Genomic DNA, 57,671 nt, shown 5'->3' with positions numbered 1-57,671 from the left:
AGAACTTACTGACCCTGGCACAATCTTCCAAAATGGCTAAAGATGAAAATCATACCGAAATAATCTTCCATCTCCTTAGTTTTTTATAAATTTGTAAATCTTTTTAAAAAATTAAATCTAATTCAAATATTATGAATCTTCACGAGTATCAGTCCAAAGAGATTTTATCAAAGTACGGCGTTACTATTCAGCGCGGTTTTACTGCTAATAATGTAGAAGAAGCTGTAGAAGCAGCCAACAAATTAAAAGAAATGACCGGCGCAGAAGGTTGGGTGGTAAAAGCTCAGGTGCACGCAGGTGGTCGTGGAAAAGGCGGTGGCGTAAAGTTCTCTCCAAACTTGGACAAACTGAAGGAAAATGCAGAAAACATCATCGGGATGCAACTGGTGACTCCGCAGACCTCTGCCGAGGGTAAAAAAGTAAACATGGTGCTGGTAGCAGAAGATGTGTACTATCCCGGTGAAACCGAAACCAAAGAATTTTATGTATCTATCCTGCTGGACAGAGCTCAGGGCAAAAACATGATTGTCTATTCTACAGAAGGAGGTATGGACATTGAGCACGTAGCCGAAGTAACACCGCACCTTATTCATAATGAAGTCATTGATCCTGCAGTAGGCCTTCAGGGTTTCCAGGCCAGAAAAATTGCCTTCAACCTGGGACTGAGCGGAGATGCGTTCAAGGATTTTACCAAATTCATCACTTCCCTGTACAATGCTTATGTAGGAATTGATGCTTCCCTGTTTGAAATCAACCCGGTACTGAAAACATCAGACAACAGAATCGTAGCCGTAGATGCTAAAGTTTCTCTGGATGACAACGCACTGTTCCGTCACAAAGATCTGGCCGCACTGCGCGATACCAGAGAAGAAGATCCTACAGACGTGGAAGCCGGTGAAGCAGGTCTGAATTTTGTAAAACTGGACGGAGATGTAGCCTGTATGGTAAACGGTGCCGGACTGGCAATGGCTACCATGGACATCATCAAACTTTCCGGCGGTAACCCTGCAAACTTCCTGGATGTAGGTGGAACTGCAGATGCAGAAAGAGTACAGAAAGCCTTCGGAATCATCCTAAAAGATCCGAACGTAAAAGCCATTCTGATCAATATCTTCGGAGGAATCGTTCGTTGTGACCGTGTCGCGCAAGGTGTGGTTGATGCTTATAAAGCCATGGGGAACATCCCGGTACCTATTATTGTAAGACTACAGGGAACCAATGCGGTAGAAGCCAAACAAATCATTGATGATTCCGGTCTCAATGTACATTCTGCCATCACACTGGAAGAAGCAGCCAACAAAGTAAAAGAAGTTTTAGGACAATAATTTCCTTTGTACCCTATACCAAAGCCGTTTCCGTGGAAACGGCTTTTTTGCATGCTTTCCCCGCGAAAATTTCAGGATCTCCTCAACCGCCAGAAATTCAAGCACCAGACTGCCGTTAACGGCGAAATCTCAAAATTCATGAAATTTAAACCGCCAATCTCACTCGCTTATTTCAGAAACATTGTTCACCCGAAATCCTGCACCACTTACCCTAAAATCCGGAGATTTATACGGCGTACAGTGCATTCCCAAACCGTTTTCTGATTCGTGGAGGGCATCCACCCTTTTCTCACTTTAAATTCGTAAATTTGCGGAGCACAATTCAGATGATCTATGGCAGAACATACCATTAAGAAAATTGGCGTTTTCACATCCGGTGGAGATGCGCCCGGCATGAATGCCGCCATACGCGCGGTCGTAAGAACTGCCAACTATTACGGAATCGAATGCTATGGCATCCGCGAAGGATATAACGGACTCATCCACGGCCATTTCACCAAAATGGGACCCCGCTCGGTGAGCAACATCATCAATCTGGGTGGCACCATCCTGAAATCTGCCCGTTCTGAAGATTTCCGAACCCCCGAAGGCAGAAAAATGGCCTACGAACAATGTCAGAAACATGAAATCAATGCACTGGTATGCATCGGCGGCGATGGTACATTTAAAGGAGCCAAAGTGTTCAACGAAGAATATGGCATCCAGACCATATGCATTCCCGGCACCATAGACAATGATATCTTCGGTACAGATACCACCATCGGATACGATACCGCACTCAATACGGCTATGGAAGCCATAGACAAAATACGGGATACGGCCACGTCTCACAACCGCGTGTTTTTTGTGGAAGTAATGGGTCGCGACGCAGGTTTCATTGCCCTTAACTCCGGAATTGCCACCGGCGCGGTAGATATTCTGATTCCGGAGCAGAAAGACAGCATCAATGATCTTTTTGACACGTTCCGAAAATCTGCCAAAAGAGGCAAAAATTCCAGCGTGGTAGTAGTGGCAGAAGGAGAAGAACTGGGCAATGTGTACGAACTTGCCAAAAAAACCAAAGAAGAATTCCCTGCCTATGATATCCGCATCACCATCCTGGGTCACATCCAGAGAGGCGGATCCCCCACCTGCGGAGACCGCGTACTGGCCAGCAGACTGGGCTACGGAGCCGTAACGGGACTTATGGAAGGGCGCACCAACGTGATGGCGGGCATCAGATCTAACCAACTGGTGTACACGACCATAGAAGAAGCCATTAAAAAACACAACACCATTAACAAAGACTTGCTGCAGATCTCAGAAATTCTGGCGCTTTAGCAGGTATAAAAATGAACTATATTAATTATCATAAATCTATACAATTATGTCAACAATCAAAGTAGGAATCAACGGATTTGGTAGAATCGGACGTCTTGTGTTCAGAGCAATGGCGGAAAGAGAAAACATTCAGGTAGTAGGAATCAATGACCTTATTGATGCCGAGTACATGGCGTATATGCTGAAATACGATTCTGTACACGGACCCTTCAAAGGCGAAGTTTCTGTAGAAGGAAATGACCTGGTGGTAAACGGAAACAGAATCAGAGTTACTGCAGAGAGAGACCCCAATAACCTGAAGTGGAATGAGGTAGGTGCAGAATATATTGTAGAATCCACAGGACTGTTCCTTACCAAAGAAGCTGCACAGGCACACCTCAATGCCGGAGCCAAAAAAGTGGTTCTTTCTGCTCCTTCCAAAGACGATACCCCTATGTTCGTAATGGGTGTAAACCACAAAGAGTTGACAGACGATATTAAGATTTTCTCCAACGCTTCCTGTACCACCAACTGTCTGGCACCACTGGCCAAAGTAGTTCATGATAACTTCGGAATCGTAGAAGGACTGATGACTACTGTACACGCTACCACGGCCACTCAGAAAACAGTGGACGGACCTTCTGTAAAAGACTGGAGAGGCGGGCGTTCTGCACTGAACAACATCATCCCATCCTCTACCGGAGCAGCAAAGGCCGTAGGAAAAGTAATCCCGTCACTGAATGGTAAACTGACCGGTATGTCCTTCAGAGTACCTACAGCAGACGTTTCTGTGGTAGACCTTACCGTGCGTCTGGAAAAAGCAACCTCTTACGAAGAAATCTGTGCCGCTATGAAAACTGCTTCAGAAGGAGAACTGAAAGGAATCCTGGGATATACAGAAGATGCCGTGGTTTCTCAGGACTTCGTGGGCGAGAAAAGAACTTCCGTATTCGATAAAGATGCCGGAATCATGCTTTCACCAAACTTCGTGAAACTGGTTTCCTGGTATGACAACGAAATGGGATACTCCAACAAACTGGCAGACTTGCTGGTACACTCCGCTTCATTGTAAACGGTCACAACATAGAGCAAGCCTCCCGGGAATTCATCGGGAGGCTTTTTTTATGGCAATCCCCTCGCCTGCGCTGCACCCGCCGCCCGGGTCGGGCTATCCGCTGCAATCTTCTTCGCCAGCAGCCCAAAACCCAACAGCCAAAAAAAGGATTTCCGCTACTATCCCTATTGCAGAATCCATCTCAGCGGTGGTGTAAATACCGGAAAACTGCCCATAATTCCCGGAACTGAAAAAACCAAAACAGAAAACATCATAAAATGCATCCCGGACTTTTAATTCTGATTCATTTGATGGATATTTGTAATGCAGTTCTCTGCACATTACCTTTGCAGAGACAAAAACATCAGATCAATGACCGTAGAACCTGCCACACCTCAATAACCGCCCGTATTACAAAGTAATTTATGTTCACACACAAAGGTAAAACCCGCACCTTACAGCATAATCTGAATATTGCTTCATTACTTTCCTTTGTGGCCGGTATGGTCAATGTGGCCGGCTTTCTCGCCGTACAGCGGCTCACGACCAATGTGACCGGACATTTCGCTTTTTTTGTAGACGAGATTTTCCAGCTCCGCTTCTGGCAGGGCCTCATCTATTTCCTCTACATATTTTTCTTTTTTCTGGGCTCATTTGTCTCCAGTTTTACTGTAGAGATCATTGCCAAAAAAAGTGACCGGTTGATTTATATTATTCCCACTATCGCCGAAAGTATCATCCTCCTCTTGCTGGCCATATCCGGACAGCTCCTCATAGACCGGAGTCCTCATCTGCTGGCATGTGCGCTTCTCTTTGCCATGGGATTACAAAACTCGCTGGTGACCAAAATATCCAATGCCACCGTGCGCACCACCCACTTGACCGGACTTTTCACAGACCTGGGCATTGAGCTTTCTCAACTGTTCTTTTACAAAAAACACGAACAAAGAAACAAGCTGATTTCCTCCATCAAACTCAGACTTTCCATCATCACCTTCTTTTTTTTCGGGGGACTGCTGGGTGGAATTCTCTATGCTGATCTGAAACTTTACATCCTGGCTATTGCTGCCGCAGTGCTCATCGGCGGTGTTATCTATGACGACCTGAAACTGAGAATGAAAATTCAGCAAAGAAAACGAAATCTCAAAAAGAAAAGACGCCTGAAAAAACGACTCTGAAAACACCGCACTCCCACTGGTTCTGTACCCTCTTTACAAATACCATCACCGATACAGGAAATCGTCCGGCAAACTGGCCCGCAGCAACTACCCTAACCAAAATCCGAAACTTTTACTCAGGGATAGAACGCTTACAGGTTTAATTTACTGCAATTACAAAGTCATCACTATCAGATACAGAAAATCAGTACATTTGCTAAAAATATTTTATGTTCAGAAAACTCATTGCTGCGATCGCAGCATGTACTATAAGCCTCAGCATCCATGCTCAAAAAGTGGATTATAAAAACAACCTGATTTCTGTGAATCAGAAGCCCGTGGCCAAAGTCACCGTAGAAAAGCAAAATTTCGGGCTTACCAAGAACTTTAATCTTCTTTCACTGGATGGCCAAAAGCTTATCATTGCCGTTTTGGATACCGAATCGGCTTCAGATGCTTCAGACAATACCAGCATGTATTACCGTTTCACTTTTGTACCGACCAATAAGGTAGGAACTTTTAAACTTTCCACCCTCGGGGCAGAAAAAGCCTTCGCTAATCTCATCGGGAAAAGCAATATCATCGAAAATAATAGTTTAGTGGCCGATAAAGTCAATGAACTCATCGCCAGCAAAGGCGTTACCCCTAAACTAGCAGTCAGTTACACCCTGGTTTCGCGAAACCGCAACTGGCCGATAGAAATAAAAGATACCCGTAAAATAGAACAAGGTGGGGAGGAAATAGGATTCTTTCAGAATATGGGACAGCGAAACGGAATTGACACCTACCAGTATTTTCTGCCAACAGGAGTAGCAGTGGGCACCGTGAGCTTTGCCGGAGGCGAAAATGCACAGAATTTCGAGTTCTTTTCACACAAGGACAACCGGAAAATCAATATTGCCATTCCGCAGAAAGAACAAATTAAATTTTCTGCTTCCACCGTAGATCCCAACTTCCAGACCCTGAAAAGAATAACCGCCTGGCTGGTGGAAAAAAATTATTTATAAGATCCGGTAATTTGTAGATTAAATGCATTGAAATGCACCCTGCTTCAGCTGTTAAATTGCTACAAAATTTAGCAAATAGCCATCGGGATAACATTTTAATTCCTTATTTTTGAAAAAATTAATTATAAGAGATGAGTACAGCAGATGATAAAAAGAAGGCACTCGCACTAGTGCTGGATAAATTAGATAAAACCTACGGAAAAGGAACGGTGATGACCCTGGGAGACGCTTCGGTAGATGATTCCATAGAAGTAATTCCTTCCGGATCGCTGGGTCTGGACATTGCGCTGGGCGTGGGCGGTTATCCCAAAGGCCGGGTGATTGAAATCTACGGTCCCGAATCTTCCGGTAAAACCACCCTGACGCTGCACGCCATTGCAGAAGCTCAGAAACAAGGCGGGATTGCAGCATTTATAGATGCAGAGCATGCGTTTGACAGACATTATGCTTCCAAACTGGGGATTGATCTGGACAATTTAATCATTTCCCAACCGGACAATGGTGAGCAGGCACTGGAAATTGCCGACAATCTGATCCGCTCCGGAGCCATTGATATTGTGGTAATTGACTCTGTTGCGGCATTGACCCCCAAAGCAGAAATTGAAGGCGAGATGGGTGATTCCAAAATGGGACTTCATGCCAGACTGATGTCTCAGGCCCTCAGAAAGCTTACCGCCACCATTTCCAGAACCAAGTGTACGGTCATTTTCATCAACCAGCTGCGTGAGAAAATCGGGGTGATGTTCGGAAATCCGGAAACAACCACCGGTGGTAATGCCCTGAAGTTTTATGCATCGGTGAGAATTGACATCCGCAAGGCCAGTGCACCCATTAAGACCGGTGATGAGGCTGTAGGAAGCCGCGTGAAGGTGAAAATCGTAAAAAACAAAGTGGCACCACCGTTTAAAATGGCAGAGTTTGACATTATGTACGGCGAAGGCGTTTCCAAAGTTGGCGAAATTCTGGATCTTGCCGTAGAAACCGGAATCGTAAAGAAAAGCGGCTCATGGTTCAGCTATGAAGAAACCAAACTGGGACAAGGCCGGGATGCTGTGCGCGATATGCTTAAGGATAACCCCGAACTGGCAGAAGAGCTGGAAGCAAAAATCAAAGAAGAAATCAAGAACAAATAATTTTGTTGTTTAGAAAAATAAAGGCAGCTTCGGCTGTCTTTTATGTTTTAAAAATGCCATTTTGACACTTCCGTCAGCATGGTATTTTTTTTGAGAATTCAGTGTCAAATCCAAAAATAATTATCAAAATGACTAAAGGAAATATCAATGTTTCAGTGGAAAACATTTTCCCGCTGATTAAGAAGTTTCTGTACAGTGATCACGAAATTTTTCTGCGTGAACTGATCTCCAATGCCACGGATGCCACTCTGAAACTGAAGCATCTCACCAATATCGGAGAAGCCAAAACCGAATACGGCAATCCCCGGATTGAGGTTAAAATAGACCAAGAGAACAAAAAAATCCACATCAAAGACCAGGGAATCGGGATGACCGGTGCCGAAGTAGAAAAATACATCAACCAGGTAGCATTCTCGGGCGCCGAAGAGTTTCTGGAAAAATATAAAGATAGTGCCAAAGATGCAGGCATCATCGGACATTTCGGGCTGGGATTCTATTCTGCTTTCATGGTGGCAGAAAAAGTGGAAATCCTCACCAAATCCTATAAAGACGAACCGGCGGTACGCTGGACCTGCGATGGCAGCCCCGAGTTTACCCTGGAAGAAACCACCGATAAAACAGACCGCGGAACCGAAATCACGCTGCATATTGCCGAGGATTCCACCGAGTTTCTGGAAGAAAGCAGAATCCGCGAATTGCTGCTGAAGTACAATAAATTCATGCCGGTTCCCATACAGTTCGGAACCAGACAGGAAGTACTGCCATTACCGGAAGACGCACCGGAAGATGCGGTAGCAGAAACCAAAGAGGTAGAAAACATCATCAACAATCCCAATCCGGCGTGGACCAAAGCACCTGCTGACCTTAAAGATGAGGACTACCTGAATTTTTACCGGGAACTCTATCCTATGCAGTTCGAGGATCCGCTGTTCCACATTCACCTGAATGTAGATTATCCGTTTAACCTGACCGGGATTCTTTTCTTCCCGAAAATTGCCAATAATCTGAACATTGAAAAAGACAAAATTCAGCTGTATCAGAATCAGGTTTTTGTAACGGATGAAGTAAAAGGCATTGTTCCCGACTTCCTGATGTTGCTGAGAGGGGTTATAGACTCACCGGACATCCCGCTGAACGTGTCCCGCTCCTATTTGCAGGCCGATGGTGCGGTAAAGAAAATCTCTTCGTACATCACCAAAAAGGTGGCCGATAAAATGGCATCACTGATTAATGAAAACCGCGAAGACTACGAACAGAAATGGAACGACATTAAAATCGTCATTGAATACGGAATGATTTCCGAGGAAAAATTCTATGAAAAATCAGATAAATTTGCCTTGTACCCGACTGTGGACGGTAAATTCCGGCTGTGGAATGAGCTGATAGAAAAAATCCAGCCGAACCAGACCGACAAGGACGGCAACACCATTATTCTGTATGCGTCTGATGAACACGCCCAACACAGCTATGTACAAACCGCCAAAGATAAAGGATATGAAGTACTGCTGCTGGATTCACCACTAGTGCCGCACCTGATTCAGAAACTGGAAACCACCAAGGAGAAAATCCGTTTTGCGAGAGTAGATGCAGACCACATCAACAATCTGATTAAGAAAGACGAACCGGTGATTTCCAAACTGAACGAAACCGAAAAAGAAACATTGAAAAAGAGTGTGGAAGAAGGCATTTCTGACACTACCTTCACGGTACAACTGGAAGATCTGGACAGCGCTGAAGCTCCGTTCATCATCACACAGCCCGAGTTTATGCGTCGCATGAAAGATATGCAGGCTACAGGCGGTGGCGGAATGTTCGGCATGGGCGGTTTCCCCGAAATGTACAATCTGGTGGTCAATACCAACAGTTCACTGGCTGAAAAAATTCTAAAAACAGAGGATACGGGCGAGAAGACCGCACAGATTCAACATGCGCTGGATCTGGCCAAATTGTCTCAGAATCTGCTGAAGGGCAAAGAGCTTACGGCTTTCATTCAGCGGAGTTACGAAGGTTTATCAAAATAGAAACAGACTGCAATTTTATTGCTCCGGCGGAACCTTTGGTTCCGCCGGTTTTTTTGTACCGGACTTTTCGGCGGCGGCGAAGCCGCCGCCGAAACCCTAGATCTCATCCAGCGGATTCCAGAAAACCCTCCGGAAATCACAGACTTTCGTTCCTTCTACCGCAATGCCTTCGCGTTTCAGCTTCCGCACAAATTCTTCCAGACAACCGGCGGTGATATGACCCGTAGCATTGCACACCCGGTGTGCGGGGAAATCATCGTCATAGTCGCGTAACGCATTTCCCACATGGCGTGCATGATTGGGGTATCCCACAGCTTTTGCAACCGCGCCGTAACTGGTCATTCTGCCCGACGGAATCATACCGATAATCTCAAACACCTGCTTTTTAAACATGTCATTCATCAGTCAAAAATAAGAACTTTAAAATTCATCAGTCATGAACCACTCAGCCCACAAATTTAAGCAGGTTTGGAGCAGTTTAATTGCTTACCTTTGCAAAAATTAAAATAATGAACAAGCCCATTACTGAATTTATTGAAAAATACTACCTGCATTTTAATGCAGCGGCTTTGGTAGATGCAGCCAAAGGTTATGTAGCCCATCTGAACGACGGAGGAAAAATGATGATTACCCTGGCCGGAGCCATGTCTACCGCTGAACTGGGGAAAATTCTGGCAGAAATGATCCGTCAGGACAAAGTACAGTTCATTTCCTGCACAGGTGCTAATCTGGAGGAGGATCTGATGAATCTGGTGGCTCATGAACATTATGTACGGGTTCCCAATTACCGTGACCTGACTCCCGAGCAGGAATGGGCATTGCTGGAAAAAGGCCTGAACCGGGTGACCGACACCTGTATCCCGGAAGAGGAAGCGTTCAGAAAACTGCAGAAACACATCTACGAAATCTGGAAAGATGCAGAGGAAAAAGGAGAGCGCTATTTCCCGCACGAATATATGTACAAAATGTTACTCTCTGGTGTGCTGGAACAATATTACCAGATCCCGGAAGAAAATTCCTGGATGCTGGCCGCAGCCCAAAAGAACCTGCCGATTGTAGTACCGGGATGGGAAGATTCTACCATGGGAAATATCTTCGCCAGCTACTGCATCAAAGGGAATCTGAAACCTTCTACCATGAAATCCGGAATTGAGTATATGACGTATCTTGCCGACTGGTATCCGAAAAATTCGGGCGGTAAAGGCGTGGGATTCTTCCAGATAGGCGGCGGTATTGCCGGTGACTTCCCGATCTGTGTGGTACCGATGCTGTATCAGGATCTGGAGATGCATGACATCCCGTTCTGGTCTTATTTCTGCCAGATTTCTGATTCAACTACTTCTTACGGTTCCTATTCCGGGGCGGTACCGAATGAAAAAATCACCTGGGGAAAACTGGACATCAATACACCGAAATATATCGTTGAAAGTGATGCCACCATTTGCGCACCGCTTATTTTCTCTTATATTCTGGAAAATTCATAGCATTTTCAACCATAAAAAAGGCTGCCTCATTTCTGAAGCAGCCTTTTGTTTTTTAACCTTGCCAGGGTTGTACATTCACAATTTCCAGCTTGCGTTCTCCGTCGCGGAACGGCCAACTGATCACATCTCCTACTTTATACCCTACCACTGCAAGAGCGATATCAGATAAAATGGAGTGCTTGTTCTTTTTGGGCTTCGCCCGGTTAGAGGACACAAAGATGTACTCATTCTCCTCTTGGGTGTCGTGATCCTTCAGGGTTACCACACGATCTACAGTCACCACATCTTGTGGCAACTCCCTTCTCAGCACCTGCTTTGCCGTACGCAATTCTGCGGTAAGACGATTTTCTTCCGGAATGCTCACTTTTCTTCTTCTTAAGTGTTCTTTAATAGCATCATAAATTCCTGTGGTCACGATAATATGTTCTGACATAACGATATTTTTTATTTGAATGGTGGAAATACTTCCATCGCCCGCAGAAGAAATGACGACGCTGTGGTACATGATTTCTTTACGGAAGTATCCCGGTTAAATGGTTTTTTCAAGTAGAATGTCCCTGTTGCGAACGAAACAGGGCTTAGTGGACAAACTCCTTGGAGTTTTTCAAAAAAATATCACGATGCAGATACCACAGTGACTTCAATAGTCCGCGGATTCGTCTGTCATCTCTAAAATTCTGCATTTCAATCAATTATTTAGCCATTGACTTTCCTACAAATATACGAAATATTAAATGATTGGTCTGCCGGGGACATGTTTATATCCTGAATTTACGGTTTTGTTTCTTTTCCGAAAGATGTTTTTTGGTCTTCAGCCGCTTTTCAATCTGTGCGCGGGACGGCTTGGTGGCTTTCCGCGATTTGGGAATATACAAAGCCTGATTCACCAGCTCCAGTATTCTAGCGGAAGCAATTTTCCTGTTTTGCAACTGGGTGCGGCTTTCGGTAACCGTAAGCTGAAGAATTCCCCCGGCGTTGATTCTGTTTTTCAATTTTTCTGAAATCCGCAGTTTTTCATCTTCTGAAAAGAATGCAGAATCAGCCACCTTCCACATGACGGTGACGGCAGTTTCCACTTTATTCACATTTTGCCCGCCCGCGCCGGAAGAGCGGGAGGTTTTGTACGTAAGTTCGGAACTGAAATCTGTCATTGTATTCTTTATAAATCCCTTATAATGTTCCGCAATGCATTCCGGTTCACTTTACCATTGGGGGTGCGGGGAATTTCTTTGACAAAGATAATCTCTTTCGGATGATGAAAAGACTTTTCGAAGGGAACCGTTTTCAGTTTTTCCCGGATTTCATCTTCAGAAAAATAAAATCCCTCTATCACCAACACCAGTTTATGCCCCAAAACCTCATCATCTGCTCCTATAAATAACGCTTCTCCCGGAATCTTTTGCCTGACCAGTGCCTCCAGTTGCTCGGGGAATATTTTTGCCCCACCGGAGTTAATGATGTGGTCTGTTCTGCCCAGAAAGCGGAACTGCTTTTCATTCCTGAGTTCTACCAGATCATTGGTCAATAATACTTCCGGATTCAGTTGCGGCGCGTTAATCTTCAGGCATCCCCTTTCATCCAGGCCAATTTCTATGCCCTCAAAAACTGTAAAGTAGTCTTGGCGATTCGGATAAATTTCTTTCAAACCGATATGCGACAGCGTTTCGCTCATGCCATAGGTTTCAAAAATACGCTGCGCGGGATTGCGGCATCCGGACTGCTGTTCAATTCTGGCAATCAGACTTTCTAAGACCTGTGCACCCCCAATGATCAGATTTTTAATCAGGTGCAGTTGTTCCAGCGAGTGCTCAACCTGCAGCGGAGTCATGGCACAAAAATCAATCTCGTCCTGCAGACCTTCCAGTGGTTGTAGAGACGGGTGACGAACGTGCAGCATCAGATTTCGCTCCATTGCGCGCACCACCATCATTTTGCCGGAGATATATTCTACGGGCAGGCACAGCAATGCGGTGTTGCCGGGGTTCAGACCCAGGAAATCACAAGTCATGCGGGCCGAATGTTTCATTTTTTCTTTTTCAATCTGAAAGATTTTCGGGACACCCGTAGAGCCGGAAGTCTGCACGGATACGGTTTTTCCCGGGGAATGCCACTCTTCGATAAATTGATACACCTTTTGCCCGAAAACATCCTTGGGCTGTAAATTATTCATATTGAGATTCTTAAAATCAATCCGCATGGTACCGCATATTTTAAAGTATAAATTTATCAATTTTTTCAGTGATAATCTTTGCTTTATTCGAAAAATGTATTAAATTTGCACCACTTAAACGGACAGACCCATGGTGTAATTGGCAACACACCTGATTTTGGTTCAGTCATTCGGGGTTCGAGTCCCTGTGGGTCTACAAACAAGTACTGTTAATCAGTGTTTTACGATTATTAGGGACTAAATCAGGGACTAACGTCCCTGATTTTTTTTCTTTTAAAAGTTTTTAGACCTAAACTATGACAATTACCTTCGAGCTGCAGTTCTAAAATCATGTTCGGTATTTAAGTAATTGTTTTTTGCTCGATCATTGTCTATTTGCTTTCTAAAATTTTTATTGTCAACAGAAACACTTGTCGGAAAAAGGACTTCATTTTCAATCTTTCTCTCTTTCACATAATCGACATCCTCATTCAATTTCATTCGCACTTTCTTTTCTTCTTCATATTGCTCAATTAAAGCAATCTCCGTAAGTGGCAATGCGTCCAATTTCTCATCTATTTTGGATATATTCTCTGCGGTTGCTTGAGTTCTCACGCGGGCAGACGAACTTTTATCTGCAACGCTTTGGCTTTAGGAATTCCACCGCAGGTCGTGATGAAGTGGACTGGTCACAGTGATTATGCTGCGATGAAGCCCTATATTGATATTGCAGATCAAACAAAAATAAATGCTATGGCAAAGTTTAATATGTTGTAAACCCTAACTTTTTTAAGGAAGTAGTTTAGCTTCTAAAATAATTCCCTATCTTTGTGCTGTTTACTTACAATGGTCGGAAATTTTAAAATACTGTTGCTTTCCCTTACACTCGCGTTATTTCTGGCGCCAGGGATTTCTCAGGCTTGCAGTAAAAAGGAGAAGCAGGTTATTAAAACCGCGACCAATTCGCAAACTTTCATAAAACAGTCATTCGCACAGATACAGCCGTCTTGCGACAGCGGCGATTGCAAAGAAGAATGCTGTCACCCAAAATCACACAATTGTCAAACCGATGGATGCTCAGGAAATTGCAGCGGTAACCTTTGCAGCACTGCTCAGTATACCATTCTAGCAGACAGCAAATTTTTAGAGGATTCTAAAAACGAAGCGTCCGGTTACGATGACAAAAATTCTAATTTCTTTTATCAGAATCCCCATTACTCCGGTGGATTCCATACCATTTGGGAACCGCCCAAAATAGGTTAAGATCTTCTTTTACAGCCCGAATTGTGTCTGGTCGTGAAGTGTTTATGACACTTTTCGCAGATTATTTAGCGGTGCTGAATGTCCCTTCGAACTTCCACTTCTCGTTTAAGTAATCTTTTAGAAAAGAATGTTCTTTAAAGAACAACTTGAAGATCAGGATTTTCGTACACAGTCTCTCAAGACGGAGGCTCAAAATTAACCTTTAACGATAATTTAATGAAGAATATTCTTTTAGGAATACTGGCTTTTGTAGCAGTGTTCCTCGTTTCCTGCACCAATTCAAAAGCAGAAACTACCCAAATTACCAATGCACAGTTCAAGACCGGCGATATTGTCCCCCACGACCAGGTCTGTATGGTAAACAACGCCTACATGGGCAAAAAGCAGCTCGAAGTAAAGCATGACGGCAAAACCTACTACGGTTGCTGTGAAAACTGCAAACTCAGAATCCCACAGGAAGAAAATGCCCGCATGGCGTATGATCCGATATCTCATCAACTCATCGATAAAGCAACCGCAATTATTGCAATCTCTGATAAAAATGATAATGTCGTGTACTTCGAAAATAAAGCAAACTACGAAGCCTTTTTTAATAATAAATAACCTTTAAACTTATAAAATAATGAAAACAATACTATTCAGCCTTTTGGCAATCTGCACTTTTGCACTCTCTTCCTGTAAAGAAAACAAAGAACAGAAAAAATCCACTGAAACATCAATGCAGCATGATATGAGCACGATGTCGGACAGTTCAGCGATGGACAGTATGGCAATGGATGCTAAGGTAACCGTGACCGCCGCCAAAAAAACTACCGCTGACCTTACGGAGCTTTATTCTCATTACACCCACCTTACTTTCGCGTTGTCCGGTGATGATGATAAAGAAGCGGTGAGTGCGGCCAAAGGGATCCTCGCTTCTTTTCCCAAAATAGACAAAAACGGTTTTTCTGCTGAACAGAAAAAAGAATTTGCTGATCTCGAATCAAGCATCAGTGAACACGCCGAGCACATTGCAGATAACGCCGGAAAGATTGATCATCAGCGCGAACATCTGGATTTAATGAGTGCAGATTTTTACGACCTGCTGAAAGATTTCGGAACTCCAAAACCGGTGTACAAAGTATTTTGTCCAATGTATAACGATAACAAAGGCGCTTTTTGGCTTAGCGATTCACGTGAGGTGAAGAATCCTTATTACGGCAAAGAAATGCTTTCATGTGGCGAGGTTCAGGAAGAAATTAAGTAAAACCGTACAGAACCATGATTCAAAATTTAATCAAACTGTCCCTCCGCAACAGGTATTTCGTTTTGCTGATAGCAATCGGCCTTTTTATCTGGGGTATTTTTGCGGTAAGGGACAATCCCATCGATGCAATTCCGGATCTGAGTGAGAACCAGGTCATCGTTTTTACGGAGTGGATGGGCAGAAGTCCCCAGATTATTGAAGATCAGGTGACTTTCCCGCTGGTCAGCAACCTTCAGGGCATTCCGAAAATCAAAAATATCCGGGCTTCCTCTATGTTTGGGATGAGTTTCGTGTATGTCATTTTCGAAGATAATGTGGACATATATTGGGCCAGAACCAGGGTAATGGAACGGCTCAATTATGCGCAGCGCTTACTCCCGCAGGATGTTACCCCTACTCTCGGACCGGATGGCACCGGTGTAGGTCACGTCTTCTGGTATCATTTCGATGCACCCAAAATGGATCTGGGAGACCAGCGCGCCCTCCAGGACTGGTATGTGAAGTTTGCGCTTCAAACGGTTCCAGGTGTGGCGGAAGTGGCCTCCTTTGGTGGCTTCGAAAAACAGTACCAACTCATTGTAGATCCTGTAAAACTCCAGTACTATAACGTATCCCTCATGGATGTGATGAACAAAGTGAAAGCCAACAATAATGATGTGGGCGGACGTAAATTTGAAATGGCTGATATGGCCTATATCATTCGCGGTCTTGGTTACATCAAGAACGTAGCCGATATTGAAGAAATTGCTTTGGGAAATTACAACGGTATTCCCGTGCGGGTCAAAGATATTGGCTCTGTGCAGATGGGTGGCGATCTGCGTCTGGGTATTTTTGATGCAGACGGTGAAGGCGAAGTTGTGGGCGGTATCGTAGTGGCACGGTATGGCGAAAATGCAGATAAGGTCATCAACGATGTGAAAGAGAAAATGAAGGACGTGGAAAAAGGTCTCCCTGAAGGCGTCACCTTCAAGACATCGTACGACCGCAGTACTCTTATTGAAGGGGCAATAGACAATATCAAAACCAAGCTGATCGAAGAGATTATCGTGGTCGCCATCATTGTTATTCTGTTCCTCTTTCACTGGCGAAGTGCATTCAGTATCATTATTCAGATTCCGGTCACCATTGCCATCAGCTTTATTCTGCTAAATGCGTTTGGACTTTCATCCAATATCATGTCGCTTACCGGAATTGCACTGGCAATCGGGGTGATTGTAGATAACGGAATTATCATGTCTGAAAATGCGTATAAAAATCTCTCCGATTGGCAGAACCATCAACAAAATAAAAACCCCTAACAATGAAAACCAACTGGTTAAAAAATATATTCAGAAAGAAAGATAAGGAGAAAGACAGTTACGTTAAAATTCCCGAAGATATTCGGATGAAGATTATCGAAAAATCATCCTTACAGGTATCCAGAGGGGTCTTTTTCTCTACGGTGATTATCGTGGTTTCCTTTCTCCCCGTATTTATGTTGACAGGTCAGGAAGGTAAACTTTTTCACCCGCTGGCGTACACCAAAACCTTTATACTGATCGTTGATGCGATCCTGGTACTTACCCTTGCGCCGGTACTTATCTCCTTTTTTATGAAGGGAAAGTTTAAAGACGATAATAAAAACCCAATAAATCGGGGCTTGGAACGGGTGTACGAACCCATCATTCGCTGGTGCATGGAATGGAAAAAAACAACGCTTGGCATTAATATTCTTGCTCTTTTGGTCAGCATCCCTTTAATTATGAATCTGGGACGCGAGTTTATGCCACCTTTGGATGAAGGATCTTTGCTCTTTATGCCGGTCACTTTGCCTGATATTTCGAACTCCGAAGCTAAAAGATTACTGCAGGTGCAGGATAAAATCATTAAAGGAGTTCCGGAGGTGGATCATGTCCTCGGAAAAGCCGGAAGAGCAAACACGGCGACAGATAATTCACCCATCTCCATGATTGAAACCATTATTCTGTTGAAACCTCAGGACGAATGGCGCGACGGCCTTACAAAAGACGATCTTATTAATGAATTGAATGCCAAACTGCAGATTCCCGGCGTAACCAATGGCTGGACCATGCCGATTTCCAACCGGATCAATATGCTTTCAACAGGGATTAGAACGGATGTGGGCGTAAAAGTGTACGGACAGAACCTGGACAGTATCGCGGTCCTTTCCGAAAAAATAAAAAAGGAACTCACCGGTATTGAAGGAATAAAAGACATGTACGTAGAACCCATTACCGGCGGAAAATATGTGGATATTGAAGTGAAACGCGAAGAAATAGGAAGATACGGCCTAAGTGTGGATGATGTAAATGCCGTCGTGGAAAGTGCGCTCGGCGGAATGAAACTCACCACCACCGTGGAAGGCCGACAGCGCTTTTCGGTAAATGCCAGATACGGCCAGGATTTCAGAAATAATTTGGAATCTCTGAGAAGATTGCCCATGCAGACGATGGAATTTGGTTCCATTCCGCTAAGTGCAGTGGCTGACATTCGTCTTACAGAAGGACCACCAATGATCAATTCTGAAAATGCAATGTTGCGTGGAACTGTTCTATTCAACGTACGCGACCGGGATTTAGGCAGTACCGTAGAAGAAGCCCAGGCAAAACTCAATAACATGGTGAACAAAATGCCAAAAGGTTATTTCGTGGAATGGAGCGGTCAGTACGAAAACCTGATTCGCGGAGAGCAGACTTTAAAAATGATTATGCCCCTCGTATTAATCGTGATCTTTCTTTCCATGTACTTTGCATTCAATTCTTACCGTGAAGCTTTCTTTAATCTCATCAGTATTCCTTTTGCCTTAATCGGCGGCGTATTCATGATTTCGCTTTGGGGTGTTAATCTCTCCGTAGCCGTTGCAGTCGGCTTTATTGCACTGTTCGGACTTGCGGTAGAAACCGGAATTGTGATGGTCATTTACCTGAACGATGCCATGATTCAGCTTATTGCCAAAAATGGAAACTCACGGGAGACCATTACCAATGAAGAACTTCGTGAATATGTAATCAATGGTGCAGCCAAAAGATTAAGACCTAAAATTATGACCGTGTGTGTCACCCTCTTCGGACTTGTACCCATCCTTTGGAGCCACGGCGTGGGAAGTGATATGATGAAACCAATCGTATTACCCATGGTCGGTGGCGTTTTTACTTCGGCAATTCACATCCTTTTGGTAACACCTGTTATCTTTTATATGCAGAAAGAGTGGGAACTGAACAAACTGGGGAAAATCGACGTCCTCGACGCTTCCCATTAATCCTTAAATGATTACAAAATGAAAAAATTAATAATAACAGGAGTACTTACCTTGCTTTATACCGCCACTTTTGCTCAGCAAATGTCCCTGCCCGCTGTAATGGACAGTATTGCAGCCAAACATCCGGTGGTAAAAATGTACAATGCAGAAATCCGGTCAATGGATGCTGCAGCCAAAGGCGCAAGAAGCTGGATGCCGCCCACAGTGGGTGCCGGTTTCTTCATGACGCCTTATAATGCAAAACTCTGGCAGCGGGATGGCGAAATGCTCGGCATGGGTTCCGTGGCTGTATCTGTGGAGCAGATGTTTCCCAATAAACAAAAACTCGATGCCAACGAAAAGCTGATGAAGGCAATGTCTTCCGTAGAAAAAGAAAAGCTTTATGCGGCCCTCAATGAAAACTTTCAGGATGCGAAAAAACTGTATTACAGTTCAATCGTCCTGGATAAAAAGCTGAAGGTCGTAAAGGAAAACGAAAAGATGCTGGATTTCATGATCAGAAACGCCGAGATCCGGTACAAAAACGGACTCGGTAAAATATCAGCCTATTACAAAGCGAAAGCCGCCCTCGGAAGCTCCAAAAACATGCAGCTCATGTACGAGAATGACCTCCGCGTCAACCGGATCCGGTTGAATGCCCTCATGGGAAGAGACCCGCTCGCGCCACTGGAGATTGAACCGGAATACAACCTGAATGATTATTCTCTCGAGACTTTTGGTCAGGATCTATTTTATCAGAACAGAAGTGATCTCCGCGGCATCGACCGGGAAATCAATATTGCCAAACTCAAACAGGATCTGGAAAAGCAGAATCTAAAGCCGGAATTTGGCGTAAAGTTCGAAAACATGTTTGGTTTTGGTGGCCAGCCCATGCAGTTTTCTCTGATGCTAATGGCAAAACTGCCTTTCGTATCCTGGGCTTCAGGCATGAATAAAGCCAATATTGAAAGCCTGAAACTGAAAGAAGAAGCCTTGCAGGCACAGAAAGAAATGATGGTGAACGAATACAGCGGAATGGCCTACGGAATGCGCAATGAACTGGACCTGAATAAAAATCAGCTGAAACTCTATGAAGACACCATTATTCCGGCCTTAAAAAACAACTACAAATCCATGCAGTTGGGCTATGAGCAGAATACGGAAGAACTCTTCATGTTATATGACGCATGGGAACAGCTGAATATGACCCAATTGGAATATTTCGAGATCCTGACCAAAGCACTGCAGACGCAAACTGAAATTGACCGCTTAATTGAAAGAAGATGAGAAAAATTATAATATTCACTATGCTTTTATTTGGTTTGACGGCGTGTGACAAAGTTAAGTTCTGGGAAGATAAGCACTCGGCAGAAGCTGCAATGCATACTTATACCTGTCCGATGCACCCGGAAGTGATTTCAGACAAACCCGGCAAATGTCCCAAATGTGGGATGGATTTGGTCCTGAAAGATGCCCCTGAAAAAAAGGAAGAGGGGATTAAACTCGACGATCTGCTGAAACCAACCAATGAATTTGTAGTGTCGGAACAGCCCGTAATAAAAGTAAAAAGAGAAAACATACCCACCACGGTTGATGCTTTAGGGACGGTAGAATACGATACTCGACAGATTGGCAGTATTTCCTCACGCGTTGCGGGCCGTATCGAGAAACTCTATGTGCGGTATAAATACCAGAAAGTGTCGAAAGGGCAGCGTATTTTAGATATATACAGCCCGGAACTTTTAACCGCACAGCAAAACCTGCTCTTCGTTATTAAAAATGACCGCTCAAACAAAACAATGATCGATGCTTCACGCCAGAAACTCCTTCTTTTGGGAATGCCGGCTTCACAGATTCAGAAAGTCATCCAGCGAGGGAAACCTGATCTCACAGTTCCGGTTTTCAGCAATTACAGCGGACATATTCAGCAGGCAGGATCGGCCGGAAGCATGGGGTCATCACCACAATCTGCACCCGCAATGGCTTCAAATACGGCAGCCACCGCTGAACTACCCCTAAAAGAGGGAATGTATCTCCAGAAAGGACAGAATATTTTCAGTGTCTACAATCCCAACAGAACCTGGGCCCTGATCAATATTTTCTCTGAAGACATTGCACTGGTCAGCAAAGGACAGTCAGTCATGATCATCCCGGAAGCCAATCCTGAAAATCGCTTCAAAGGAATCATCGGTTTTATTGAACCCTTTTTCAGGCAGGGCAGCAAAACCGTAACGGCGCGCGTCTATTTTGATAATTCCACCGCAAAAATTCCTGTCGGAAGTCAGGTTAAAGCGGAGATTATGAGTCACAACAGAATGGCAGATTGGCTGCCGAAATCAGCGGTGGTTTCTTTGGGGATTGATAAAATCGCGTTCAAAAAAGTAGAAGGCGGTTTTATTGCCCACAAGGTTGTTACCGGCGCGGTGGTAGGCGATAAAATTCAGATCGTCAGTGGTTTGCTTCCTGAAGATGGAGTTGCCGAAAATGCACAGTACCTGATGGACAGCGAAAGTTTCATAAAAATTAACAGATAAAAATTGATAAGATGAAATTCAATATTTTAATGCTGGCCTTGCTGGTTTTTCTTTACTCCTGTAAAAAGGAGGAAGATCCGCATGCCGGCCACGATATCTACTACACCTGTTCCATGCACCCACAGGTGGTATCTGACAAACCGGGAAAATGTCCTATTTGTCACATGGATTTGGTGCCTGTCGAGAAGAAAAAGAATGCTGATCCTAACGAAATTATTTTGAATGACGAGCAGGTTAAACTTGGGAATATCAAAACAGTCGCGCTATCTGATGGGTCGATGGCTGATAAACTTACGCTGACCGGAACACTCAATTTTAATCAGTACCAGATGCAGGCAGTAAGTTCCAGAGTCATGGGCAGAGTTGAACGGTTGTATTATAAAAACATTGGCGATTTTGTTCCGAAGGGGGCGCCGTTGGTCGATATTTACAGTGAAGAACTCAATAATGCAAAGCAGGAATATCTGCTGGCGCTGGAAAGACGCAGGCTGTTTGTCGGCAATACTTCCATTGATTTTGATCAGTTGCTCCAAAGTTCCCGCAACAAGCTTTATTTATGGGGAATGTCCGAAAGCCAGATCAAACAGCTGGAAAGATCAGGAAAAGCCACGCCAACCACTACCGTGTTCAGCAATGCAGCCGGTTACATCACCGATCTGAGCATTGCCGAAGGCGATTATCTTGCCGAAGGTGGCACCATCGTGAATCTGGCAGATCTTTCATCGCTTTGGGCAGAGGCGCAGGTGTATTCTTCCCAAATGGCTCTCCTTCAGAAAGACAGCAAGGTCACCGTATATATTCCCGATCTGGATAATTTGAAGATTAATGGGAAGATTGATTTTACAAATCCGGAAATCAGCGCTTCAAGCAGGATAAATCTGGTCCGCGTTTCCGTCCCCAACCAAGGAAATCTGCTGAAACCCGGTATGCCGGTATATGTTCTTGTGGAAAACAAATCCCGCGATGGCCTTTCAATGCCTGTGGATGCGGTAATCAGGGATGGTAAATCCTCCACGGTCTGGGTGAAAACCGCGAAGAATACCTTCGTAAACAGAATGGTGGAAACGGGTCTGGAATATGAAGACAGAATCGAAATCACCTCCGGAATTAAAGCGGGAGACGAAGTGGTTGTTTCCGGAGCCTACCTACTGAACAGTGAATACATTTTCAAGAAAGGGGTTGATCCCATGGCGGGTCACGATATGAGCACAATGTAATATGAGAAAATTGAATATGATAGGCTGGCTGGCGGTGCTAGTGGTGGCTATTGTTTTAGTCATTCAGTTCATACCGGTGGAGCGTAATGTCTCCACCGTTCCGCCAGGTCAAAGTTTTGAAAGAACCCAAAAGGTGCCCGCCAACGTGGCTGCAATCCTTAAAGTTTCCTGCTATGACTGTCATTCCAATAATACCAGCTATCCCTGGTATTCGGAATTGCAGCCGGGAGCATATTTTATGGCTCAGCATATTAAAGAAGGCAAAGAAGAACTCAATTTTGATGAGTTCAATGACTATTCAAAAAGACGGAAGAAAGCAAAAATAAAAAGCATCATCAGTCAGATTGAAAAAGACCAAATGCCTTTAAAATCTTATCTTTTACTTCATCATGATGCAGACTTAACCCCAGAACAACAAAAAGTCCTGATGCAGTTTTTTCAGTCAGAACTTGAACTTTAAAACATGAAATCTTCAAAAGTGAAAATAAAACCTTAAAATCAATATGAAAACAGACAAAAAATTAATCAGCACAGGTCTACTGGCTGCCTTCACCGCCTCATTATGTTGCGTTACACCATTATTAGCCTTCATTGCAGGAACAAGCGGCCTTGCTGCAAGTTTTTCATGGCTCGAACCTTTACGGCCATATTTAATCGCGTTAACGGTTTTCGTTCTTGGTTTTGCCTGGTATCTTAAATTAAAACCTAAAAAACAATTGGACTGTAGCTGTGAGAATGATGAGAAAATACCGTTCACGCAGTCGAAAATGTTTTTGGGGATAGTTACCCTATTTGCCGTCTTGATGCTTGCTTTCCCCTATTATTCAGCTGTTTTCTATCCAAAAACAGAAAAGCAGATTATAATTGTAGACCAATCTAATATCCGGGAAATAGAATTTACAATTAGCGGAATGACCTGCGCAAGTTGTGGGGAACACGTCAATAGCGAAATAAATAAACTGGCGGGAATTATAAGTTCAGACGCTTCGTACGAAAACAAAAATGCAGTTGTGAAATTTGATGATTCAAAAACAAATATTGATGAAATCGAAAACGCCATAAACGGTACCGGATATGTAGTAACCGACAAAAAAGAATATCAATTGAAAACCATTGGTCGTGAAAAACCATAATAAATAATTAACAGATGAATACAATCAAATTACAGTCAATCATCACCTGCCCAAATTGTGGGCACAGGAAAGAGGAAACAATGCCTACAGATTCCTGCCAATATTTCTACGAATGCGAAAAATGCAAAACCGTTTTAAAACCAAAACAGGGCGATTGCTGTGTGTATTGCAGCTACGGGACAGTGCCGTGCCCCCCCGTTCAGCAGGACAAAAAATGTTGTTAAAAGTCTTTACGTTTAACTAAATTAAAAAAAACATTTCAATGAACAATTCAAAGCACAGCCACAAAGTTTCTCCGGACCATAGCGCTTCGGGGAAAACTCATTCCGCACACGATATGGATTCAGAACAAAAAAATGGACAAATGGATCACGGCGGCGCGTACAAAAAGTTATTTTGGATGCTTCTGATTTCCTTTATTTCAATGTTTATACTAATGTATGCGATGGTGGACAAGCTGGCTAACGTAATTCCAAACATAAACCAGTTATATATGGCAGGCCTGATGGCTTCTCCTATGTTAATCATCGAACTGCTGTTAATGGGGAAGATGTATCCCAACAAAAAACTCAATAAAATTCTTATGGGCCTCGGAGTGCTGATGATGGTGCTGTTTTGGTCCGGGATCCGGCAGCAGACAGCCGTGGGAGATGTCCAGTTTCTAAAGTCCATGATTCCACACCATGCAGGGGCTATTCTTATGGTCGAAGAAAGTAATCTGGTCGATCCGGAAGTGAGAAAGTTGGGCGAGGAAATTATCAAAGCACAGGAGGAAGAAATTGCCGTCATGAGGGCGAAAATTAAGGAACTTCAAACCCGGAAGTAATCTCAAATAGCAGAATTTAACGCAAAAAAATTGAATTATGAAAAAATACACCTGTCCCATGCATCCCCAGATATTGAAGGACGAACCGGGGAAATGTCCACTTTGCGGAATGAACTTAATTCCCTTGGGAGGAACCGCCCGACCTGAAAAAGACGAACACAGCCATCATCATCAGAATCATGGCCATCACTCAGAATCTGATAGTTCGGCGGCGGGATTTGACAAACATGCAGGTCATCATACTCCGGATTTTCTAAAAAGATTCTGGATCTCTTTGGCACTTACCGTTCCGGTCCTTCTGCTTTCTCATATGATTCAGCAGTGGCTCGGTTTCACAATTGCTTTTAACGGTGATAAATATGTACTTCTGGTTTTGGGAAGCATTATTTATTTCTACGGTGGGATGCCTTTCTTCAAAGGATTTTTCGGCGAAGTGAAGGCCGGCGCCATTGGAATGATGACGCTCGTTGCTTTGGCAATTACTGTAGCTTATGTCTATTCCGTTGCAGTCGTATTCGGGCTGCCGGGCATGGATTTCTTCTGGGAACTTGCCACCTTAATTGTGATCATGCTTCTTGGGCACTGGCTCGAGATGCGTTCGCAGATGGCTGCTTCAAAAGCGTTGCAATCTCTAGTTGCCTTACTACCAAATGACGTAACCGTCGAGCAGAACGGAAGTCCGGTTAAAATAAAACTGGAACAGCTGAAAAACGGAGATACTGTAATCATAAGACCGGGCGAAAAAGTCGCCGCCGACGGTCTGATTGTCGAGGGCAGTTCCTATTTAAATGAAAGCATGCTGACCGGAGAAAGTGTTCCTGTAAGAAAAGAGTCCGGTGGAAAGGTTATCGCAGGGTCTATCAATGGAGACGGGGCTTTAAAGATAAAAGCAACAGGGGTTGGGAAGGATTCGTACCTCAATAAGGTCATTAATTTGGTTCAGGATGCGCAGGCAGCAAAGTCGAACACTCAGAATCTGGCGGATAAAGTAGCCAAATGGCTTACTATAGTAGCAATTGTGGTGGGAGTAGGAACTTTCGCTTACTGGTACATCACCATGGGAGATTTGGCTTTTGCTCTGGAACGGATGGTAACGGTAATGGTAACGGCCTGCCCTCATGCTTTAGGAGTGGCAATCCCTCTGGTGGTGGCCATTTCCACTACACTTTCAGCGACAAATGGTTTACTCATCAGAAACCGCACGGCTTTTGAAACCACCAGAAAATTATCGACCATTATTTTCGATAAAACCGGCACCCTTACGAAAGGTTCCCACACTGTGCAGAAAATCATTCCTCTAACGGAACACTATTCGGAAAACGATTTACTCCAGTATGCAGCAGCAGTGCAGCAGAACTCCGAACATCACATTGCAAAAGGAATCATGCAGACCCTTTCCGAGAAAAAACTGGAGCTATGGAAGTCAGACAATTTCCGCTACATGCAGGGAATTGGAGTGACAGGAATCGTAAACGGTAAATCGGTTGTCGCGGCTGGTCCTAATTATTTTGTTAAAAACAATAAACAGGTACCTGCCATTCCGGAAGAAATCAACCAGGATGCAGAAACAGTGAACTTTATTCTGATTGATGACGTGCCCGTGGGTATTGTTTCTTTAGCAGATACCATTCGCGAAGGCGCAAAAGAAGCTATTGACCAACTTCGAAGCATGAACATTAAATCATTCCTGCTTACAGGTGATAACGAAAAGGTAGCGGCGGCGGTATCAAAGCAGTTAGGAATGGACGGATATTTGGCAAATGTACTTCCGCACCACAAACAGGAAAAAGTAAAAGAATTTCAGGATAAAGGAGAAATCGTTGCCATGACAGGAGACGGCGTAAATGATGCACCGGCTTTGGCAGCAGCAGATGTAGGCATTGCAGTTGGCAGCGGAACTGATGTTGCTGCCGAAACCGCAGATATTATTCTGGTCAATAGTGACCCTCGAGACGTGGTGAAAATGATAGATTTTGGAAAGAAAACCTACAACAAGATGATCCAGAATCTCGTATGGGCAGTGGGCTATAACGTCGTGGCTATTCCACTTGCTGCGGGTGTTCTGTATCCCACATTTGTCCTGAGTCCCGCCATGGGCGCAGTGCTGATGAGTGTCAGTACCATCGTGGTCGCACTTAATGCAAGTTTGTTAAAAATTAAATAATCACAAGATGAAATATATATTTTCGCTCTTTCTATTTATGGCAATGTCCATAAACAGTTATTCACAGAGCACCAAAACCGTGTACACCTGCCCGATGCATCCGCAGGTCGTGAAATCAGCACCCGGTAACTGCCCCATTTGCGGTATGACCTTGGTGAAGAAAACCGTTACTGAGAAAAAAACGGCGGCCAAATCCGCGCCCGCTCCTAAAAAGGCCACCGTAGTTAAAAAAACTACGGGTAAGAAACCTGAAATTACCGCTGCAAAAACAAAGACGGTAACGGAAGTTAAAAAACCGGTGATGCCAAAGACTAAAGCAGTACCGAAAGACCCAGCGAGCATCAAAACGCCCGAACATTCAACACCTGCTCCGCATCAGCATGAAGCAGCGCAAAAGATGTACACTTGTCCGATGCACCCCGAGGTGGTTTCGGACAAACCCGGAAAGTGTCCCAAGTGCGGTATGAATCTGGTCCCTCAGAAGGAAAGCGGCCGGCATCAGTCTACCGGCAAAACCCCGGAACATCAAACTTCAGATGCGCATCAGCATGAAGAAGCGCAAAAGATGTACACCTGCCCGATGCATCCCGAGGTGATATCGGACAAACCCGGACAGTGTCCGAAATGCGGAATGAATCTGGTCCTTCAAGAAAAAAAAGAAGATCATTCTGCACACGGAAGTACCCAAATGGATGGTGAACACAAAATGGTGATGCCGATGCCTGAAAAAAACCTGAAAGGAGGGCGCAAAGTGACGTATCATCTTTATGTAAAAGATACACTCGTGAATTTTGCGGGTAAGGAGAAAAGAGCCATAGCGGTAAACGGTCAGATTCCGATGCCAAAGCTGGAGTTTTATGAAGGAGATACGGCAGAAGTTATTGTCCATAATTTAATGGACGAAGAAACTTCTCTGCACTGGCACGGTCTTCATCTTCCAAATAAAGAAGATGGGGTTCCCTGGCTTACCCAGAAACCCATTCCACCACATTCAACCTACACGTATTCGTTTCCGATCATCCAAAACGGAACCCACTGGTATCACTCACATACTGGCCTGCAGGAGCAGATTGGAATGTATGGGATGATGATTCTGAAAAAACGTCCCGAAGATCCTACTTTCCGGCCGGGGATTGATGATTTGCCCACAGAGCACCTTATCCTGAGCGAGTGGACAAACCTGAACCCCAACAACGTCCAGCGGATGCTCCACAATGCGAACGACTGGTTTGCTATTAAAAAAGGCAGTACTCAAAGTTATGCCGAAGCCATTAAAGAAGGCCACTTTAAAACAAAACTCACCAACGAGTGGAAGCGGATGCTGGCCATGGACGTGAGCGACGTGTATTATGATGCATTCCTGATTAACGGTAAAATCGAAAGTCAACTCTCCCGATATAAAGCCGGTGATAAAGTTCGGCTTCAAATCGCCAACGGTGGTGCTTCCTCCTATTTCTGGCTCAATTATGCCGGAGGAAAAATAAAAGTAGTGGCCAGTGATGGATTGGATATTGAACCGGTCGAAGTGGATCGCCTGATCCTGGCGGTTTCCGAAACAGTGGATATCGTAGTGGAAATTCCTGAAAGAAACACCTCCTACGAGCTCCTTGTTACGCCCGAAGACCGCACAAAATCGGCTTCCGTTTACATTGGCGAAGGAATTAAAAAAGCCCAGGCACCATTACCCAAACTCAAATATTTTGAAGGAATGAGGATGATGAATGACATGATGAAGATGAACGGTGACATGAAGGATATGGGCATGGAGATGAGTTACCAGACTATGGATATGAATCAGGTGATGTACCCTGAGATTATTGCTGAAAATAATGAAGCAATGCCAATGGACAAGATGGACAACAATGATGCGGAAATGGATCATTCAAAGCACCAGATGCCTGCGTCAGGGATTACGACATTGAATTACGGAATGATGAAGTCGCCCTATGACACTTCACTCCCGAAAGACAGTCCCGTGCGCGAGCTCAAGTTTACCCTTACGGGAAACATGAACCGCTACGTTTGGAGCATGGACGATAGAGTCCTGGCAGAATCGGACAAAATATTGGTGAAGAAAGGGGAAATTCTCCGCATTACCCTTTTCAATAACTCAATGATGCGTCACCCGATGCACCTGCACGGATTTGATTTCCGCGTACTCAACAAAAATGGTGTTCAGGCACCCCTCAAAAATGTGTTGGATGTTATGCCCATGGAAACCAATGTCATAGAATTTGAAGCAAAAACGGATGGGGACTGGTTCTTCCACTGTCACATCCTCTATCACATGATGGCGGGTATGAACAGGGTGCTTGCTGTGGGGGATTATCAGAATCCTCTGTTGCCGGATAAAGCATCGGCTTATAAAAAGCTGCAGCGTGAGAGCAATATGTGGCACCTTATGGCCGAAAACGATTTTGCTACTAATGGTAACGACGGGATGGCGAGGATCTCAAATGCCCGCTGGGAATTGGGAACAGAATGGCGTTTAGGTTACAATCCCCATCACGGCTACGAGGTGGAAACCCAACTCGGCAGGTATGTGGACCGTATGCAGTGGCTGAAACCATTTATCGGATTTAACTATCATTATAGAAAGATTGACAGGAATAATATTGAAAAAAACCTTTTTGGACAGGCATCTACTAAAGATGAAAGAAAAACTTTCAGCGCTGGTATCATGTATAAACTCCCGATGTTGGTGGACCTGCAGGCAGAAATATTTACAGACGGAATTGTAAGGTTCCAGCTGAAACGTGAAGACATTCCATTGACTGCGCGTTTGCGCGGGGCATTCATGGTCAATACCGACAAAGAATATATGGCAGGTCTTAAATATATCGTCACAAAAAATATCGGAATCTCCACACACTACGACAGCGATATGAGCTGGGGTGCAGGGATTACTTTGAATTACTAAAAAAGTTTTCGGAGATTAGATTTTGAGAAGAGTGCAGTTGAAAAAATAACGTCCGCTGCACTTTCTTTTATAAGTAAAGGGGCGTTAAAAAGCAAGTATTGTATTCCAAAGGATTCAACGCACTCCACTTCATCAAAATTATGACTTTGCCGGTATTTATAAGTTTCGTCTCCGAAATCTTGCGTTCTCTCTACTTTCATAAAAGTAGTAATATTTTTTTTCCTAAATTAGCACCGTGAAAATTTTCGCATTTCTTTTAGCCCTGTTTTTTTTGGCACTTACCGTAGTACCATGTAGTGATACGACCAAATTTTTAGGCGAGAAAGTATGTATGGCGGAGGATGTTCATCTGGAGCAGGGTCAGGATGAGCATGAGGATCTTTGTACTCCCTTCTGCGTGTGCAACTGTTGCGGTATGTCAATGGCTGTTTCGCAAATTAAAAACTTACTTCCTGAAAAAATTTTTCTTTTAGTAAAAGCAGATATTACTGAATCAGGATACGGTTACAGTCTCCTTTTCAATGCCGGTATCTGGCAGCCTCCCAGGTTGTGTTAAGCAATGCCAGTCTTATTGTTTAACATTTAACTTAAATTTCCATGCGAAAATTATTACTTGCCGCAGCAATGATGCTGTTGGGCAACCATGTGTCCGCACAACAAGATACCGTGCAGCACGAAAGAGAAGATGAAATCGAAGAAATCATCCTTCGCTCTACAAGATCATCACGAACCATCGCCAATACGCCCACCAGGGTAGAAACGATCAACCTCGAGGAGATTGATGAAAAGTCGAACATGCGGCCCTCTAATGTAGCCATGATCCTCCACGAAAGTACAGGAATCGCTGTACAGCAGACGTCCGCAACGTCCGCGAATGCAAGCATCAGGATTCAGGGACTGGACGGGCGTTATACGCAGATACTAAAGGATGGCTTCCCCTCGTTCGGGAATTTTGCAAACGGATTAAGCGTCCTCGAAATTCCTCCTTTAGATTTAAAACAGGTCGAAATCATAAAAGGACCCTCCTCAACGCTATATGGAGCCGGCGCAATTGCAGGGGTGATCAATTTTGTGTCCCGTACACCGAAAGAAGAACAGGATCTGAATATTCTTTTGAATGCAGCCAATACAGGCCTCTATAATCTGGGCGTTTTTTCGTCGCAAAGGGATAAGCGTGTGGGTTATACTTTCCTTGCGCTATATAACAGCCAAAAAGAATATGATATCGATAAAGATGACTTCACCGAACTTCCCAATTCAAAGGAATTGACTATACATCCTAAAGTGTTCTTCTATTTACCGGGCGAAGCCAACCTGATTGTAGGAAATGCCTTTACAACAGGCAACAGGCTTGGCGGAGATATGGAATTTATCAAAGGAAACCGAAGCGCGGAGCATTCCTATTTTGAACGTAATAAAACATTTCGGAACACTGCGACATTAGAGTTCAGTAAACCGTTTTCGGAAACTTCCCGTATCGAATTCAAATCAGCATATTCACTTTTTAACAGAACGATTGAGGTTTCGGACTATGCATTTAAAGGATTAAATCAGAATTATTATTCGGATTTATCATGGTCTAAAACACTCCCGAACCAAACAATTATTTTGGGAGGTAATTATGTTACAGACCATTTCAAAGACCGGCTGAACAGCACTGAGACTGATTTGTCGTTCTCCGTAAATACAGGGGGCGCATACATTCAACATACCTGGGATGTTTCTGACGTGGTCAAATTTGAAAACGGAGTACGCGCGGACCTGGTGAAGTACGGCAATGATTTATATACAGAATCAGAGTCCTTTTTATTACCGAGAATTTCAATGTTACTACGGTTGTCGCCAAAATGGTCCAGCCGTATCGGCGGAGGTTTGGGCTACAAAACACCTACCGCATTTACCGAACAGACTGAAGGTTTTCAATACCAAAACCTGAAACCGCTGGCAGGGGTTACTTCCGAAAAAAGCATTGGGGGTACTGCAGACATCAATTTTAAAACCATGATTGGTGATGATTTGGATTTTAGCATAAATCATATGTTCTTCTATACTAAGCTTAACAATTCCATTGTATTAGGGGGCAGCGACATCGCGGGATATACTCTGGCCAATACAGACAAACCGTTATACAGCAGTGGTTTTGAGACAAACGCGAAGTTGATTTATAAGGATTTCCTCAAATTTTTTGCCGGATATACTTATACTGATACTAAGGCGGACTATATTCCGGGAGACCGTATAGTTCCATTAGTTCCTGTCCACCGGGTAAACCTTATTTTTATGGCGGAAAAACATGATAATTACAAAACAGGTCTTGAGGCATATTACACAGACATACAAAGGCTAACCAACGGATCATCTACCAAACCCTACTGGGATCTGGGCTTTATGTTCGAAAAATATTTCGGCAGATTTTCTGTGTTCGTTAATGTCGAAAATTTTCTGGATACCCGGCAAAGCCGTTATAAAGGCGTGGTAAACGGTGCTCATAATGCACCTTCATTCGACGAAATCTGGACCCATACTGAAGGAAGGACTTTCAATGGTGGAATTAAATTTAAACTGTAATCATGGAACACAAACATAAGTACGATAAAGATGGAAAGCAAATTTGCTGCACAGAAGAAGGTAAAATCAATGCGGTTGCCGACCGGCGGTTAACACAAGAGTTGGGTGATAAAGCGTGCTGTGCTGTAGATGCAAAAGTAAATCCATCAAAAATGAAGAATTCAGAAAAGGTCGGTCATAAACCGGGCGGGAAACATACCGATGACGACGGCCACGATCATTCTGCACAGGGAAAGTCTACCTTTCAGCTTTTTCTGCCGGCAATGATCTCATTCGTGATCCTAATGGCGGGCCTGGCAATGGATCATCTGATTCCTCAATTCTGGTTTAAAGATGGGGTGCGTATTATTTGGTACGCCGCAGCCTATCTGCCGGTAGGTGTGCCGGTTCTGACAGAAGCGTTTGAAAGTATCAGGAAGGGGGATGTGTTTTCGGAGTTTTTCTTAATGTCTATCGCGACAATAGGAGCCTTTGCCATTGGCGAATATCCGGAAGGGGTGGCGGTCATGCTTTTCTATTCAGTTGGCGAAGTCTTTCAGACTTTAGCCGTTCAGCGTGCCAAGGGGAATATCGCTAAACTGCTGGATCAGCGCCCGGACGAAGTGACGGTTTTAGTTAATGATCGTCCACAGACAGTTAAAGCTGCTGAAGTTGAACTTAACACCCTTATTCAGTTGAAGCCTGGCGAAAAACTCGCTCTCGATGGTATTTTGATTTCCCAAAGTGCTTCGTTCAATACCTCGGCACTCACCGGCGAAAGTAAACCTGACACAAAGCAAACAGGAGATACCGTCCTTGCTGGTATGATCAACCTGAATACCGTTGCACAGGTGAGAGTAAATACACCTTATGCAGATTCAAAACTTTCCAAGATTCTAGAACTGGTACAAAACGCGACAGCACAGAAGGCACCCACAGAATTATTCATCAGGAAATTTGCCCGGGTCTATACGCCAATCGTGGTATTTCTAGCTGTAGGCATCTGTCTGTTGCCCTACTTCTTTGTAGATGAATATATTTTCAGAGACTGGTTGTACCGTGCCCTGATATTTCTTGTGATTTCGTGTCCGTGTGCGCTGGTAATCAGTATTCCACTCGGTTACTTTGGCGGCATCGGTGCAGCAAGCCGGAACGGTATTTTATTTAAAGGAAGTAACTTTCTGGATTCTCTGTCAGAAATCAAAAATGTGGTAATGGATAAAACCGGTACCATGACCGAGGGTGTATTCAAAGTGCAGACTGTAAACATTAAACCGGAATTCGATAAAGATCTTATTTTAAAACTGGTTAATGTTATTGAAAACTCATCAACTCACCCTGTAGCTACTGCAATTCATGACCACTTGGGGGAACCTGACCATACCATTATTCTGGACAATTTAGAAGAAATTGCAGGTCACGGCTTAAAAGGAGCGTATCAGGGAAAACAGTTGCTAGTGGGGAATTTTAAACTCATGGATAAATTCCAGATCCAATACGATATTAATCCAAATGATATAGTAGAAACCTTGATTGCCATTGCTTACGAAGGAAAATTTGCCGGATACATTACCATTGCGGATAGCATCAAACAAGACGCTGCCGACACTATCCGGAAATTAAAAAGCATGGGCGTGAATGTTACCATGCTAAGTGGCGATAAGTCAACTGTGGTAAAAGCAGTGGCACAAAAGCTGGGTATTCAGAACGCTTATGGCGATTTACTGCCGGAAGATAAAGTGATTAAAGTAAAAGAGCTGAAATCGCGGAATGAAACGGTGGCATTTGTAGGAGACGGAATAAATGATGCGCCGGTAGTGGCTTTAAGCGATGTGGGAATAGCGATGGGCGGATTAGGTAGTGATGCAACCATTGAAACTGCCGATGTAGTAATTCAGGACGATAAACCCTCCAGAATCCCCATGGCTATTAATATTGGGAAGCAGACTAAAAAGATTGTGTGGCAGAATATTGCATTGGCTTTTGGCGTTAAAGCCATCGTTCTCGTTTTAGGGGCTGGTGGTTTAGCCACGATGTGGGAAGCCGTCTTTGCCGATGTAGGCGTGGCACTTCTTGCCATTTTAAATGCAGTAAGGATCCAGAAAATGAAATTCTAAATAAAGCGGGCTTCGGTCCGTTTTATTTTGTGCGGTGATGACGTTGGCAAAGTTTCCAGATAAAACCACCGCCCGCCGCAGCAAGTAACATAATGACAATTATACGAACAGGACAGACGCTAAAACGTTCCCCCGCATTCCGTGCGTACGAAGCCAGATATTTAGGAAAGGGAAAAAAACGTATTAAGAAAGAAAATTAAAGTATAAATTTTTAGTCCCCACTTCTAAAATCAGGGACTAAATCGGGGATTGTTTAATGGTTTATACGATGTCTTATGTTTTTATAAAATTATCTAACTTGCTTACTGTCAGCAAAATGATGACTTACATTGCTTTATTGGTTTAAATAAAAACTCCCTGTGGGTCTACAAATTTTAAGGTAACGCTCTGATTATCAGGGCGTTTTTTGTTGGATTAGCAAACATCTTGAAATTTTAACATTATTTTCCCAAAAAACAAAAACCGGGAAAGACTCCCGGTCAATCCTCAAACCCTTTAAATAATTTTAAATAATCCTTTGGGTTGAAATTTTCAGTTTTACGAATTTTTTTGTTAACCGGGCAAATCGTTTTGTTATTTTGCCTTTATACCTCGGTTTGAAATTTTTACTGTAAAGTTCTCAATAAAGATCCCCCTGCGCAAAGTCTCCCGACTTTGAGCCGTTCATTTCCTTACTCATCATAATTATTATATTTCCAAACATTGAAGGTGTCAGCGACAATATCCCGATATATTTTTCTTGAAAAAACATCAACCCAATCTACTACCGTGCAGGTAATAAAATGTGGCTTTTTCTGTTCTCTCATAACATAGCCGGATTTCATTGCTTTTATTTTTTCAAAGATAGTTGTTTTTTATTGGTGCAAAGTCGGGAGACTTTGCACAGCGGGCACGGTAAAGGGACATTACCCCGAGGTACAGGCTGTTGCTCCCCTCTGCTGCCGCACGAATCTTTCGTGTGGCGCTTCATTCTTCTGCCCTAAAAAACAGCTGCTTATCCGCTCAAAGTCGGGAGACTTTGCTCAGCGGAAACTTATGTACGATGCAAAGACATTATTACCACGCGATGCAATGGAACGATAGAGAGGAAACCGCCTTGTACCGGTAAATATCTTCATTATTTTTGAAATCGAAAAAGCCTTCGGTACCAAAAAAACCTCCCGTTGCCGGAAGGTTTCTTTATGTGGTTACATGCGGTTTACCGTGCGGATACCCAGCAGCGCCAGGGATTTCTGAATGGTCCTTGCCGTGAGATAAGACAAGGCCAGACGGAAGGATTTCTGATCGCCATCTGCGGTAAGCACCGGATTGTTCTGGTAAAATGAATTGTACAATTTCACCACCTCATATACATAATTGGCCACCAGCGCCGGACTGAGACTTTCTGCCGCTTTGCGCACCACTTCCTTAAAATTGGACAGCTCCGTAATCAGTGCTTTTTCATAGCTGTTGATGCTGGTTTGCGCCTGCAATTCCTGCGAAACATAACCTGCTTTGGTGAGCAGCGACTGAATGCGGGCATAGGTATATTGAATAAACGGACCGGTATTGCCGTTAAAATCAATGCTTTCTGCAGGATTAAACAGCATTTTCTTGCGCGGATCTACCTTCAGCATGAAGTACTTCAGCGCTCCCATGCCAATGGTTTCATAAGAAGTTTCCTTTTCGGCATCCGTGAGCTGTTCCATTTTGCCCAGTTCTTCTGCTTTCTCTTTTGCGGTGGCATACATTTCCTGCATCAGGTCATCTGCATCTACCACAGTTCCTTCGCGGGATTTCATTTTGCCCTCCGGCAGTTCCACCATTCCGTAAGATAAATGCTGCAACTGATCTGCCCAGTGGTATCCCAGCTTCTTAAGAATTTTAAACAAAACCACGAAATGGTAATCCTGTTCATTTCCTACGGTATAAATCAGTTTCTGAATATCATTATCCTTAAAACGCTCCACGGCAGTTCCCAGATCCTGAGTCATGTACACCGAAGTGCCATCGCTGCGAAGCAAAAGTTTTTCATCCAGCCCCTCATCAGTCAGGTCACACCACACCGACCCGTCTTCGCGGCGGTACAGCACACCCTTCCGGAGACCTTCCTGTATAAGATCCTTGCCCAGAATATAGGTATTGCTTTCATACTGCACCTGGTCAAAATCTACCCCCAGACGCCGGTATGTCTCACCGAAGCCTTCATAGACCCATCCGTTCATCTCTTCCCACAATGTGCGCACCTCCGGATTCCCGTTTTCCCAGTCCAGCAGCATTTGCTGTGCTTCCAGAATAGCCGGTGCCTGCTTTTTGGCTTGTTCCTCATCCATGCCCTGATTCACCAGCGCTGCAATTTCTTTTTTATACTGCGCATCAAAAGCGACATAATAATTACCCACCAGCTTGTCACCTTTCAGGCCTGTAGATTCCGGTGTTTCTTTGCTGCCGGATTTTTGCCATGCGAGCATGGATTTGCAGATGTGAATTCCGCGGTCGTTGATGATCTGGGTTTTGATGACCCGGTAACCGGCTTCTTTCAAAATCTCGGAAACGGAGTAGCCTAATAGATTATTCCTGATATGCCCCAGATGCAGGGGCTTATTGGTATTTGGCGAAGAATACTCTACCATAACGGTTTCATTCTTTGCCTCAGTTTTGTCAAAATTATCCTGTATTTCCTGAAATGCTGATAAGAAAGAGGCATCATGCATTTTCACATTCAGAAAGCCTTTCACCACATGAAAACTCTCTACCAGAGAATCATCTGCAGTAAGCGCACCGCCCAGTTCCATACCTATCAGCTCCGGATTTTTCCTCAAAACTTTAACCAATGGAAAAGTTACGATGGTATAATCTCCTTCAAAATCGGTTTTATTATCCTGAATTTCAATGGGAAGATCATGGATCTGATACAGACTTTCTGTAATTTCTGCGAGTTTTTTTTGCAGTGCGTCTTTCATATTCATTGTCAATGTTTGAGTGACAAATATACGGAAATAAAAAAACCACTCCCGAAGGAGTGGCCCATGAATGTCAAAATATGAAATGTTAAAAAATGTCCCAGAACAGTTTGGTCTGCTGGTCATCGCCACCAATGGCCGCTGAAGCTGCTGCCACATTGGCTCCGTTCAGAATAGTTTCACGTACCGGATAAGTGAACCTCATGGGTACAGGATTTCCGGTAGCCACAGGCACATTAAGTCCCGGTGCATCGTATTTTCTCCATACAGACCAGCCTTCAAATCCTCTGTTGTACATGGCAATCCAGAACTGCTTTCCGATTTTCTCTTTCCACGTTCCCGGTGCTGTAGCATAATTCACATCCGGTCTTGCCTGATAGAGGGCAATATCTGCAGCGTCAATTCCCCAGTACTCCATACTCGCCTGAATTCCCTGGGTGTAGTAGAATGCTGCAGGCGAACCTACTGCGTAACCTCTTTCGGCCGCCTCAGCAAGCAGGAAGGAAATTTCTGAGTGGTCCATCAGGTCTCCCTGCAAATCACGGGTGAAGAATATATCTCCAATGTGGGTATAGCTGGTATATGAATTAAAATCTCCGTAAATCCCGCCTACATAAGGCGTTTTGTTGTCATCAAAGAATACGGTTCTTCTGGGATCCTCCAGAGCATTCAGATAATCCACGAAGGTATTGGCAGGCACAAAGTCCTGTCTTCCGCTTAATACCAGATCCACATACAAAGGGTGGGCATTGGCGGTATTGTCTTCATAGTTCAGCACGAAATTATCTGCATTAGACGCAATCAGTCCCAGATTATAGGCGGCTTCTGCATGGGTTTTAGCCAGTGCAGGATCTACATCTGCAATTCTCATGGCGAGTTTAAATCTCATAGAATTCGCCAGTTTTTTCCAGCCTGCCATATCATTTCCGTAAACAAAATCATTGGCAAATCCAGGAGAGCCCAGATCTATACTGGCTTCTGCCTCTGTAATCCTGGTTAAAAGGTCTTTATAGATGGTAAAGGCATCATCATAAGCCGGGGTAGGATCTGCTACGCCCTGCAAGGCCTCAGAGTACGGCACATTACCAAAGAGATCCACCAAATTTTGCCAGGCATAGACTTCTACCACGGTAATCATGGCCGTCTGGTTGGCCCGCTCTCCCGCCAGCAGCGATTCGTCTGCCTGCACGGCTTCTTTTGCCTTCTTCAGATCATAAAGGACATTGGTATAAAACTGAGTCATGTGCGCATCCGGAATACCGCGGTTTCTGATGTCGTAATTGGTTTCTTCCACATACTGAGTCTCGGTCCACTGCTGCGCCACGAGCCTGAAGATATTGCGGTTCACATTGGTGGACCCCATCCAGTCAAAGAGACTTTTCACCCCATTGGTAAAGAGAAAACTGGCAGGAACTTCAGAAGGATTTTTTGGATCTACATTCAGTGCAGCATAATCTTCATTGGTACAACCCAACAAAGTAAAAGCTACAAGAGATCCTATTATAAATTTTTTCATTTCTTTTAGATTAAAGGTTAGATTAGAATTCAACTTTTACACTGGCACCGATTTCTCTGAATGCAGGGTGTGCACCATTCTGGAATCCATAGGCATTACCACCGGCAGTAAGACCGGCTTCAGGATCAGAATACGGCAGGTTTTTATGGATAATCCACAGGTTCCGGCCGATGAGTGAAAGCGTCATATTGTCAATAAAAGAGTTTCCGAATGTTTCTTTAGGAAGTTTATAAGAAAGGGTGACGTTTCTCAGTTTCACAAAAGAGCCGTCATACACGTGCATCGCTTCCGGTCCACCGTAGTATCCGTAGGCATTGGTATAGTTGCTCATTTGAGTTCTGATGTCGTTTGGAGTTCCGTCTTCCTTCACTCCCGGCAGGATAACACCACCGCCGTTGGCTACAGAATTTCTGACCGGATTGCCCAAATCATTAAGTCCCGCAGTTTCCTCATAAAGTCCGGTAGACAGACCAAATGCCATATCCTGAGAATATACATCACCGCCTTTTTTAAAGTCAAGGAGGAAACTCAGACTTACATTTTTATAGCGGAAGGTATTCATCAGACCACCTCTCCAGTCCGGAATAGCATTACCAATGATTTCCTGAGGATCGTCTGAAACGAGATACTTACCATTGGCTCCCACCACTTTCTGTCCATTCAGATACACATAATTGGTTCCGCGGATGGTTCCGGTAGATTCGCCCAGTTTCGCACCAGTCGTCACATTCCACATCGATGCAAATTCCAGGAAGTCACTGTCGCCATAGATTTTGGTCACTTTGGAATCATTGGTCGCCCAGTTGGCGGTCATTTCCCAGGAGAAATCGTTGGTTTTTACAGGAAGTACGGTAAGCCTTGCTTCTATACCGGTATTCTCTATACTTCCGGAGTTCACCCACATTCTGGCAAATCCGGAGGTTGCAGAAACGTCTGTAGGGGTAATGAGGTCATCCGTTACCTGCTTATAGACAGACACATCAAAACTCAAACGGTTTCTGAAGAATGCCATCTCCAGACCACCTTCAATTTCAGTCATAAATTCCGGTCTCAGGAATTCGTTGTTCGTAGTCTGTGGTCCCGAAGCACCAAATGATCCGTTGAACGGTGGCACGAAAACGTAGGTATTCCACAGCTGGTAGGCGCCGGTATCATTACCCACTTTGGCATAATTGAACCGCAGTTTACCAAAATTGACTTTATCCCGGTTCTCAAACAATTCACTGAATACCATACTGGCAGATCCGGAATAGTACCAGTATCTCATATTATCAATAGGCAGCGCCGAAGAGCGGTCGGTACGCACCGATCCGTCTATAAAGAGCATATTGCGGTATCCCAGACTGGCCTGAGCAAATAACCCGTCCACGCTTTTCTTGATGTCAAAATCATCAATATTATTTTCGGTAAGTGCTTCTGCCGTATTGGTAATGGAGTACAGACCCGGAACCTTCAGTCCGCCGTTGGTCACTGCAGAGTTCCCCACTCTGCCCTGTCTTCTGTAATTGAAGCCCAGGTTGGCGTTAAGATTGAAATCTTCGCCGAAATCCTTGTCAATATTCAGAATGGCATCATAGTTCATCTCGTACACCTTGTGGTTCAGGAAATAATATTCACCTTTACCACCGTTGTTCAGACGACCCTGGTCAGATGACCCGATCTGTACGCGTTCTTCCTGCAGTTCATTGAAACTGTCGAACGTATATCTGCCCAGGAAGCTGAGCCAGTCTGTAAATTTATAATTCACCCCGAAATTCCCGAAATAGCGGTCCCGGTTATCGGTCTGGTAATTCTGCCATCTGTTGAAATAGTAATTATCGGTGTAGCCTACATCCTGACTTTCAAAATCTTTGATGTTCCAAGTCATATTCTGCCCGGTGAGCTGGTAGGCTTCCCGTTGTTTGTTCATATCCACAGACATATTCCACCACTGTCTGAAACCCTGCATAGGGTTCCGGCTTTCATATCCGGTATAGACCCGTCCTTTACCTTTGGTATTGGAGAAGGTGATATTACCGAAAACGTTCAGTTTTTCGGTGAAATTATAATCTCCGGAAAAATCCAGAGTATTTCTTTTGATTTCACTGTTGTCTAAAGCTCCGTTTTGCAGGAAATTGGTAAACCCGAGCCGGAAAGAACCATTGTCATTTCCACCGGAAAAAGCAATGGAGTTCTGGAACGTAGCGGCTGTTTTCCAGATCACATTGGGATCTGCGCCCGATACCCAAGGGGTAGGCTGCAGATAACCCGGCAATTGCGGATACTGAGAATCCCAGTTATACACCAGATAATTGGGATCAAAGGCGCTACCAAAAGAAGCATCGTCATAGGTATACACAATATTTTCATCCAAAATACCGTCACCGTTGATGTCCGGATATCCATTAGCCGGATCTACGTCATAGAAAGAAGAACCTACATATCCGCCACCATATTCATGCTGGTATTTCGGTAATGTGGATTTATCTGCAAAGCCCAGCGTAGTGGAACTGTTAAATTCGACCCCAATTTTACGGCTGCGCTTTCCTTTCTTGGTGGTGATCATGATGACCCCGTTCATACCCCGAGAACCATACAGCACACTGGCAGCGGCACCCTTCAGGATGTTTACACTTTCAATGTCGTTCGGGTTAATGTCTGCCATACCATTGGCATAGTCATAACCACCGCCACCGGAATCAATTCCGGACTGCGAATAGCTGGAGTTGTTAATGGGCGTCCCATCTACCACCACAAGCGGCTGGTTACTGGAAGTAAGGGATTTAATCCCCCGGATGACCATATTGGTAGAACCACCCATGGTACCGGACTGCTGAATATTCAGTCCTGCAACCTGTCCTGCCAAAGCGTCAGATACGTTGGCTACCGGGGCAGAAGACACATTGTCTCCTTTCACCTCGGTGGTAGAATACCCCAGAGAGCGTTTCTCTCTTTTGATCCCGAGCGCTGTCACCACAACTCCCTCGATCTCCTGAGTTCTGACAGAATCCTGCTGCGCATTCATTACCGAAAACGAAGCAGTAAGCATCACTGCCAGAATGCTTGATGTAAGTTTTTTCATATCAAATTAAATTTTTCACTAAACAAAAAAAGCCAAAATTTTTAACATATCCAAAGGTTTTCGTAACAATTTGTTAATATTCATAAGTATTATGTAAGATATACAATCTTTAAATGAGGTAATTTTAACAATTAAAGCGTTATTGCGTGAATTCATTAAACCGCCTGCCAGAGCGGGATACCATAAGGGCATAAGAGGTTACTGCAGGTTCCGACGGTTACAGAATTGCGGATTCCGGATGCTCAAGTGCTAATGATGATGTATCCAGCAAAAAAACACCTAAAAATCACCAAATTAAGGGATTTTATAAACCATAAACGAACCTTACAACCCGCAGAATATTATTTTCTACCTTTGCAAGCAGAGCAATCAACAATGAAGGAACTCATACATAAATTCAGTAAATCAGCTGTTGAAGCGGGATGCGACGAGGTAGGAAGAGGCTGCCTGTGTGGTCCCGTGGTGGCCGCGGCGGTGATTCTGGACGAAAATTTTGACCCCTATTTTGTAAAAGATTCTAAAAAACTTACGGCGAAAGTCAGATGGGAACTTGACGGCTATATACGCCGGCACGCCACAGAATTTGCCATTGCCGAACTGCCCCCGGCTTACATTGATCATCACAACATTCTGAATGCCAGCATCCACGCCATGCACATGGCACTGGATCAGCTGCAGAAAAGACCGGAATTCATTGTGGTAGACGGCAACCGGTTTCATCCGTATCAGAATATCGCCCACCAGTGCATTGTAAAAGGTGATGATAAAATTCTGAGCATTGCAGCAGCTTCTATTTTGGCCAAAAATTACCGGGACCGCCTTATGATATCACTTCACGAGGAATTTCCGGATTACGGCTGGAACAAAAACATGGGCTATGCCACCAAACAACACCGGGACGCCCTGAACCGGTTGGGACCCACCATTCATCACCGCCGGTCTTTCCGGCTGGAGTATGAACTGTCCGTCATAGAAGAACTGGACTTTGAAAATCCATAAAAAACGAATTAAACAGCGCCGGCTGATTCGCTGATCAATTAAGATTAAGCAATCACCGTCACAAAGCAAAAAGCCGTTTCACTCTTTGGCGAAACGGCTTTTTCTATTCGGTGGAAGAGGCAATTACTTCTTCTTTTTATTCTGTTGCTGCTGCTGCAGTCTTTGCTGCTCCTGCGCCTGCTCCATCATTTCACGCATGCGCTTCTGGAACTTGCCTTCAGGTTTCGGTGCTTTCGTTTTGTTTTCCTGAATCTGGGCATGAATTTTCTTTTCATCCAGAATCAGATATTTGATGGCGAGAATAATAAAAATATTAATCGCATTGGAAACGAAATAATACCATGAAAGACCGGAAGAAGCCGAGTTCAGGAAGAAAAAGAACGTAATCGGGAAGATGTACATCAGTACCTTCATGTTCGGCATCCCTTCCTGCTGTGGTTGTTGTATATTTCCGGAAGTCATTACGGTATAGATAAGAATCACCACGGTACACGCCAACGCGAAAATACTCACGTGATCCCAACCCAGAAACGGCAGCTTAAACGGCAGTTTCAGTACATCATCATACGCAGTAAGGTCTTTGGCAAACCAGAAACTTACCCCCCGCAGGTCTATAAAGTTCGGGAACAGACGGAAAAGTGCATAGAAAATAGGAATCTGAACCAGTGCCGGCAGACAGCCTGCCATCTGATTGACCCCCGCCTTACGGTACACACTCATAATCTCCTGCTGCTTTTTCATGGGATCTGCCCCCTTGAATTTTTCATTCACTTCGTCTATCTCCGGACGGATGACCCGCATCATGGCACTCAGTTTATGCTGCTTGAACATAATGGGCGAGAGAATGAGCTTTACAATGATGGTCATCAGGAAAATTACCCATCCTGCTGTAAGTCCCCATCCTGCGATGATGTTGTACATAGGCATGAAGAACCCCCGGTTCATGGCGCCAATAAATGACCAGCCCAGCGGCAGCAATTCATCGAAATTTTTATCATAGGTTTTCAGCAGCTTCAGATCCAGCGGCATAAAGTACCAGGTAAAGTTTTTATTAAATTCCCCGGCTGTCAGCTCTGACTTTCCGGTAAAATTGAAGGTTTTCAAAAATTCTCCTTCTTCTATGGTGTCCTGATATCCTTCAGAATTTTTAAACCCATCCTGAGCTTCCAGAACTGCCGCAAAGAACTGTTGTTTCACAGAAATCCAGTTCAGCACCTCATCCGGCTCATCCATAGAGGTTCTGCCGTCATAATCATAACTTTTATAATTGTTAAAGGCATATCCGAATTCGGTGTGGGTCTGCTCCTGGGAACGGCCTTTTTCAAATTGTCTGGCATTCTGGTCCCAGGTAAAAGTGGCAGAATTTCCGGAAACCAGCTGGGACAACCCCTGTGTTTTCACCTGAAAATCTACGGTGTACTGGTCTTTCAGTGTATATACAAACTCAATAAGTGCTCCATTCGCTCTGGCCTGCATGGTGACACTGTTTCCGTTTTGCTGCGGAACAAAAACAAGATCTTTGGTATGAAAGGTTTTCCCTGTTTTATCCTTGAACTCGAATCCGTAGGTTGCATTATTTTTGTCAAAAAGCATCAGCTTCTTGTCATTGGTATCGGTATCGCTGTTATAGGCTTTATATTCATTCAGTTCCACAGAAGAAAGCTGCCCGCCCACGGCAGAAACCACCAGGGTAAGTTCTTTATTTTTCAGTTCCACGTTTTGAATGGAAGAACTCTTCAGGCTGTCATTCAGGTTAGAAAATGTGGCCGGCTTGGCTGCCTGGTCCTGCACTGTAGCAGTTTGTGAAGGTTCTGTAGCCTGTGCGGCTTTCTCTGCATCTTTGCCACTGAAGTAAATCATGGCGCCCATCATAATCAGGGAAAAAAGCATGAAGAGGATTATCTGACGTTTGTCTACACCGTTGTTTTGCTGCATTATATAATATGTTAATGTTGTTTTAAAAAACTGAAGAAAGAAGATTAACTCCCCGCAGATTTTAAAGGTCACAAAATTACTGATTTTTTTCTGAATAGAATCCCGGATTTCTCAATAAAAAATGCCCGCACGGCGGCGGGCATTTTTACTATTTTTTCTCGGCAGCTTTCCGGATCAGTTCTTTAAAAAGCGGATGTGGCGTGGCTACAGTACTCTTGTACTCCGGGTGATACTGTACCCCCACGTAGAAAGGATGTTCTTTCAGCTCAATGGTTTCTACCAGCCCGGTTTCAGGGTTCTGTCCGGTGGCCATCATTCCGGCTTTTTCAAAATCCTCTCTGAATTCAGAATTAAACTCATAGCGGTGTCGGTGACGTTCAGAAATGGTCCGCGCACCATATACATCATGCAACTTAGAGCCGGCCTTCAGGGAACATTTCCATGCACCCAGTCTCATGGTTCCGCCTTTATCTACAACATTTTTCTGCTCTTCCATCAGAGAAATCACCGGTTCCGGTGTTGCGTTATCAAATTCCACAGAATTGGCTTTGGCATATCCCAACACGTTGCGGGCAAACTCTATGGTCATAATCTGCATTCCCAGACAAATGCCCAGCAGCGGAATATTTTTTTCGCGGGCGTACTGTGCGGCCAGAATTTTACCTTCTATACCGCGGTCACCAAATCCGGGAGCAATGAGCATTCCGTCTATGCCCGCAAAATTTTCCTCCAGATTATCGGCAAGCAGATCACCACTGTACACCCAGCGGATTTTCACATCGGTTTCCAGATCTGCACCGGCATGGATAAAGGCTTCAGCTATAGATTTATAAGAGTCCTGCAGGGACACATACTTCCCTACCAATGCAATTTCTACAGATTTTTTCGGATTTTTATAGCGTTTCAGGAAGTTTTTCCAGTCTTTCAGATCCGCTTCCTGGTCAGATTTCAGATGCAGTTCCTTCAGAACCACATCGTCAAAATTCTGCTTCTGAAGGTACAGCGGAACTTCATATATGGTTTCCAGATCTTTGCATTCTATCACATTGTCTATGGATACGTTGCAGAACTGTGCCAGTTTCGCACGCTGTTCCTTGGGGATTTTATGCTCGGTACGGCACACCAGTACGTCCGCCTGTATTCCGCTTTCCATCAGTTGGCGCACAGAATGCTGGGATGGTTTGGTTTTCAGTTCACCACTGGAAGCCAGATATGGCAGCAGGGTAAGGTGAATCACCATAGAATTGCTTTCGCCCAGCTCCCACTTCAACTGTCTCACAGATTCTATATAAGGCAGGGATTCTATATCGCCCACGGTACCGCCTATTTCGGTAATGATGATGTCGTAATTCTGCTTGGCCAGGATTTTGATTCTGCGCTTTATTTCATTGGTGATATGGGGAATCACCTGCACTGTTTTTCCCAGAAATTCACCTCTTCTTTCTTTTTCAATGACAGTTTGGTAAATTCTTCCGGTGGTCACATTATTATTTTGGGACGTAGGCGCGTCCAGATATCTTTCGTAGTGCCCCAGGTCCAGATCGGTTTCTGCACCGTCTTCGGTTACGTAACATTCGCCGTGTTCATACGGATTCAGCGTTCCGGGGTCTATATTGATGTAGGGATCCAGTTTTTGGATGGTGACACTGAAACCGCGGGATTTCAGCAGGAGTCCCAGAGAAGCGGAGACGATTCCTTTGCCCAAAGATGAAGTAACACCTCCCGTTACGAAGATGTATTTCGTATTCTTTTTACTCATTAGATTAGGTTTGTGCAAAGTTAAAGGATTTTGAAGGATGCGCCAAATTAAAAATGATATTTGGAGTCGGGAACCTGCTTTCCGCTCATACTCCTCCAGACCGCCCACGGTTTTAACCGTGGGCGGTCTGTGCGGGGTAACCGCTGCAATCAGGACTAGGGTTGCTTGGGTTATTCACGCCAAACCATACCGCAGAACCACTCCAACTTTGATTTTATCGCTGACCTTTATCACAGCCCGCCACTTCAAAAAACTATAGTCCCAAACCATATTTTTTCACGAAATTCGCAGCATGGCAAAACTCAAGAAGGCATATTTCTGTCAGAACTGTGGCTCGCAGTATCCGCAATGGACCGGACAGTGCAAAAATTGCGACCAGTGGAACACCCTGGTGGAAGAAGTGGTAGAAAAATCCCAGGTTCCGGCTTTTGCGGCCAAAACCCGGCAACATATCATCAACATCATAGAGGTGGAGACCAATGAGGAACCCCGCATCAAAACTCCCTCTGAAGAACTGAACCGCGTACTGGGCGGCGGCATCGTGCTGGGTTCTGTATCGCTCATCGGCGGCGAACCGGGCATCGGAAAATCTACCCTCCTGCTCCAACTGGCACTCAAGATGAAGAAAAAAATCCTCTACGTATCCGGAGAGGAAAGCGCCTCCCAGATTAAAATGCGGGCAGACCGCCTTACTGATGTTCAGAATCCCGGCTGTTACCTTTTCACGGAAACATCTGTAGAAAAGATCCTTCATGAAGCCAAAAAACTGGCGCCGGACTTCATCATCATCGACTCCATACAAACTCTGCAGAGTGGCCAGATAGAAAGTTCACCCGGCTCTGTATCGCAGATCCGGGAATGCTCCAATGAGATCATTCACTTTGCCAAAGAAACCAATACCCCTGTTTTCCTGGTAGGACACATTACCAAGGACGGCCAGATTGCCGGTCCCAAGGTGTTGGAGCACATGGTAGATGTGGTATTGAATTTTGACGGAGACCGCAATCACCTTTTCCGGTTACTCAGAGCGAGCAAAAACCGTTTCGGATCTACCGCAGAAATTGGCATCTATGAAATGATTGCCCAGGGACTGAAGGAAATAAAAAATCCCTCTGAAATTCTGATTACCAAAAAAGCCGGTGACCTCTCCGGCAACTCCGTAGCCGTAACGCTGGAGGGTAACCGGCCCATGTTGCTGGAGATACAGGCATTGGTGAGCACGGCAGTGTATGGTACTCCCCAGCGAAGTTCTACCGGATTTGATGCCAAACGACTGAATATGCTGCTGGCAGTTCTGGAAAAAAGAGCCGGCTTTCAGTTGGGCGCCAAAGACGTCTTTCTGAACATTACCGGTGGCATTAAAACAGATGACCCCGCACTGGATCTGGCGGTAGTGGCATCCATTCTGTCCAGCAATGAAGACATGGCCATTTCCGAACATTTCTGCTTTGCCGGCGAAATAGGACTGAGTGGTGAAGTGCGGCCGGTTTCGCAGATTGAACAGCGGATTTCTGAAGCCGAAAAACTAGGTTACGAAAAGATCTTTGTGTCTAACCTCAACAAAATTCCGAAACGAAAATTCGGCATTACCATAGAAGAAGTAAGTAAAGTAGAAGAAATTCATGAAAGGCTTTTCTAGGCCATTACTCCGTTAATCGCACCTTATGCATTGATTTCCTTGCCAATACCATAAAAATTAGATATTTTTACTGCCATTTTAACAGTCAGGACAAATAAATATTTCATTTTTAAACAATAACCATGAGCAAAACTTTATCTTTTCTTTTTTCAATGGTCACGGGATTTATGTGGGCGCAGACGTCCATTTTCCTGAATCCTGTTTCGGAGCACAATCTGCAGCCACAACAGAAACTCCACGAAGATCTGACGGTTTCCTACATTTCCAGCACCTATTATCTTCAGCCGGCGTTTGATACCGGTGCCGTACTGGACATTCAACTGCTCAGCGGAAAAAGAATACGCGCCACGCTGGCCAAAACCTATAAATATACCAACAAAAGCGTTTCGTATTCCTATGCCATAGAAAACGAACCCAATTCCGAATTGGTTTTCTCTACATTCGATCAGGTGATTACCGGCATGTACGCATCATCTTCCGGGGAGAAAATTATGTTTCACCAGACTGCAGGGAACATTATCGCACAGTCTCTCGTCAACGAGCCTTACCTGGTCGCCAGAGATTCTAAAGATGATTTTGTAGCAGACGGGAACCAGGCCGCACATAAAGTCAATGCCAATGTCTGCCTGCCCGAAACACCCATATGCGCACCATCAACCATCGATGTACTGGTGGTATATACTTCCGCCGCAAGAGCCGGCTGGGGCGGTGTAGCACAGAGTAACTCACAAATTGCAACGGCCATTACCAATTTTAACAATTCACTGATTAATTCCGGAATTCCCAATGTGACCATCAACCTGGTCTATACCGGAGAAATTGCCTATACAGAAACCGGAAACATCAGCACCGACCTGAGCCGTTTCAGAAATCCGTCTGATGGCTTTCTGGATGAAGTGCACAATCTGCGTGCCCTCTACGGAGCAGACTTATGTGGTTTAATTACGGCCACACCCACCAACACATGCGGTCTTGGGTACCTGAATACCAACCCGGTCAACTATTCCAATAACGCCGCTTTCTCTGTGTCGCTGCGCAACTGTGCCGTATCCAATTATACCCTGTCTCATGAAATGGGCCATAATATGGGTCTGAACCATGACTGGTATGTGAACCAGAGCACGAATCCGTGCAGCAATCTTCACGGATATGTAAACCAAACGGCAGTTACCCTGGGCACTGCCAGCACCGGTGCACAGAGATGGCGCACCATGATGGCCTATAATGACCAGTGTGCCGCTGCGGGTATCAATTGCCCGAAGGCCAACCGCTGGGCCAATCCTGCAGTGAACTATAATGGTGAACCTACGGGAGTGGCCATCGGCAATCCCAATCCATCAGATGAGGCTTTTGGTTTTGCACGTTTTGCGTGTGTAGTTTCAGAATTCATGCCTACAGCAGCCATGAATACTGTGGAAGTGAAAACTGCGGGTGAAAAAGAATTCAGCATTTATCCTAATCCGGCCACAGACGAAATCAATATTTCCATTAAGAATGATGAAACCTATACCTTTAAGGTCATCAGTATCCCCGGGCAAACTGTACTGGTCACCGGCAAGAAGACCATTAATATACAGCATCTTCCTGCCGGCGAATATTTTCTTTCGGTGAGCGGCAGTAAATCCGGAACCATCGGGACCAAAAAATTTATTGTCCGATAAAAATGAATCAATCCTCTGCTCGCCGGCAGAGGATTTTTTGTGGACCCGCACGGGGATACTTTTCAAAAAAATGTATTATATTCGTTTATGAACTATCTAGCGCATTCATATCTCAGTTTTTCAGACGAGCAGATTGCCGGTCAGTTTCTCCAGGATCATATCCGGAACAGCGACCGTTTTTCTTTCTCGAAAAAAATACAACAGGGCATTGCGCTCCACCGGGCCATAGATACCTTTACCGATTCCCATCCGGAAATCCATCAGGCCAAGAAAATTTTCAGTCCGTTGGTTCGCTTGTATGCCGGCGCTTTTGTAGATGTCGCTATGGATTACTTTCTGGCCAATTCCCTGCCGGATGAAGCACTGCACAGTCACAGCTTACACGTTTATAAAGTGTTGCGCCACCACCAGGATTTATTTCCACCGCATTTCGGAAATATGCTGAACCATATGGAACGGGATAACTGGCTCTATCATTATAAAGAAGAAAGCGGCATCCGTTTTTCCATGCAAAACGTATTGAATAAAGCCCGTTATCTGGACATAGACCTGCCGGTGTTCCAAATTTTTTCAGATTCAAAACCCAGGCTTAAAGAGCATTTTGATGCGTTTTTTCCTGACCTCACCGGGTATGTAAGCACCTTGAACGAAAGTTTCCAACATACAGATCGTCCATTTGAAATCTGAAGCTGCTTTCTGCAGTTGCTATTTTGCAGATGTCTGCCAAAATTTCACTTTGACCCAAATAAATCTGCCAATTTTTACCTGAAAAGGTCAAGATGAAATGATAAAAACACTTGGCACATTGTTGGAGAAAAAGAAGGCAAACAAACATTAACTAAAAATTAAAATAATATGTCAGTAAACTTCAAACCATTAGCAGACCGTGTTCTTATAGAACCTACCGCTGCCGAAACCACAACTGCTTCAGGAATTATCATTCCGGACACTGCCAAGGAGAAACCACAGGAAGGAACCGTAGTGGCCGTAGGAACCGGAAAAAAAGATGAGCCAATGACGGTAAAAGTTGGTGACAAGGTGTTGTATGGTAAATACTCCGGATCTGAACTGAAACTGGAAGGCAGAGATTTCTTAATTGTAAAAGAGGCCGACCTGCTGGGAATCATTGGTTAAGAGTCCTGCTGTACTTGTAAACCGTACAAAGTACCATCTCTTCTTTAAACTAATTTTAAACATTCAACCAAAGTACATTTTACATTGTACCACATACTAAAATACATTTTAACATGGCAAAAGAAATAAAATTCGATATTGAATCCAGAGACGCCCTGAAAAGAGGGGTAGACGCATTGGCCAACGCAGTGAAAGTAACACTGGGCCCGAAAGGAAGAAACGTAGTAATTGAAAAAGCGTTTGGTGCCCCACACGTAACCAAAGACGGTGTTTCTGTAGCGAAAGAAATTGAGCTGGAAGACAAAGTAGAAAATATGGGTGCTCAGATGGTGAAAGAAGTCGCTTCTAAAACCAATGATCTTGCCGGTGACGGTACCACTACAGCAACCGTTCTGGCACAAGCGATTGTGAGAGAAGGACTGAAAAACGTAGCGGCCGGTGCCAACCCGATGGATCTGAAAAGAGGAATTGACAAGGCAGTACAAACCGTAGTAGAGAATCTGAAGTCTCAGTCTCAGGAAGTAGGTGAAAATGCAGAAAAAATAAAGCAGGTAGCCTCTATTTCTGCCAATAATGACGATACCATAGGAACGCTGATTGCAGAAGCCTTCGGTAAAGTAGGTAAAGAAGGGGTAATCACTGTAGAAGAAGCCAAAGGAACCGATACTACTGTAGATGTGGTAGAAGGAATGCAGTTTGACAGAGGGTACCAGTCTCCTTATTTCGTGACTAATCCTGAGAAAATGATTGCCGAGCTGGAAAATCCATACATCCTTCTGGTAGAGAAAAAAATCTCTTCTATGAAAGAATTACTGCCGGTACTGGAGCCTGTGGCACAATCCGGAAGATCCCTGCTCATCATCTCTGAAGAGGTAGATGGCGAAGCACTGGCTACCCTGGTGGTAAACAAACTGAGAGGTTCCCTGAAAATTGCAGCGGTAAAAGCTCCGGGATTCGGCGACAGAAGAAAAGCCATGCTGGAAGACATTGCAATCCTGACCGGCGGACAGGTAATTTCTGAAGAAAGAGGATTCACCATGGAAAATGCAACCCTGGATTTGCTGGGTACTGCAGAAAAAGTGACCATAGACAAAGACAATACCACCATCGTAAACGGTGCCGGCGAAGAAAGCCTGATTAAAGGCCGTGTAAGCCAGATTAAAGCACAGATGGAATCTACAACCTCTGACTATGACAGAGAAAAACTTCAGGAAAGACTGGCAAAACTGGCCGGTGGTGTAGCTGTACTGTACGTAGGTGCCGCTTCTGAAGTAGAAATGAAAGAGAAAAAAGACCGGGTAGATGATGCGCTGCATGCTACAAGAGCTGCCGTGGAAGAAGGAATTGTTCCCGGAGGTGGTGTGGCACTGGTAAGAAGCATTTCTGCACTGAATGACCTGCCGGGAATCAACCAGGATGAACTGACCGGTATTAAAATCGTGAAAAGAGCCATAGAAGAACCACTAAGACAAATCGTGGCCAATGCCGGTGGTGAAGGTTCTGTAATTGTAGCCAAAGTAGCCGAAGGTAAAGACGACTATGGTTTCAATGCGAAGAACGAAGAATATGTAAACATGTTCGAAGCCGGAATTATAGACCCTACCAAAGTGGTTCGTGTAGCGCTGGAAAATGCAGCATCCGTATCCGGAATGCTTCTGACTACCGAGTGCGTGATCACGGAGGTGAAAAAAGATGAGCCTGCCATGCCTATGGGCGGCGGTATGCCGGGAATGATGTAATCTGCAAGCGATTACATTAATCATTAGTAAAATTCATAAAATCCGTTCAGAATTTCTGAGCGGATTTTTTGTGTCATGAATTTCATTTTTCTCCCAAAAACCACATCCTTCCTTCATAAAAATGAAATACACAACCGCTCTTCCTTAATAAACCACACCTCTGCTAAACCGTTGAAAACGAATACCACTGAGCGCTCAAAAAGCTCACTACGTGAGATATTACACTGCTTAAGCAACTGCGAAAAATAAAAATTTAGCCGTAAAAATTAAGAATTACAGAAAAAGTGTATCTTTACTCAAATCTAAAAAATGAAAGGAAAAATACTTTTTTTACTGGCAGCACCTCTGCTGTTTTCTGCACAGACTACCATTACGAAAGCATTTCATGATCCGGTAATCGGTGATGTGGTGAGCAATGTACAACTGGTAGGAACCGTAGACAATTCTGCCACCGGCAACGGCGTTACCTTCTCTAACCCCGCACTCACCGCAGGAGCGCCGGTTACGGCCAACTATGTGGCCCCTACTGCGGCAGAAGCTGCTGGATACGTTGGCAGTACCATTAAAATGGTTTCCGGAGCCAATGCCACCTTTTATAAACAAACGGCCAACAAACTGGAAATCACAGCCATTTCTACTCCGGATGCCACCATGAGTTTTAATGCCAATAACGCTACTTTTATATCCTATCCCGCTGCGTACGGATACAACGAGCAGGACCAGGCACAAGGTCTGATATCTGCCGGAACCAATACCGGATATCTGAGAGGGACGATTACCAATACGGCCGATGCGGCAGGCACTTTAGTCATAGGAACCCAAACCTTTAATAATGTGCTCAGAATAAAATCCATTCAGAACTTTACCATCTATCTGGATGCTTCTTTTATTATTTCCGTGGGATCTGTGACCAATACTTCGTATATGTATTTTGACAGCACGCACAAATTCCCGCTGCTCACCTCTACCAGTGGTAACATCAGCGTTCCATCACTGGGCATCAACCAGAATCTGAATGAATCTTCTGCTCTGGATGCCGTATTTCTGTCTGTAAAAGATGTCAGCGCCAAAGAACAATTTACGGTTTATCCGAATCCGGTACAGGATGTTTTATTTGTAAAAGGTGAACAGTTTGAAACAGCCCGTATTTATAGTACAGATGGTAAATTAATTAAATCTGCAGACCTCAGATCCGGCAAAGCAGATGTTTCCGAAATTCCTTCGGGAATGTATTTCATAGAACTGAAAGGAAAAGACCGCAACGCTGAAACTGCGAAATTCATCAAGAAATAATCCTCAGCTTTCACGTTTGATTTACTCCGCTGCAGGCCACGGAGTTTTCTTTGAAACAAAACAGACTCATTGTTTTTAACTTTTTCACCATAATGACATCTATGAACTTAAATACACCATGAACACCATTGCACTGAAAATGTTTTCCCTTTTATCATTGTTCTTCATATCCGGCCTCCTGCCGGCACAGAAGAAGAAATCCGGCATTCAGCAAACGTCACGGAAGGATACCATAACATACCGACCGCTGGTGATGGCCACATCTGAAAACCTGGAATCGCTCATCAAGGAAAAAAATGCCGTGCTGGTGCATTACGGATTTGCACCTCTTTACAATCCTGAATTTGAAAAGAAATATGGAGTACGCATTCACAACGCAGGCTGTATTATTTTACCCGCCAGCACAGAGCAGGCCCAGCGGAATAATCTTTTGGTTACGGGGTGGCTGAACCAAAATTTCGGGAACAGCTGGTCTGAAGAATTAGGGTTTACCCCAATGGGATCCAACCCTTAGGCATAGGCTTCGCGGAACTTCGCCAGTAAATCATCAAGCTGCTGGCGCTCTACATAGACGCTTTTCACCTCTTCATAGCGGGGAGATTTGTAAAAAACTTCGTGGAAGTCCATACTTCCGTTCCCTACTTTTACAATTTTCAAAACTTCAATGTTCAGTTTTTTCAATTCATCTTTGAATGCCTGAAACTCCTGATTGATATTGATTTCCATTATATTGATGATGATTTATTGATTTTCTTCGGTATCGTGCTTCAACTGGGCGTTATGAAGGGTGGCATAGTAGCCGTTCTTTACCAGAAGCTCTGCATGCTTCCCCTCTTCCACAATCATTCCCTGATCCATCACGATAATTTTGTCTGCCTTCTCTATGGTAGAAAGCCGGTGGGCGATGATGATGGATGTGCGGTTATGCGTAATCTTCTCGGTAGCCCGCTGTATCAGTTTTTCACTCTCATGATCTATGGAGGAGGTGGCCTCATCCAGAATCAGAATTTTGGGATCAGACAGATAAGCCCTCAGAAAGGATAAAAGTTGTCTCTGCCCCAGCGAAATAGAAGAACCCCGCTCGCTCACGGTATAGTTATATCCGCCGGGCAGTTGCTCTATGAATTCATCAACCTCTATTTCCTGCGCAATTTTCTTGATTTTCTCCAGCGTAACGGACTCATCACCAAACGCCAGGTTTTCAAATATCGTTCCGTGGAAAAGAAACACATCCTGCAGCACCACGCCTATGTGACTGCGCAGGTTATACAGTTCATAATCTTTCACCTCCACATCATCCAGCAAAATCTTTCCGGAGTCAATGTCGTACAAACGGGTAATGAGACTGATGATGGTAGATTTACCGGCACCGGTAGCCCCCACAATGGCTACGGTTTCGCCCGGATTCACCATAAAACTCACCCCCTTCAGTACTTCCTGTTTTTCATCATACGAAAAACGGACATTCCGGAATTCTATTTTCCCGTCAAAGTAATCTTTGGCCACTGTTCCGGTATTGGGTACTGCGAAATCTTCATCCATTACTCCCAGCACACGCTCGGCACCCACAATTCCCCTCTGAATATTGTTAAACCGGTCTGCGATCTGTCTCAGCGGACGCACCAGCATGGATATAAACTGAATAAAAGCAATGACTTTTCCGGCAGTAATCGTGACGTAACCTCCATAAAACAGGATCAGCCCGATGAATAAGGACGAAATAAGTTCCACCACAGGAAAAAACAATGAAAAGATGAAGACCGTGCGCAGCAGGGCAGCCTTCAGCGTGATGTTGATTTTATCAAACTTCTCAAACTCTGCTTTCTGCCGGTTAAACACCTGTATGATGGGCATGCCCGAGAGCCGTTCCTGCACAAAGGAATTCTGAGTAGCCGTCCAGGTTCGTTCTTCCCCAAAAGCCTTTCTGAGTCTTTTCTGAAAGAAGCGGGTAATGAGTACCATAAGCGGCAGAATAGCCATTGAAATGTAGCTGAGATTCACATCTACCTGAAACATCATCACCAGCACGAACACAATACGGAGTACATCTCCGAAAACCATCAGAAACCCGTCTGTATATACCGTGGCTATGGTTTCCACATCTCCTACTGCCCGGGTAACCAGTTGACCGATGGCCGTTTTATCAAAAAACGAAGTTCGGAAATAAATCAGTTTCTTGTACAAGCGCTCACGGATGTCACGAATCACGTTTTGCGAAATAAAACTGGAGAAATAGACCATCAGGAAATTCAGCACAGACTCTGCGAAAACCAGGGCTACCAGAATGTAGATATGCTTCATCATCAGCGCTTTATCCTTCAGCTGAATGATGTCTGTATCCACAATCTGCATGGTAAGGTACGGGCGGTACGTGGAAATCACAGAAAGTATAATGGAGATGATGAGGGTGAAAATGAACCACGAACGGAATTTCATTCCAATCTTGAAAAGTCGCTGAATAATCTGCCAGGTGGTTTGTTTCTTCATACAATATAAATACCGGCGGGTATTTTCTTTAAAGGTCTTGGCGCAGTGAAAACGCCATATAAATTCCGCACAAAAATAGTGAAATTAAATGGTTCTCCCACTTTGGATGCTCTTTTGGGATGATGAATGCAATGGAACCCCAACAGCAGGTCATCCGTTTAATTGCGGCGAAAAGGAGGCATCATTCGTCTGTGACCGCTTGAAAATCATACCCCACATCTACCAGAAAAAGTCCCTGAGGTGGTGCAGAAGTTCCGGCCGCGTTCCGGTTTTTATCACGGATGATTTTCCTCAGGTCCTCTTCATTGATTTTGCCCGTGCCGATATCTGTTAGGGTTCCCACCAGAGCGCGCACCATATTCCGGAGAAAGCGGTCTGCAGATACGGTAAACTTCAGCATGGTGCCTGTTTGCTCCCATTCTGCTATGTATATTTTGCAAAGGTTGGTTTTATTATCCGTGTGGAGTTTGGCAAAACTGGTAAAATCATGGGTTTCCATAAGGATTTTGCATGCACTGTTCATTTTGGCCACATCCGGACTTTTACCACGCCACTGCCAGGCAGAATCCCGGCTGAACGGATCTTTCTCTGTGGAAATATAATATTCATAGGTACGATACGTGGCATCAAACCGGGCATGAAAATCATCATGAACGCGGAACACCTCTTTCACGGCAACATCAGCAGGCAAAAAACTGTTGAGTCTGTAGGCCAGCTGTTCATTCAGCACCTGTTCGGTATCAAAATGGGCGAAAATTTTCCGGGCATGCACTCCGGTATCGGTACGGCCGGCACCGGTAATTTTGATTTCTTCTCTCAGAATGGTGCTCAGTGCGCGCTCCATCACTTCCTGCACCGAAATTTCCTTCGGCTGAATCTGAAATCCGAAATAATTCTTACCATGATAACAAAACTCAATACAGTACCTCAATTTCAATAATTTTTCACGACAAAAATAGGGATTTTGTGGCAGAAAATGATTGTTGAAAACTCGGATGGTTTCAGTGTTAATAAACTCTTAAAATTTATTAATTTTGCAACCGTATGAAAAGATGGTACCTCTACCCTTTTTCGTTGGGATATCATTTCGCAACGGGTATAAGAAACACATTGTATGATTTAGGATTAAAAAAATCCGAAAAATTCCGAACGCCGATTATAAATGTGGGCAATTTATCTGTGGGCGGCAGCGGCAAATCGCCTATGGTGATGTATCTGGCCGATTTGCTGTCCAGACATTTCAGAACCGGTGTGTTATCCCGGGGTTACGGCCGTGTTGTAAAGGGGTATGGCGTGGTCAATTATGACAGCAATTATAAAATGGTGGGCGATGAGGCCATGCAACTTTTCGAAAGATTTAAAAACCGTTTTGTTATCGGCGTTTCAGAAGAGCGCGTTCCGGGTGCCCGGAAACTTATAGAAGACATGGATCTGGACGTGCTTTTGCTGGATGATGCGTACCAGCACAGAGCCATCAAAGCCGGATTCAATATTCTGATGACCGATTACAATGATCCGTATTTCCGGGATTTCATTCTTCCTGCGGGTGATTTACGTGAAAGCCGCCGGGGAGCCGCGCGCGCGCAGGTGATCATGGTTTCCAAATGCCCCGATGAACTGACCGAGGAAAAAAAGCAGTATTATATTTCGCGGATCCGTCCGCAGCATTACC

General features: G+C 44.4%; 47 protein-coding genes, 1 tRNA gene and 2 pseudogenes (2 of these 50 cut by a window edge). 37 read left to right on the top strand and 13 right to left on the bottom strand.

Annotated elements, in window-relative coordinates; all coding sequences use genetic code 11:
* From LKO26_RS07085 to htpG, 8 genes are all read left to right on the top strand, one after another.
* Positions 1–12, top strand: partial view of a zinc ribbon domain-containing protein gene (locus tag LKO26_RS07085; protein ID WP_227587156.1) — the 3' end only. It extends 246 nt beyond the left edge of the window; 12 of the gene's 258 nt are visible here — the last part of the coding sequence; its start codon lies off the left edge, out of view; the stop codon is at positions 10–12.
* A 119-nt stretch (positions 13–131) separates the two neighbouring features.
* A complete protein-coding gene (gene sucC, locus LKO26_RS07080; RefSeq protein ID WP_227587155.1) occupies positions 132–1,325 on the top strand; it encodes an ADP-forming succinate--CoA ligase subunit beta in 1,194 nt (397 codons plus the stop codon).
* Positions 1,326–1,658: 333 nt separating this feature from the next.
* On the top strand, positions 1,659–2,645 hold the full coding sequence (gene pfkA / locus LKO26_RS07075; RefSeq protein ID WP_227587154.1) for a 6-phosphofructokinase: 987 nt from the start codon (positions 1,659–1,661) through the stop codon (positions 2,643–2,645).
* A gap of 46 nt (positions 2,646–2,691) precedes the next feature.
* Positions 2,692–3,696, top strand: a complete 1,005-nt coding sequence (gene gap / locus LKO26_RS07070) for a type I glyceraldehyde-3-phosphate dehydrogenase (RefSeq protein WP_227587153.1) — start codon at positions 2,692–2,694, stop codon at positions 3,694–3,696.
* Between the two features lie 407 nt (positions 3,697–4,103).
* A complete protein-coding gene (locus LKO26_RS07065) occupies positions 4,104–4,856 on the top strand; it encodes a YoaK family protein (protein ID WP_227587152.1) in 753 nt (250 codons plus the stop codon).
* A gap of 209 nt (positions 4,857–5,065) precedes the next feature.
* Complete coding sequence (locus tag LKO26_RS07060; protein ID WP_227587151.1) at positions 5,066–5,842, top strand: hypothetical protein; 777 nt, start codon at positions 5,066–5,068, stop codon at positions 5,840–5,842.
* Between the two features lie 131 nt (positions 5,843–5,973).
* Positions 5,974–6,975, top strand: coding sequence for a recombinase RecA (gene recA / locus LKO26_RS07055; protein ID WP_227587150.1), 1,002 nt, complete (start codon positions 5,974–5,976; stop codon positions 6,973–6,975).
* Positions 6,976–7,103: 128 nt separating this feature from the next.
* Positions 7,104–8,996 (top strand): molecular chaperone HtpG, encoded by a 1,893-nt coding sequence (gene htpG, locus LKO26_RS07050; protein WP_227587149.1) that lies wholly within the window; start codon positions 7,104–7,106, stop codon positions 8,994–8,996.
* Positions 8,997–9,092: 96 nt separating this feature from the next.
* Here htpG and LKO26_RS07045 read toward each other — a convergent pair whose 3' ends face one another.
* The gene (locus LKO26_RS07045; RefSeq protein WP_227587148.1) at positions 9,093–9,398 is read right to left on the bottom strand and encodes an MGMT family protein; all 306 of its coding nucleotides are present in this window, start codon (positions 9,396–9,398) and stop codon (positions 9,093–9,095) included.
* Between the two features lie 107 nt (positions 9,399–9,505).
* Here LKO26_RS07045 and LKO26_RS07040 point away from each other — a divergent pair, with 107 nt between their 5' ends.
* The gene (locus tag LKO26_RS07040; protein WP_227587147.1) at positions 9,506–10,480 is read left to right on the top strand and encodes a deoxyhypusine synthase family protein; all 975 of its coding nucleotides are present in this window, start codon (positions 9,506–9,508) and stop codon (positions 10,478–10,480) included.
* Positions 10,481–10,532: 52 nt separating this feature from the next.
* Here LKO26_RS07040 and LKO26_RS07035 read toward each other — a convergent pair whose 3' ends face one another.
* The 3 genes from LKO26_RS07035 to LKO26_RS07025 form a co-directional block, all read right to left on the bottom strand.
* The gene (locus LKO26_RS07035) at positions 10,533–10,913 is read right to left on the bottom strand and encodes a GreA/GreB family elongation factor (RefSeq protein ID WP_227587146.1); all 381 of its coding nucleotides are present in this window, start codon (positions 10,911–10,913) and stop codon (positions 10,533–10,535) included.
* Between the two features lie 325 nt (positions 10,914–11,238).
* Positions 11,239–11,631: an alternative ribosome rescue aminoacyl-tRNA hydrolase ArfB gene (gene arfB, locus LKO26_RS07030; protein WP_227587145.1), complete on the bottom strand. Its 393-nt coding sequence runs from the start codon at positions 11,629–11,631 to the stop codon at positions 11,239–11,241.
* A gap of 8 nt (positions 11,632–11,639) precedes the next feature.
* Positions 11,640–12,677, bottom strand: a complete 1,038-nt coding sequence (locus tag LKO26_RS07025) for an AMP-binding protein (RefSeq protein WP_227587144.1) — start codon at positions 12,675–12,677, stop codon at positions 11,640–11,642.
* Positions 12,678–12,774: 97 nt separating this feature from the next.
* Between LKO26_RS07025 and LKO26_RS07020 the strand changes: the two genes are divergently transcribed.
* A tRNA-Gln gene (locus LKO26_RS07020) sits at positions 12,775–12,846 on the top strand.
* Positions 12,847–12,953: 107 nt separating this feature from the next.
* On the opposite strand, the gene LKO26_RS07015 is transcribed toward LKO26_RS07020, so the two are convergent.
* A complete protein-coding gene (locus LKO26_RS07015) occupies positions 12,954–13,244 on the bottom strand; it encodes a hypothetical protein (RefSeq protein WP_227587143.1) in 291 nt (96 codons plus the stop codon).
* Between LKO26_RS07015 and LKO26_RS07010 the strand changes: the two are divergent.
* The 18 genes and pseudogenes from LKO26_RS07010 to LKO26_RS06930 all read left to right on the top strand — a co-directional run.
* A pseudogene (locus LKO26_RS07010) lies at positions 13,233–13,406 on the top strand (site-specific integrase); the annotation flags it as partial. The gene LKO26_RS07015 and the pseudogene LKO26_RS07010 sit on opposite strands and share 12 nt — an antisense overlap.
* A 702-nt stretch (positions 13,407–14,108) precedes the next feature.
* Positions 14,109–14,495: a hypothetical protein gene (locus LKO26_RS07005; RefSeq protein WP_034871896.1), complete on the top strand. Its 387-nt coding sequence runs from the start codon at positions 14,109–14,111 to the stop codon at positions 14,493–14,495.
* A gap of 19 nt (positions 14,496–14,514) precedes the next feature.
* Positions 14,515–15,138, top strand: coding sequence for a DUF3347 domain-containing protein (locus tag LKO26_RS07000; protein WP_227587142.1), 624 nt, complete (start codon positions 14,515–14,517; stop codon positions 15,136–15,138).
* Positions 15,139–15,152: 14 nt separating this feature from the next.
* On the top strand, positions 15,153–16,436 hold the full coding sequence (locus LKO26_RS12730) for an efflux RND transporter permease subunit (protein ID WP_089819482.1): 1,284 nt from the start codon (positions 15,153–15,155) through the stop codon (positions 16,434–16,436).
* Between the two features lie 2 nt (positions 16,437–16,438).
* Positions 16,439–18,397: an efflux RND transporter permease subunit gene (locus tag LKO26_RS12725; RefSeq protein ID WP_262907427.1), complete on the top strand. Its 1,959-nt coding sequence runs from the start codon at positions 16,439–16,441 to the stop codon at positions 18,395–18,397.
* 18 nt (positions 18,398–18,415) lie between these two features.
* Complete coding sequence (locus LKO26_RS06990) at positions 18,416–19,663, top strand: TolC family protein (protein WP_227587141.1); 1,248 nt, start codon at positions 18,416–18,418, stop codon at positions 19,661–19,663.
* Positions 19,660–20,910 (top strand): efflux RND transporter periplasmic adaptor subunit, encoded by a 1,251-nt coding sequence (locus LKO26_RS06985; protein ID WP_227587140.1) that lies wholly within the window; start codon positions 19,660–19,662, stop codon positions 20,908–20,910. Before LKO26_RS06990 ends, LKO26_RS06985 begins: the two co-directional genes overlap by 4 nt.
* Before the next feature lie 11 nt (positions 20,911–20,921).
* Positions 20,922–22,127, top strand: a complete 1,206-nt coding sequence (locus LKO26_RS06980) for an efflux RND transporter periplasmic adaptor subunit (protein WP_227587139.1) — start codon at positions 20,922–20,924, stop codon at positions 22,125–22,127.
* A 1-nt stretch (position 22,128) separates the two neighbouring features.
* The gene (locus LKO26_RS06975) at positions 22,129–22,587 is read left to right on the top strand and encodes a heme-binding domain-containing protein (RefSeq protein WP_227587138.1); all 459 of its coding nucleotides are present in this window, start codon (positions 22,129–22,131) and stop codon (positions 22,585–22,587) included.
* 43 nt (positions 22,588–22,630) lie between these two features.
* Positions 22,631–23,260 (top strand): mercuric transport protein MerTP, encoded by a 630-nt coding sequence (merTP, locus tag LKO26_RS06970; protein WP_227587137.1) that lies wholly within the window; start codon positions 22,631–22,633, stop codon positions 23,258–23,260.
* A 14-nt stretch (positions 23,261–23,274) separates the two neighbouring features.
* Entirely contained in the window at positions 23,275–23,484 is a 210-nt protein-coding gene (locus LKO26_RS06965; RefSeq protein WP_227587136.1) for a GDCCVxC domain-containing (seleno)protein, read from the top strand.
* Positions 23,485–23,522: 38 nt separating this feature from the next.
* The gene (locus LKO26_RS06960; RefSeq protein WP_227587135.1) at positions 23,523–24,086 is read left to right on the top strand and encodes a DUF305 domain-containing protein; all 564 of its coding nucleotides are present in this window, start codon (positions 23,523–23,525) and stop codon (positions 24,084–24,086) included.
* A gap of 37 nt (positions 24,087–24,123) precedes the next feature.
* Positions 24,124–26,250: a heavy metal translocating P-type ATPase gene (locus LKO26_RS06955; protein WP_227587134.1), complete on the top strand. Its 2,127-nt coding sequence runs from the start codon at positions 24,124–24,126 to the stop codon at positions 26,248–26,250.
* A 7-nt stretch (positions 26,251–26,257) separates the two neighbouring features.
* Positions 26,258–26,374: pseudogene (locus tag LKO26_RS12815) on the top strand (hypothetical protein); the annotation flags it as partial.
* 273 nt (positions 26,375–26,647) lie between these two features.
* Positions 26,648–29,170, top strand: a complete 2,523-nt coding sequence (locus LKO26_RS06945; RefSeq protein ID WP_410681580.1) for a multicopper oxidase domain-containing protein — start codon at positions 26,648–26,650, stop codon at positions 29,168–29,170.
* 235 nt (positions 29,171–29,405) lie between these two features.
* Positions 29,406–29,726, top strand: a complete 321-nt coding sequence (locus LKO26_RS06940; protein ID WP_227587133.1) for a DUF6660 family protein — start codon at positions 29,406–29,408, stop codon at positions 29,724–29,726.
* A 41-nt stretch (positions 29,727–29,767) separates the two neighbouring features.
* Positions 29,768–31,738: a TonB-dependent receptor plug domain-containing protein gene (locus LKO26_RS06935; RefSeq protein WP_227587132.1), complete on the top strand. Its 1,971-nt coding sequence runs from the start codon at positions 29,768–29,770 to the stop codon at positions 31,736–31,738.
* Positions 31,739–31,740: 2 nt separating this feature from the next.
* Positions 31,741–33,834 carry a heavy metal translocating P-type ATPase gene (locus LKO26_RS06930; protein WP_227587131.1) on the top strand — a complete coding sequence of 698 codons (2,094 nt, stop codon included), beginning with the start codon at positions 31,741–31,743 and terminating at the stop codon, positions 33,832–33,834.
* A 1,187-nt stretch (positions 33,835–35,021) separates the two neighbouring features.
* Here the strand turns inward: LKO26_RS06930 and argS are convergent.
* The 3 genes from argS to LKO26_RS06915 form a co-directional block, all read right to left on the bottom strand.
* Positions 35,022–36,782, bottom strand: a complete 1,761-nt coding sequence (argS, locus tag LKO26_RS06925) for an arginine--tRNA ligase (RefSeq protein WP_227587130.1) — start codon at positions 36,780–36,782, stop codon at positions 35,022–35,024.
* 82 nt (positions 36,783–36,864) lie between these two features.
* Positions 36,865–38,292, bottom strand: coding sequence for a SusD/RagB family nutrient-binding outer membrane lipoprotein (locus LKO26_RS06920; protein ID WP_227587129.1), 1,428 nt, complete (start codon positions 38,290–38,292; stop codon positions 36,865–36,867).
* A 22-nt stretch (positions 38,293–38,314) separates the two neighbouring features.
* Positions 38,315–41,353 (bottom strand): SusC/RagA family TonB-linked outer membrane protein, encoded by a 3,039-nt coding sequence (locus LKO26_RS06915; protein ID WP_227587128.1) that lies wholly within the window; start codon positions 41,351–41,353, stop codon positions 38,315–38,317.
* Between the two features lie 375 nt (positions 41,354–41,728).
* Between LKO26_RS06915 and LKO26_RS06910 the strand changes: the two genes are divergently transcribed.
* Positions 41,729–42,352, top strand: coding sequence for a ribonuclease HII (locus LKO26_RS06910; RefSeq protein WP_227587127.1), 624 nt, complete (start codon positions 41,729–41,731; stop codon positions 42,350–42,352).
* A gap of 123 nt (positions 42,353–42,475) precedes the next feature.
* Here the strand turns inward: LKO26_RS06910 and yidC are convergent, their stop codons facing one another.
* Together yidC and LKO26_RS06900 are read right to left on the bottom strand one after the other, a co-directional pair.
* Positions 42,476–44,287: a membrane protein insertase YidC gene (gene yidC, locus LKO26_RS06905; RefSeq protein ID WP_227587126.1), complete on the bottom strand. Its 1,812-nt coding sequence runs from the start codon at positions 44,285–44,287 to the stop codon at positions 42,476–42,478.
* A 148-nt stretch (positions 44,288–44,435) separates the two neighbouring features.
* The gene (locus tag LKO26_RS06900) at positions 44,436–46,046 is read right to left on the bottom strand and encodes a CTP synthase (protein WP_227587125.1); all 1,611 of its coding nucleotides are present in this window, start codon (positions 46,044–46,046) and stop codon (positions 44,436–44,438) included.
* A 292-nt stretch (positions 46,047–46,338) separates the two neighbouring features.
* Between LKO26_RS06900 and radA the strand changes: the two genes are divergently transcribed.
* The 7 genes from radA to LKO26_RS06865 all read left to right on the top strand — a co-directional run bounded on the left by radA (position 46,339) and on the right by LKO26_RS06865 (position 54,026).
* Positions 46,339–47,685: a DNA repair protein RadA gene (gene radA / locus LKO26_RS06895; protein WP_227587124.1), complete on the top strand. Its 1,347-nt coding sequence runs from the start codon at positions 46,339–46,341 to the stop codon at positions 47,683–47,685.
* A 122-nt stretch (positions 47,686–47,807) separates the two neighbouring features.
* A complete protein-coding gene (locus LKO26_RS06890) occupies positions 47,808–49,346 on the top strand; it encodes a zinc-dependent metalloprotease (protein WP_227587123.1) in 1,539 nt (512 codons plus the stop codon).
* Between the two features lie 87 nt (positions 49,347–49,433).
* Positions 49,434–50,033, top strand: a complete 600-nt coding sequence (locus LKO26_RS06885) for an ACP phosphodiesterase (protein WP_227587122.1) — start codon at positions 49,434–49,436, stop codon at positions 50,031–50,033.
* 168 nt (positions 50,034–50,201) lie between these two features.
* Entirely contained in the window at positions 50,202–50,480 is a 279-nt protein-coding gene (gene groES, locus LKO26_RS06880; protein WP_227587121.1) for a co-chaperone GroES, read from the top strand.
* A 113-nt stretch (positions 50,481–50,593) separates the two neighbouring features.
* Complete coding sequence (gene groL, locus LKO26_RS06875) at positions 50,594–52,219, top strand: chaperonin GroEL (RefSeq protein ID WP_227587120.1); 1,626 nt, start codon at positions 50,594–50,596, stop codon at positions 52,217–52,219.
* A gap of 309 nt (positions 52,220–52,528) precedes the next feature.
* The gene (locus LKO26_RS06870; protein WP_227587119.1) at positions 52,529–53,512 is read left to right on the top strand and encodes a T9SS type A sorting domain-containing protein; all 984 of its coding nucleotides are present in this window, start codon (positions 52,529–52,531) and stop codon (positions 53,510–53,512) included.
* A gap of 118 nt (positions 53,513–53,630) precedes the next feature.
* Positions 53,631–54,026, top strand: a complete 396-nt coding sequence (locus tag LKO26_RS06865; protein ID WP_227587118.1) for a hypothetical protein — start codon at positions 53,631–53,633, stop codon at positions 54,024–54,026.
* Here LKO26_RS06865 and LKO26_RS06860 read toward each other — a convergent pair.
* The 3 genes from LKO26_RS06860 to truA all read right to left on the bottom strand — a co-directional run bounded on the left by LKO26_RS06860 (position 54,023) and on the right by truA (position 56,930).
* A complete protein-coding gene (locus LKO26_RS06860) occupies positions 54,023–54,238 on the bottom strand; it encodes a hypothetical protein (protein WP_227587117.1) in 216 nt (71 codons plus the stop codon). The two genes, LKO26_RS06865 and LKO26_RS06860, sit on opposite strands and share 4 nt — an antisense overlap.
* Before the next feature lie 15 nt (positions 54,239–54,253).
* Complete coding sequence (locus LKO26_RS06855) at positions 54,254–55,999, bottom strand: ABC transporter ATP-binding protein (protein WP_227587116.1); 1,746 nt, start codon at positions 55,997–55,999, stop codon at positions 54,254–54,256.
* Positions 56,000–56,180: 181 nt separating this feature from the next.
* Positions 56,181–56,930, bottom strand: a complete 750-nt coding sequence (gene truA / locus LKO26_RS06850; protein WP_227587115.1) for a tRNA pseudouridine(38-40) synthase TruA — start codon at positions 56,928–56,930, stop codon at positions 56,181–56,183.
* 113 nt (positions 56,931–57,043) lie between these two features.
* On the opposite strand from truA, the gene lpxK reads away from it, so the two are divergent.
* Positions 57,044–57,671: the 5' portion of a tetraacyldisaccharide 4'-kinase gene (gene lpxK, locus LKO26_RS06845; RefSeq protein ID WP_227587114.1), read on the top strand. The gene runs 401 nt beyond the window's last position; only the first 628 of its 1,029 coding nucleotides appear in the window; its start codon is at positions 57,044–57,046; its stop codon lies off the right edge, out of view.

Source organism: Chryseobacterium sp. MFBS3-17 (genome assembly GCF_020687745.1).
Classification (GTDB): Bacteria; Bacteroidota; Bacteroidia; order Flavobacteriales; family Weeksellaceae; genus Marnyiella.
The sequence above is the reverse complement of the archived record's forward strand: the minus strand, read 5'-3'. Positions and strand labels throughout refer to the sequence as shown.

Coding starts and splice junctions, on each gene's coding strand:
- LKO26_RS06915 (WP_227587128.1), bottom strand. CDS start 41,353: ATGAAAAAACTTACATCAAGCATTCTGGCAGTGATGCTTACTGCTTCG.
- LKO26_RS07060 (WP_227587151.1), top strand. CDS start 5,066: ATGTTCAGAAAACTCATTGCTGCGATCGCAGCATGTACTATAAGCCTC.
- LKO26_RS06955 (WP_227587134.1), top strand. CDS start 24,124: ATGAAAAAATACACCTGTCCCATGCATCCCCAGATATTGAAGGACGAA.
- LKO26_RS06965 (WP_227587136.1), top strand. CDS start 23,275: ATGAATACAATCAAATTACAGTCAATCATCACCTGCCCAAATTGTGGG.
- recA (WP_227587150.1), top strand. CDS start 5,974: ATGAGTACAGCAGATGATAAAAAGAAGGCACTCGCACTAGTGCTGGAT.
- LKO26_RS12725 (WP_262907427.1), top strand. CDS start 16,439: ATGAAAACCAACTGGTTAAAAAATATATTCAGAAAGAAAGATAAGGAG.
- yidC (WP_227587126.1), bottom strand. CDS start 44,287: ATGCAGCAAAACAACGGTGTAGACAAACGTCAGATAATCCTCTTCATG.
- LKO26_RS12730 (WP_089819482.1), top strand. CDS start 15,153: ATGATTCAAAATTTAATCAAACTGTCCCTCCGCAACAGGTATTTCGTT.
- LKO26_RS07065 (WP_227587152.1), top strand. CDS start 4,104: ATGTTCACACACAAAGGTAAAACCCGCACCTTACAGCATAATCTGAAT.
- LKO26_RS06855 (WP_227587116.1), bottom strand. CDS start 55,999: ATGAAGAAACAAACCACCTGGCAGATTATTCAGCGACTTTTCAAGATT.
- sucC (WP_227587155.1), top strand. CDS start 132: ATGAATCTTCACGAGTATCAGTCCAAAGAGATTTTATCAAAGTACGGC.
- LKO26_RS06870 (WP_227587119.1), top strand. CDS start 52,529: ATGAAAGGAAAAATACTTTTTTTACTGGCAGCACCTCTGCTGTTTTCT.
- LKO26_RS06865 (WP_227587118.1), top strand. CDS start 53,631: ATGAACACCATTGCACTGAAAATGTTTTCCCTTTTATCATTGTTCTTC.
- groES (WP_227587121.1), top strand. CDS start 50,202: ATGTCAGTAAACTTCAAACCATTAGCAGACCGTGTTCTTATAGAACCT.
- arfB (WP_227587145.1), bottom strand. CDS start 11,631: ATGACAGATTTCAGTTCCGAACTTACGTACAAAACCTCCCGCTCTTCC.
- LKO26_RS06980 (WP_227587139.1), top strand. CDS start 20,922: ATGAAATTCAATATTTTAATGCTGGCCTTGCTGGTTTTTCTTTACTCC.
- gap (WP_227587153.1), top strand. CDS start 2,692: ATGTCAACAATCAAAGTAGGAATCAACGGATTTGGTAGAATCGGACGT.
- LKO26_RS07025 (WP_227587144.1), bottom strand. CDS start 12,677: ATGCGGATTGATTTTAAGAATCTCAATATGAATAATTTACAGCCCAAG.
- argS (WP_227587130.1), bottom strand. CDS start 36,782: ATGAATATGAAAGACGCACTGCAAAAAAAACTCGCAGAAATTACAGAA.
- groL (WP_227587120.1), top strand. CDS start 50,594: ATGGCAAAAGAAATAAAATTCGATATTGAATCCAGAGACGCCCTGAAA.
- LKO26_RS06920 (WP_227587129.1), bottom strand. CDS start 38,292: ATGAAAAAATTTATAATAGGATCTCTTGTAGCTTTTACTTTGTTGGGT.
- LKO26_RS06975 (WP_227587138.1), top strand. CDS start 22,129: ATGAGAAAATTGAATATGATAGGCTGGCTGGCGGTGCTAGTGGTGGCT.
- LKO26_RS07045 (WP_227587148.1), bottom strand. CDS start 9,398: ATGAATGACATGTTTAAAAAGCAGGTGTTTGAGATTATCGGTATGATT.
- LKO26_RS06930 (WP_227587131.1), top strand. CDS start 31,741: ATGGAACACAAACATAAGTACGATAAAGATGGAAAGCAAATTTGCTGC.
- LKO26_RS07005 (WP_034871896.1), top strand. CDS start 14,109: ATGAAGAATATTCTTTTAGGAATACTGGCTTTTGTAGCAGTGTTCCTC.
- merTP (WP_227587137.1), top strand. CDS start 22,631: ATGAAAACAGACAAAAAATTAATCAGCACAGGTCTACTGGCTGCCTTC.
- LKO26_RS06990 (WP_227587141.1), top strand. CDS start 18,416: ATGAAAAAATTAATAATAACAGGAGTACTTACCTTGCTTTATACCGCC.
- radA (WP_227587124.1), top strand. CDS start 46,339: ATGGCAAAACTCAAGAAGGCATATTTCTGTCAGAACTGTGGCTCGCAG.
- LKO26_RS06935 (WP_227587132.1), top strand. CDS start 29,768: ATGCGAAAATTATTACTTGCCGCAGCAATGATGCTGTTGGGCAACCAT.
- LKO26_RS06960 (WP_227587135.1), top strand. CDS start 23,523: ATGAACAATTCAAAGCACAGCCACAAAGTTTCTCCGGACCATAGCGCT.
- LKO26_RS06885 (WP_227587122.1), top strand. CDS start 49,434: ATGAACTATCTAGCGCATTCATATCTCAGTTTTTCAGACGAGCAGATT.
- htpG (WP_227587149.1), top strand. CDS start 7,104: ATGACTAAAGGAAATATCAATGTTTCAGTGGAAAACATTTTCCCGCTG.
- LKO26_RS06945 (WP_410681580.1), top strand. CDS start 26,648: ATGTACACTTGTCCGATGCACCCCGAGGTGGTTTCGGACAAACCCGGA.
- LKO26_RS06890 (WP_227587123.1), top strand. CDS start 47,808: ATGAGCAAAACTTTATCTTTTCTTTTTTCAATGGTCACGGGATTTATG.
- LKO26_RS07000 (WP_227587142.1), top strand. CDS start 14,515: ATGAAAACAATACTATTCAGCCTTTTGGCAATCTGCACTTTTGCACTC.
- LKO26_RS06985 (WP_227587140.1), top strand. CDS start 19,660: ATGAGAAAAATTATAATATTCACTATGCTTTTATTTGGTTTGACGGCG.
- pfkA (WP_227587154.1), top strand. CDS start 1,659: ATGGCAGAACATACCATTAAGAAAATTGGCGTTTTCACATCCGGTGGA.
- LKO26_RS07040 (WP_227587147.1), top strand. CDS start 9,506: ATGAACAAGCCCATTACTGAATTTATTGAAAAATACTACCTGCATTTT.
- LKO26_RS07035 (WP_227587146.1), bottom strand. CDS start 10,913: ATGTCAGAACATATTATCGTGACCACAGGAATTTATGATGCTATTAAA.
- LKO26_RS06900 (WP_227587125.1), bottom strand. CDS start 46,046: ATGAGTAAAAAGAATACGAAATACATCTTCGTAACGGGAGGTGTTACT.
- LKO26_RS06910 (WP_227587127.1), top strand. CDS start 41,729: ATGAAGGAACTCATACATAAATTCAGTAAATCAGCTGTTGAAGCGGGA.
- LKO26_RS06860 (WP_227587117.1), bottom strand. CDS start 54,238: ATGGAAATCAATATCAATCAGGAGTTTCAGGCATTCAAAGATGAATTG.